The 55,414-nt window shown below is 57.1% G+C and carries 62 protein-coding genes (1 of these 62 cut by a window edge); 36 read left to right on the forward strand and 26 right to left on the reverse strand.

Annotated features, from left to right (window positions below; all coding sequences use genetic code 11):
• Window positions 1-100: 100 nt before the first annotated feature.
• Entirely contained in the window at window positions 101-1,933 is a 1,833-nt protein-coding gene (gene ilvD / locus ACR0BI_RS14745) for a dihydroxy-acid dehydratase (RefSeq protein WP_170515512.1), read from the reverse strand.
• 104 nt (window positions 1,934-2,037) lie between these two features.
• Between ilvD and ACR0BI_RS14750 the strand changes: the two genes are divergently transcribed.
• The 4 genes from ACR0BI_RS14750 (at window position 2,038) to ACR0BI_RS14765 (ending at window position 5,011) form a co-directional block, all read left to right on the forward strand.
• Window positions 2,038-2,595 carry an XRE family transcriptional regulator gene (locus ACR0BI_RS14750; RefSeq protein WP_170395136.1) on the forward strand — a complete coding sequence of 186 codons (558 nt, stop codon included), beginning with the start codon at window positions 2,038-2,040 and terminating at the stop codon, window positions 2,593-2,595.
• Between the two features lie 14 nt (window positions 2,596-2,609).
• Window positions 2,610-2,879 carry a CBU_0592 family membrane protein gene (locus ACR0BI_RS14755; RefSeq protein ID WP_170395139.1) on the forward strand — a complete coding sequence of 90 codons (270 nt, stop codon included), beginning with the start codon at window positions 2,610-2,612 and terminating at the stop codon, window positions 2,877-2,879.
• A 93-nt stretch (window positions 2,880-2,972) separates the two neighbouring features.
• Entirely contained in the window at window positions 2,973-3,827 is an 855-nt protein-coding gene (sseA, locus tag ACR0BI_RS14760) for a 3-mercaptopyruvate sulfurtransferase (RefSeq protein WP_480562686.1), read from the forward strand.
• Window positions 3,827-5,011 (forward strand): amino acid aminotransferase, encoded by a 1,185-nt coding sequence (locus ACR0BI_RS14765; RefSeq protein WP_480562687.1) that lies wholly within the window; start codon window positions 3,827-3,829, stop codon window positions 5,009-5,011. The genes sseA and ACR0BI_RS14765 overlap by 1 nt, the downstream gene beginning before the upstream one ends.
• Window positions 5,012-5,082: 71 nt before the next feature.
• Here ACR0BI_RS14765 and ACR0BI_RS14770 read toward each other — a convergent pair whose 3' ends face one another.
• Together ACR0BI_RS14770 and ACR0BI_RS14775 are read right to left on the reverse strand one after the other, a co-directional pair.
• Window positions 5,083-6,405 carry an ammonium transporter gene (locus tag ACR0BI_RS14770; RefSeq protein ID WP_170395150.1) on the reverse strand — a complete coding sequence of 441 codons (1,323 nt, stop codon included), beginning with the start codon at window positions 6,403-6,405 and terminating at the stop codon, window positions 5,083-5,085.
• A gap of 33 nt (window positions 6,406-6,438) precedes the next feature.
• Window positions 6,439-6,777, reverse strand: coding sequence for a P-II family nitrogen regulator (locus tag ACR0BI_RS14775; RefSeq protein ID WP_039541190.1), 339 nt, complete (start codon window positions 6,775-6,777; stop codon window positions 6,439-6,441).
• Window positions 6,778-7,034: 257 nt separating this feature from the next.
• Between ACR0BI_RS14775 and ACR0BI_RS14780 the strand changes: the two genes are divergently transcribed.
• A complete protein-coding gene (locus ACR0BI_RS14780) occupies window positions 7,035-9,221 on the forward strand; it encodes a PBP1A family penicillin-binding protein (protein WP_170567467.1) in 2,187 nt (728 codons plus the stop codon).
• Between the two features lie 58 nt (window positions 9,222-9,279).
• Here ACR0BI_RS14780 and leuB read toward each other — a convergent pair whose 3' ends face one another.
• Window positions 9,280-10,383 carry a 3-isopropylmalate dehydrogenase gene (gene leuB / locus ACR0BI_RS14785; protein ID WP_170395155.1) on the reverse strand — a complete coding sequence of 368 codons (1,104 nt, stop codon included), beginning with the start codon at window positions 10,381-10,383 and terminating at the stop codon, window positions 9,280-9,282.
• Between the two features lie 91 nt (window positions 10,384-10,474).
• Between leuB and ACR0BI_RS14790 the strand changes: the two genes are divergently transcribed.
• Window positions 10,475-11,002 (forward strand): redoxin domain-containing protein, encoded by a 528-nt coding sequence (locus tag ACR0BI_RS14790; RefSeq protein ID WP_170395157.1) that lies wholly within the window; start codon window positions 10,475-10,477, stop codon window positions 11,000-11,002.
• 6 nt (window positions 11,003-11,008) lie between these two features.
• Here ACR0BI_RS14790 and ACR0BI_RS14795 read toward each other — a convergent pair whose 3' ends face one another.
• On the reverse strand, window positions 11,009-11,902 hold the full coding sequence (locus ACR0BI_RS14795; protein WP_170395159.1) for a LysR family transcriptional regulator: 894 nt from the start codon (window positions 11,900-11,902) through the stop codon (window positions 11,009-11,011).
• Between the two features lie 83 nt (window positions 11,903-11,985).
• On the opposite strand from ACR0BI_RS14795, the gene ACR0BI_RS14800 reads away from it, so the two are divergent.
• Entirely contained in the window at window positions 11,986-12,891 is a 906-nt protein-coding gene (locus tag ACR0BI_RS14800) for a sugar nucleotide-binding protein (protein ID WP_170515489.1), read from the forward strand.
• A 7-nt stretch (window positions 12,892-12,898) separates the two neighbouring features.
• On the opposite strand, the gene ACR0BI_RS14805 is transcribed toward ACR0BI_RS14800, so the two are convergent.
• The 6 genes from ACR0BI_RS14805 to ACR0BI_RS14830 form a co-directional block, all read right to left on the reverse strand.
• On the reverse strand, window positions 12,899-13,921 hold the full coding sequence (locus ACR0BI_RS14805; RefSeq protein WP_480562688.1) for an endonuclease/exonuclease/phosphatase family protein: 1,023 nt from the start codon (window positions 13,919-13,921) through the stop codon (window positions 12,899-12,901).
• Complete coding sequence (locus ACR0BI_RS14810) at window positions 13,918-14,748, reverse strand: hypothetical protein (protein ID WP_170395166.1); 831 nt, start codon at window positions 14,746-14,748, stop codon at window positions 13,918-13,920. The genes ACR0BI_RS14805 and ACR0BI_RS14810 overlap by 4 nt, the downstream gene beginning before the upstream one ends.
• 331 nt (window positions 14,749-15,079) lie before the next feature.
• On the reverse strand, window positions 15,080-15,685 hold the full coding sequence (leuD, locus tag ACR0BI_RS14815; RefSeq protein WP_170395169.1) for a 3-isopropylmalate dehydratase small subunit: 606 nt from the start codon (window positions 15,683-15,685) through the stop codon (window positions 15,080-15,082).
• A 42-nt stretch (window positions 15,686-15,727) separates the two neighbouring features.
• The gene (locus tag ACR0BI_RS14820) at window positions 15,728-16,282 is read right to left on the reverse strand and encodes an HdeD family acid-resistance protein (protein ID WP_170395171.1); all 555 of its coding nucleotides are present in this window, start codon (window positions 16,280-16,282) and stop codon (window positions 15,728-15,730) included.
• A gap of 38 nt (window positions 16,283-16,320) precedes the next feature.
• Entirely contained in the window at window positions 16,321-17,724 is a 1,404-nt protein-coding gene (gene leuC, locus ACR0BI_RS14825) for a 3-isopropylmalate dehydratase large subunit (RefSeq protein ID WP_170395174.1), read from the reverse strand.
• Between the two features lie 43 nt (window positions 17,725-17,767).
• Window positions 17,768-17,863, reverse strand: a complete 96-nt coding sequence (locus tag ACR0BI_RS14830) for an isopropylmalate isomerase (protein ID WP_260023663.1) — start codon at window positions 17,861-17,863, stop codon at window positions 17,768-17,770.
• 123 nt (window positions 17,864-17,986) lie between these two features.
• On the opposite strand from ACR0BI_RS14830, the gene ACR0BI_RS14835 reads away from it, so the two are divergent.
• From ACR0BI_RS14835 to ACR0BI_RS14850, 4 genes are all read left to right on the forward strand, one after another.
• Entirely contained in the window at window positions 17,987-19,348 is a 1,362-nt protein-coding gene (locus ACR0BI_RS14835) for a mechanosensitive ion channel domain-containing protein (RefSeq protein WP_170408707.1), read from the forward strand.
• A gap of 164 nt (window positions 19,349-19,512) precedes the next feature.
• Entirely contained in the window at window positions 19,513-19,872 is a 360-nt protein-coding gene (rsfS, locus tag ACR0BI_RS14840; protein ID WP_480562689.1) for a ribosome silencing factor, read from the forward strand.
• Between the two features lie 44 nt (window positions 19,873-19,916).
• Window positions 19,917-20,387 (forward strand): 23S rRNA (pseudouridine(1915)-N(3))-methyltransferase RlmH, encoded by a 471-nt coding sequence (gene rlmH / locus ACR0BI_RS14845; RefSeq protein ID WP_480562690.1) that lies wholly within the window; start codon window positions 19,917-19,919, stop codon window positions 20,385-20,387.
• Between the two features lies 1 nt (window position 20,388).
• Window positions 20,389-20,874: an NAD(P)H-dependent oxidoreductase gene (locus tag ACR0BI_RS14850; protein WP_170664335.1), complete on the forward strand. Its 486-nt coding sequence runs from the start codon at window positions 20,389-20,391 to the stop codon at window positions 20,872-20,874.
• A 3-nt stretch (window positions 20,875-20,877) separates the two neighbouring features.
• On the opposite strand, the gene ACR0BI_RS14855 is transcribed toward ACR0BI_RS14850, so the two are convergent.
• Window positions 20,878-21,225: a hypothetical protein gene (locus ACR0BI_RS14855; protein ID WP_480562691.1), complete on the reverse strand. Its 348-nt coding sequence runs from the start codon at window positions 21,223-21,225 to the stop codon at window positions 20,878-20,880.
• Window positions 21,226-21,260: 35 nt separating this feature from the next.
• Window positions 21,261-21,971, reverse strand: coding sequence for a DUF599 domain-containing protein (locus tag ACR0BI_RS14860; protein ID WP_170395190.1), 711 nt, complete (start codon window positions 21,969-21,971; stop codon window positions 21,261-21,263).
• An 80-nt stretch (window positions 21,972-22,051) separates the two neighbouring features.
• On the opposite strand from ACR0BI_RS14860, the gene ACR0BI_RS14865 reads away from it, so the two are divergent.
• The 15 genes from ACR0BI_RS14865 to ACR0BI_RS14935 all read left to right on the forward strand — a co-directional run bounded on the left by ACR0BI_RS14865 (window position 22,052) and on the right by ACR0BI_RS14935 (window position 36,275).
• A complete protein-coding gene (locus ACR0BI_RS14865) occupies window positions 22,052-23,491 on the forward strand; it encodes an FAD-linked oxidase C-terminal domain-containing protein (RefSeq protein WP_480562692.1) in 1,440 nt (479 codons plus the stop codon).
• Window positions 23,492-23,541: 50 nt separating this feature from the next.
• Window positions 23,542-24,636 (forward strand): FAD-binding protein, encoded by a 1,095-nt coding sequence (locus tag ACR0BI_RS14870; protein ID WP_480562693.1) that lies wholly within the window; start codon window positions 23,542-23,544, stop codon window positions 24,634-24,636.
• 3 nt (window positions 24,637-24,639) lie between these two features.
• On the forward strand, window positions 24,640-25,953 hold the full coding sequence (glcF, locus tag ACR0BI_RS14875) for a glycolate oxidase subunit GlcF (protein ID WP_480562694.1): 1,314 nt from the start codon (window positions 24,640-24,642) through the stop codon (window positions 25,951-25,953).
• Between the two features lie 117 nt (window positions 25,954-26,070).
• Complete coding sequence (locus ACR0BI_RS14880; RefSeq protein ID WP_170395202.1) at window positions 26,071-26,856, forward strand: trypsin-like serine protease; 786 nt, start codon at window positions 26,071-26,073, stop codon at window positions 26,854-26,856.
• On the forward strand, window positions 26,856-27,671 hold the full coding sequence (locus ACR0BI_RS14885; protein ID WP_480878911.1) for a trypsin-like serine peptidase: 816 nt from the start codon (window positions 26,856-26,858) through the stop codon (window positions 27,669-27,671). The genes ACR0BI_RS14880 and ACR0BI_RS14885 overlap by 1 nt, the downstream gene beginning before the upstream one ends.
• A gap of 122 nt (window positions 27,672-27,793) precedes the next feature.
• Window positions 27,794-28,261: an Hsp20 family protein gene (locus ACR0BI_RS14890; RefSeq protein WP_480537194.1), complete on the forward strand. Its 468-nt coding sequence runs from the start codon at window positions 27,794-27,796 to the stop codon at window positions 28,259-28,261.
• 223 nt (window positions 28,262-28,484) lie between these two features.
• Entirely contained in the window at window positions 28,485-28,916 is a 432-nt protein-coding gene (locus tag ACR0BI_RS14895; RefSeq protein ID WP_170423293.1) for a hypothetical protein, read from the forward strand.
• Window positions 28,917-29,125: 209 nt separating this feature from the next.
• On the forward strand, window positions 29,126-30,205 hold the full coding sequence (locus ACR0BI_RS14900) for a hypothetical protein (protein ID WP_480562696.1): 1,080 nt from the start codon (window positions 29,126-29,128) through the stop codon (window positions 30,203-30,205).
• Window positions 30,206-30,562, forward strand: a complete 357-nt coding sequence (locus ACR0BI_RS14905) for a hypothetical protein (RefSeq protein WP_170423297.1) — start codon at window positions 30,206-30,208, stop codon at window positions 30,560-30,562. It begins immediately after the preceding gene.
• Window positions 30,549-31,673, forward strand: a complete 1,125-nt coding sequence (locus ACR0BI_RS14910; protein ID WP_480562697.1) for a hypothetical protein — start codon at window positions 30,549-30,551, stop codon at window positions 31,671-31,673. Before ACR0BI_RS14905 ends, ACR0BI_RS14910 begins: the two co-directional genes overlap by 14 nt.
• Window positions 31,674-31,748: 75 nt before the next feature.
• Window positions 31,749-33,680, forward strand: a complete 1,932-nt coding sequence (locus ACR0BI_RS14915) for an AAA family ATPase (protein WP_480562698.1) — start codon at window positions 31,749-31,751, stop codon at window positions 33,678-33,680.
• Complete coding sequence (locus ACR0BI_RS14920) at window positions 33,680-34,018, forward strand: hypothetical protein (RefSeq protein WP_480562699.1); 339 nt, start codon at window positions 33,680-33,682, stop codon at window positions 34,016-34,018. The genes ACR0BI_RS14915 and ACR0BI_RS14920 overlap by 1 nt, the downstream gene beginning before the upstream one ends.
• A complete protein-coding gene (locus tag ACR0BI_RS14925) occupies window positions 34,015-35,352 on the forward strand; it encodes a DUF6638 family protein (protein ID WP_480562700.1) in 1,338 nt (445 codons plus the stop codon). Before ACR0BI_RS14920 ends, ACR0BI_RS14925 begins: the two co-directional genes overlap by 4 nt.
• Before the next feature lies 1 nt (window position 35,353).
• Window positions 35,354-35,620, forward strand: coding sequence for a hypothetical protein (locus ACR0BI_RS14930; protein WP_170395242.1), 267 nt, complete (start codon window positions 35,354-35,356; stop codon window positions 35,618-35,620).
• A 10-nt stretch (window positions 35,621-35,630) separates the two neighbouring features.
• On the forward strand, window positions 35,631-36,275 hold the full coding sequence (locus ACR0BI_RS14935; protein WP_170408694.1) for a DUF1523 family protein: 645 nt from the start codon (window positions 35,631-35,633) through the stop codon (window positions 36,273-36,275).
• Window positions 36,276-36,313: 38 nt separating this feature from the next.
• On the opposite strand, the gene ACR0BI_RS14940 is transcribed toward ACR0BI_RS14935, so the two are convergent.
• From ACR0BI_RS14940 to ACR0BI_RS14965, 6 genes are all read right to left on the reverse strand, one after another.
• Window positions 36,314-37,408 (reverse strand): flagellar basal body P-ring protein FlgI, encoded by a 1,095-nt coding sequence (locus ACR0BI_RS14940; protein ID WP_170408693.1) that lies wholly within the window; start codon window positions 37,406-37,408, stop codon window positions 36,314-36,316.
• On the reverse strand, window positions 37,405-38,412 hold the full coding sequence (locus tag ACR0BI_RS14945) for a flagellin (RefSeq protein ID WP_170567486.1): 1,008 nt from the start codon (window positions 38,410-38,412) through the stop codon (window positions 37,405-37,407). The genes ACR0BI_RS14940 and ACR0BI_RS14945 overlap by 4 nt, the downstream gene beginning before the upstream one ends.
• 2 nt (window positions 38,413-38,414) lie before the next feature.
• Window positions 38,415-39,866 (reverse strand): flagellar hook-associated protein FlgK, encoded by a 1,452-nt coding sequence (flgK, locus tag ACR0BI_RS14950; protein WP_170395253.1) that lies wholly within the window; start codon window positions 39,864-39,866, stop codon window positions 38,415-38,417.
• Window positions 39,867-39,899: 33 nt separating this feature from the next.
• A complete protein-coding gene (locus ACR0BI_RS14955; protein WP_480454508.1) occupies window positions 39,900-41,195 on the reverse strand; it encodes a flagellar hook protein FlgE in 1,296 nt (431 codons plus the stop codon).
• A gap of 98 nt (window positions 41,196-41,293) precedes the next feature.
• A complete protein-coding gene (locus tag ACR0BI_RS14960; RefSeq protein WP_170636512.1) occupies window positions 41,294-42,133 on the reverse strand; it encodes a flagellar motor protein MotB in 840 nt (279 codons plus the stop codon).
• Between the two features lie 83 nt (window positions 42,134-42,216).
• On the reverse strand, window positions 42,217-43,560 hold the full coding sequence (locus tag ACR0BI_RS14965) for a FliI/YscN family ATPase (protein WP_480562701.1): 1,344 nt from the start codon (window positions 43,558-43,560) through the stop codon (window positions 42,217-42,219).
• Window positions 43,561-43,649: 89 nt separating this feature from the next.
• Here ACR0BI_RS14965 and ACR0BI_RS14970 point away from each other — a divergent pair, with 89 nt between their 5' ends.
• From ACR0BI_RS14970 to ACR0BI_RS15010, 9 genes are read left to right on the forward strand one after another with little or no spacing between them, the layout of a single operon-like run.
• Entirely contained in the window at window positions 43,650-44,036 is a 387-nt protein-coding gene (locus ACR0BI_RS14970; RefSeq protein ID WP_223117446.1) for a FlgB family protein, read from the forward strand.
• A gap of 11 nt (window positions 44,037-44,047) precedes the next feature.
• Entirely contained in the window at window positions 44,048-44,434 is a 387-nt protein-coding gene (flgC, locus tag ACR0BI_RS14975; protein ID WP_480562702.1) for a flagellar basal body rod protein FlgC, read from the forward strand.
• A 12-nt stretch (window positions 44,435-44,446) separates the two neighbouring features.
• A complete protein-coding gene (gene fliE, locus ACR0BI_RS14980) occupies window positions 44,447-44,737 on the forward strand; it encodes a flagellar hook-basal body complex protein FliE (RefSeq protein ID WP_170408685.1) in 291 nt (96 codons plus the stop codon).
• A gap of 3 nt (window positions 44,738-44,740) precedes the next feature.
• Window positions 44,741-45,013 (forward strand): flagellar biosynthetic protein FliQ, encoded by a 273-nt coding sequence (locus ACR0BI_RS14985; RefSeq protein WP_170395271.1) that lies wholly within the window; start codon window positions 44,741-44,743, stop codon window positions 45,011-45,013.
• Window positions 45,013-45,723 carry a flagellar hook-basal body complex protein gene (locus ACR0BI_RS14990; RefSeq protein WP_223117447.1) on the forward strand — a complete coding sequence of 237 codons (711 nt, stop codon included), beginning with the start codon at window positions 45,013-45,015 and terminating at the stop codon, window positions 45,721-45,723. Before ACR0BI_RS14985 ends, ACR0BI_RS14990 begins: the two co-directional genes overlap by 1 nt.
• A gap of 21 nt (window positions 45,724-45,744) precedes the next feature.
• On the forward strand, window positions 45,745-46,530 hold the full coding sequence (gene flgG / locus ACR0BI_RS14995; RefSeq protein WP_170408683.1) for a flagellar basal-body rod protein FlgG: 786 nt from the start codon (window positions 45,745-45,747) through the stop codon (window positions 46,528-46,530).
• Entirely contained in the window at window positions 46,530-46,943 is a 414-nt protein-coding gene (gene flgA, locus ACR0BI_RS15000) for a flagellar basal body P-ring formation chaperone FlgA (protein ID WP_480562703.1), read from the forward strand. The genes flgG and flgA overlap by 1 nt, the downstream gene beginning before the upstream one ends.
• Complete coding sequence (gene flgH, locus ACR0BI_RS15005; protein ID WP_170395282.1) at window positions 46,943-47,674, forward strand: flagellar basal body L-ring protein FlgH; 732 nt, start codon at window positions 46,943-46,945, stop codon at window positions 47,672-47,674. The genes flgA and flgH overlap by 1 nt, the downstream gene beginning before the upstream one ends.
• Before the next feature lie 11 nt (window positions 47,675-47,685).
• Complete coding sequence (locus ACR0BI_RS15010; RefSeq protein ID WP_170408681.1) at window positions 47,686-48,180, forward strand: flagellar basal body-associated FliL family protein; 495 nt, start codon at window positions 47,686-47,688, stop codon at window positions 48,178-48,180.
• Window positions 48,181-48,191: 11 nt separating this feature from the next.
• Here the strand turns inward: ACR0BI_RS15010 and ACR0BI_RS15015 are convergent, their stop codons facing one another.
• The 7 genes from ACR0BI_RS15015 to ACR0BI_RS15045 form a co-directional block, all read right to left on the reverse strand.
• A complete protein-coding gene (locus tag ACR0BI_RS15015; RefSeq protein ID WP_480562704.1) occupies window positions 48,192-48,551 on the reverse strand; it encodes a hypothetical protein in 360 nt (119 codons plus the stop codon).
• A 23-nt stretch (window positions 48,552-48,574) separates the two neighbouring features.
• The gene (flhB, locus tag ACR0BI_RS15020; RefSeq protein WP_480562705.1) at window positions 48,575-49,663 is read right to left on the reverse strand and encodes a flagellar type III secretion system protein FlhB; all 1,089 of its coding nucleotides are present in this window, start codon (window positions 49,661-49,663) and stop codon (window positions 48,575-48,577) included.
• Complete coding sequence (locus ACR0BI_RS15025; protein WP_480562706.1) at window positions 49,660-50,433, reverse strand: flagellar biosynthetic protein FliR; 774 nt, start codon at window positions 50,431-50,433, stop codon at window positions 49,660-49,662. Before ACR0BI_RS15025 ends, flhB begins: the two co-directional genes overlap by 4 nt.
• Window positions 50,430-52,517 (reverse strand): flagellar biosynthesis protein FlhA, encoded by a 2,088-nt coding sequence (flhA, locus tag ACR0BI_RS15030; protein ID WP_480562708.1) that lies wholly within the window; start codon window positions 52,515-52,517, stop codon window positions 50,430-50,432. The genes ACR0BI_RS15025 and flhA overlap by 4 nt, the downstream gene beginning before the upstream one ends.
• 9 nt (window positions 52,518-52,526) lie before the next feature.
• Window positions 52,527-53,195 (reverse strand): transglycosylase SLT domain-containing protein, encoded by a 669-nt coding sequence (locus ACR0BI_RS15035; protein ID WP_480562709.1) that lies wholly within the window; start codon window positions 53,193-53,195, stop codon window positions 52,527-52,529.
• Between the two features lie 72 nt (window positions 53,196-53,267).
• The gene (locus ACR0BI_RS15040) at window positions 53,268-53,696 is read right to left on the reverse strand and encodes an Lrp/AsnC family transcriptional regulator (RefSeq protein WP_170395301.1); all 429 of its coding nucleotides are present in this window, start codon (window positions 53,694-53,696) and stop codon (window positions 53,268-53,270) included.
• Window positions 53,697-53,752: 56 nt separating this feature from the next.
• A complete protein-coding gene (locus tag ACR0BI_RS15045) occupies window positions 53,753-55,072 on the reverse strand; it encodes an MFS transporter (protein WP_170567503.1) in 1,320 nt (439 codons plus the stop codon).
• Between the two features lie 143 nt (window positions 55,073-55,215).
• On the opposite strand from ACR0BI_RS15045, the gene ACR0BI_RS15050 reads away from it, so the two are divergent.
• On the forward strand, window positions 55,216-55,414 hold the 5' portion of the coding sequence (locus tag ACR0BI_RS15050; RefSeq protein WP_170597160.1) for a ribonuclease D. The gene runs 416 nt beyond the window's last position; only the first 199 of its 615 coding nucleotides appear in the window; the start codon lies at window positions 55,216-55,218; its stop codon lies beyond the right edge, outside the window.

Here is a 55,414-nt window from a genome sequence, read left to right on the forward strand (position 1 = left end):
GCGCCGCGCAATGCGCGGCGCCGGGCCCAAATTCCGAAAGTGGAATCGGCGCAGCCGATTCCATGTATCGGGTGCGGGAGTGTTCGCTCACCCGCAGTGCTTAGACCTGACGGACGGCACCTTTTGCGGCACTGGTCGTCAATTTGGCATAGGCTTTTAGCGCGGTGGACACTTTACGCTTACGTGGTGCAACGGGCTGCCAGCCCTTCTCGTCCTGCTCTTCGCGCCGCGCGGCCAGGTCTTCGTCGGAGACCGCCAGATGGATGCTGCGGTTGGGAATGTCGATTTCGATCGTGTCGCCGGTTTTCACCAAACCGATCTCACCACCTTCCGCTGCTTCGGGCGAGACGTGGCCGATTGATAAGCCCGAGGTGCCACCCGAGAAACGACCGTCAGTCAGCAGCGCGCAGGCTTTGCCCAGTCCCTTGGATTTCAGATACGAAGTCGGATACAGCATTTCCTGCATTCCCGGCCCACCACGCGGGCCTTCGTAGCGGATCACCACCACGTCACCTTCCTTGACCTTGCCGGTCAGGATGTCATTGACAGCCTGGTCCTGGCTTTCGCAGACATAAGCTGAGCCTGTGAATTTCAGGATGTTCTCATCCACACCCGCAGTTTTCACGATACAGCCGTCGCGCGCAATGTTGCCGAACAATACCGCCAGACCGCCATCCTGGCTGAATGCATGTTCTTTCGAACGGATCACGCCGCCTTCGCGGTCAGTGTCTAGCTCCTTGTAGCGGTTCGACTGGCTGAAGGCTTGTGTAGTACGCACGCCGCCGGGCGCCGCTTTGAATAGGTCCTGAGCCTTCGGGTTGTTGGCGACTTTGATGTCCCAGTTGGCAATTGCTTCGCCCATGGTGCCCGAATGCACTGTATGGCAATCCTCATGCAGCAAGCCTGCGCGGCTGAGTTCACCGAGGATCGAGAAGATGCCGCCAGCGCGATGGACGTCTTCCATGTGCACGTTTTCGATGTTGGGCGCGACTTTGCACAAACAGGGCACTTGGCGGCTCAGGCGATCCATATCAGTCATGGTGAAGTGCACTTCGCCCTCGTGCGCGATCGCCAACAAGTGCAGTACCGTGTTGGTCGATCCACCCATTGCGATATCCAAGCTCATGGCATTTTCGAACGCGTCGAACGTGGCGATTTCACGCGGCAGGAAGCCTTTCTCGTCCAGATCATAGTGGCGCTTGGTGATCTCGACGATGCGGCGACCGGCCTCTAGGAACAGCTCTTTCCGGTCGGCATGGGTGGCTAGAGTTGAGCCATTTCCTGGCAGCGCCAGTCCCAGTGCTTCGGCCAAACAGTTCATCGAATTCGCGGTAAACATGCCCGAACACGACCCGCAGGTAGGGCAGGCGTTTTCCTCGATGTGTTGAACCTGTTCATCGGTAAATCGATCATCCGCTGCGGCAACCATGGCGTCGACAAGGTCGATCTTCTTGGCGTCCAGATCGGCGATGTCGATCTTGCCCGCCTCCATAGGTCCACCCGAGACAAAGATCGCAGGGATGTTCAGACGCATGGCCGCCATCAACATGCCGGGCGTGATCTTGTCGCAGTTCGAGATACAGACCATAGCGTCCGCGCAGTGGGCGTTAACCATGTATTCAACAGAATCCGCAATCACCTCACGCGAGGGCAGCGAATACAGCATCCCGTCATGGCCCATGGCGATGCCGTCATCGACCGCAATGGTGTTGAACTCTTTGGCGACACCGCCAGCGGCCTCAACCTCACGCGCAACCATCTGTCCCAGGTCCTTCAGGTGGACGTGACCGGGTACAAACTGGGTGAATGAGTTGACGATGGCGATGATCGGTTTGCCGAAATCGTCGTCTCCCATACCGGTGGCGCGCCACAGGCCGCGAGCACCGGCCATGTTGCGGCCATGGGTGGAGGTTCTGGATCGGTACATTGGCATGATGCTGTATCCCTATTGCCCAAACTGCGATATTGGGTGTGTACGTTATAGCGCACGTATCATATGTACGTTATAACGCACAAGACAAATCGCAGGGCGCGGCTATGGAATCGGACGAACTAACGCTGAAACTAAGGGATGTGCGGGCGGCATCCGGGCTGAGCCTGTCAAAAGTCGCGGAACTCACCGGGGTCAGCAAAGCTATGCTGGGCCAGATCGAGCGTGGCGAATCAAGCCCGACCATCGCGACCCTGTGGAAGATCGCGAAGGGTTTCCAGCTCCCGCTGAGTGCTTTGATTGGTACTGCTGCAATGCGTGACACGACAGATGCCGATGTGTTCAGTACCGTGAGATTTCCAGGAAGCATCGAAGTCAAGATTGTCTTTCCCTTTGATCCCGCATTGGGGGCCGAAACATTTCATGTCGAGTTGTCACCCAATCAAAGCCACGAATCTCCGGCCCATGCAGCAGGCGTAACCGAAGAGGTTTTTGTTCTGAGCGGAGCTTTGGACGTGCTGCGAAATGGAAACTGGGTTCCGCTGCAATCCGGTCAAGGATTGCGATTTTCTGCGGATGTGCCGCATGGATACCGCGCTGGTGATCAGGGAGCTGCTTTTCTAAATATGCACCACTATTCGCAACCAGCGGAAGTTTCAGAATAGGAAAGCCCCATACAATGACCGCACTACTGGACAGTTTGACCGTCGTCGATGCCATCGGCTCATTCGGGGCTTTGATCGTTGTTGCGGCATATTTTGCGACCCAGATGCGAGTGATGAACTCGGAGGATCTGGCCTTTCCGCTGGTGAATCTTATCGGTTCGGTGCTGATCGTGTTCTCACTGCTGCAGAACTTCAATCTTGCGTCCATGCTGATCGAAGGCTTCTGGATTATCATCAGCGTTATTGGGATCATCCAGTATTATCGCCTGCGTCGTTTGCGATAAATCCAGTGTGGTCGGGACGCTAGCGCTATCCAGCCTTGAACCTGCATCCTGCCAAGTATAGGGAAAACCCAAGCTCGCTTAGGGGAGGCATAGATGCAGGACGATCCAAAAACCCTCGTTTCTACCGAATGGCTTGCCGCACATCTCAAGGATCCGGATCTAAGGATTCTGGATGGGTCGTGGTACCTGCCGCAGCAAGCGCGAGACGCCAAGGCAGAGTATGACGCTGCCCACATCCCTGGTGCGCGGTTCTTTGATATTGATGAGATATCCGACCATCGTTCCGACTTGCCGCATATGGCACCTCCGGTCGAGAAGTTCATGTCGCGCCTGCGCGCGATGGGCGTTGGCGATGGCCATCAGGTCGTGGTCTATGACGGTGCGGGGCTGATGTCGGCGGCGCGGGTCTGGTGGTTGTTCCGTCTGATGGGACAGGACAATATTGCCGTTCTGGATGGTGGACTGCCAAAATGGCAGTCCGAAGGGCGCGAGATCGAAGACCTGCCCCCCATTATTCGCGACCGTCATATGACGGTGCGGGTTCAGAACCACCTTGTCCGCGATGTGACGCAAGTTTCATCAGCCGCGAAGCTTGCGGATCACGAGATCATCGATGCCCGCTCGGCGGCCCGTTTCGTCGGGACCGAAGCTGAACCGCGCGAGGGGTTGCGCTCGGGTCATATCCCAGGCTCGCGCAACGTGCCTTTTGGAATGCTGTTGAACAAGAATGGCACGATGAAGTCGCCCGAGGACTGCCGCGCGGTTTTCGAAGATGCCAGCGTCGACTTATCGAAACCCGCGATCACATCCTGTGGCTCTGGTGTGACTGCCGCAATTCTCAGCCTTGCCTTGGAACGCATGGGCAAGAAAGACCACGCGCTATATGACGGCTCCTGGGCTGAATGGGGTGCCTTCCCAACCCTGCCCGTCGCAACCGGAGAGAACTGATGTTCGAGAACCTTAAACCGCAGCCAGCAGACAAGATTCTGGCGTTGATGCAGATGTACCGCGACGACCCACGTGATCAGAAGATCGATCTGGGCGTTGGTGTCTACAAGAACGCCGAGGGGGTCACTCCGGTGATGCGCGCGGTGAAAGCAGCTGAAAAGCGTATTCTCGAAGAGCAGGAGAGCAAGGCTTATACCGGTCTGGCTGGTGATCCAGCCTTTGCGGACGCGATGATCGACTTGATCCTCGGAACTTCTGTCCCGCGTGGCAACATTGCAGCCGTAGCCACCCCCGGTGGTACCGGAGCCTGTCGTCAGGCGTTTGAGATGATCCGTATGGCCAACCCCACCGCGCGTGTTTTCGTGTCGAACCCCACATGGCCAAACCATTTGTCGATCCTGAACTATCTAGGGATCGAGACAGTCCAATACCGTTATTTCGACGGAGAATCGCGTGGCGTCGATTTCGACGGTATGATCGAGGACCTGAAAACTGCCAATGCAGGCGACGTGGTTCTTCTGCACGGCTGTTGCCACAACCCAACGGGTGCCAACTTAAATATGGTGCAATGGCAAGAGGTCGTGAACCTGATCAACACGCGTGGCCTCGTCGCAATGATCGACATCGCCTATCAGGGCTTTGGCGACGGTCTGGAAGAAGATGCGCAGGCAACCCGTCTGGTAGCATCGTCAGTGAAGCGCTGCCTGATCGCGGCGTCTTGTTCGAAGAACTTCGGCGTCTACCGTGAACGCACCGGCCTGCTGATGGCGATCAGTGACGATCCGGCACAGACTGCACTGAACCAGTCTACGCTGGCATTTTTGAACCGCCAGAACTACTCATTCCCGCCTGATCACGGCGCGCGGGTGGTGACGACGATCCTGAATGACGATGCTCTGCGGGCAGATTGGGCGACCGAATTGGAAGATGTCCGCCTTTCCATGCTGGGCCTGCGTCAGCAACTGGCTGATGAGCTGCAGAGCCTTAGTGGATCGGATCGATTTGGATTTATCGCCCAGCATCGCGGCATGTTTTCGCGACTGGGTGCCGCGCCAGAACTGGTTGAAAAGCTGCGTGCCGATCACGGCATTTACATGGTCGGTGACAGCCGCCTGAACATCGCTGGTTTGAACGCCAATACTGTGCCCATTCTGGCGCAGGCGATTGTAGATGTCGGCGTCTGAGCGATATCTTTGAATGAAGGAAAACCCGGGCGCGAACGCCCGGGTTTTTTTTGTTTTTACTTGGTTGGCTATTAGCCCTTGGAGAATTCCGGATACGCTTCCATACCCAGTTCAGCCATGTCGAGGCCGTTGATCTCGTCCTCTTCGCTAACACGGATACCTACGGTGGCCTTCAGGATCGACCATAGGATAAGAGCAGCACCAAAGGTGAAGACACCATAAGCAATGATCCCGGTCAGCTGAGTGATCAGGCTGGCTTCGCCATAGAAGATCACGGCGATGGTGCCCCAGATGCCAGCGAACAGGTGGACCGGGATGGCGCCGACTACGTCGTCGATCTTGAACTTGTCCAGCATCGGAACCGCGAAGACCACGATGATACCGCCCACAGCACCGATCCACAGAGCGCCGAACAGGGTTGGGGCCAGCGGCTCAGCAGTGATCGACACCAATCCCGCCAGCGCGCCGTTCAGCACCATGGTCAGGTCGGGCTTTTTGTACAGCAGCTGTGTCATGATAAGGGCGGCAACGGCACCGGATGCAGCAGCCATGTTGGTGTTGGCAAAGATGCGCGATACGTCCGAGACATCTCCTACAGTGCCCATCGCCAGCTGCGAACCACCGTTGAAGCCGAACCAACCCAGCCACAGGATAAAGGTACCCAGAGTGGCCAGAGCCAGGTTCGAACCAGGCATCGGGTGCACTTTACCGTCCTTGTACTTACCGATACGCGGCCCAAGGATGAGAGCACCTGCCAGAGCCGCCCAGCCACCGACCGAGTGCACGATGGTCGAACCAGCGAAGTCCGAGAAGCCTGCTTCGGACAGCCAACCACCACCCCACTGCCACGAGCCCGAGATCGGGTACATGATGCCGGTTAGGACAACAACGAAGGCAAGAAAGGGCCACAATTTGATCCGTTCAGCCACCGCACCGGACACGATCGAGGCGGTCGCTGCGACAAAGACCAGTTGGAAGAAGAAATCCGAACCGATTGAGGCGTAGTCAAGCGCCGCAGCATCTGCACCGACACCCACTGGGTCAAGCACGGTGGTCGAGAAGAACGGGCCCAGCCAGCCAGAAATGGTCCAACCATCACCGGGGTACATCAGGTTGAAGCCGATCAGCCAGTACATGATCGCGGCGATCGAAAACAGTGCGATGTTTTTGGTCATCTGCATCGCGACGTTCTTGGACCGCACCAGCCCGCCTTCGAGCATGGCAAAGCCTGCAGCCATGAAGAACACCAGGAAACCGCCCATCAGGAACAGCAGCGTGGTGAAGATATATTGGGTGTGTTGCGCGGGCTCTCCGGTAGCGGCCTCTTGCGCAAGACCCATCTGCGGCAGTGCGACGATCGCAGCGGCAGGGATGAGAGATTTCATCAGGTTCATTGTTAGTCCTCGAGTGATTGTGAGTAAGCGCGCTTAAAGCGCCTCTTCGTTGGTTTCCCCGGTCCGCACGCGCAGGGCTTGCTCGACATCGAGGACGAAAATCTTGCCGTCACCGATCTTGCCGGTCTTGGCGGTTGTGGTGATGGTTTCGACGATCTGGTCGGCCATGGTGGCGGGCACCACGATCTCAAGCTTGATCTTGGGAACGAAATTCACGGCGTATTCGGCACCGCGATAAATCTCGGTGTGACCCGATTGCGAGCCAAACCCTTTGATCTCAGTCACCATCATGCCGCGCACGCCTGCATTGGTCAGCGCTTCGCGCACCTCCTCAAGCTTGAACGGTTTGATTGTCGCAATGATCAGTTTCACGTCTTTCCCCTCTACTACTCCGGGCGGCCCGGTATTTTGCACCTGCAGAAAAATGCGCGACGGAGGTTCAGATGGAACGTTTTCGGGGGGTAAATGAGGGTAAAAAATCAGCAATTATGCACAATTTTTGCACAAAACACACTATTTGGTGAAAATATAGGCAAACTTGTGAGGGGAAATACGGGTATTTCACACCTCTACATGGCCGTTCCGGCGGGGTATGGTGCCCCAAAAGCATAACCGGGCAGAGTTTGAGCATGACTGAGTCCAACCGTCGCAAATCGCGCCTTGTCGCGGATAAAAGGTACCCGTCCAAAGGTCGAAAACCTACGGCGACCAAGCGGGTTGCAAAACCTGCTGGTAAGAAGTCGACGGCCCGAAAAGCCGCTCCGCGCAAAACGGCGCGGAAGAAAACGCGGCGCAGTTCTGGTGGGAAGGGCGGTGGCATTTTCCGCCGGCTGTTCCGCTGGCTCTGGCGCATAATTTGGGGGATCACTTGGAGGGTCGGCGCAGTGGCGGGGTTGCTGTTGGCGCTGGCGGTGGGTGTTGTTTACACCTCATTGCCGGATGTCGATGCCCTGCTTGATGGGCGGGCACGTGGTTCGGTGACCTTGCTGGATCGCGACGGCAAGGTCTTTGCCTGGCGCGGCGATCAGTTTGGCGGCGTGATTACGGCGGATACAGTTTCGCCGCATCTCAAGAACGCCGTGATTGCAACCGAGGATAAACGGTTCTACCGCCATTTCGGCGTCAGCCCGCGCGGTGTCGCCAGCGCGGTACGCATCAACCTGAGCGAAGGACGTGGACCGCTGTCTGGTCACGGTGGTTCAACGATCACCCAGCAAACCGCGAAACTTCTATGCCTGGGTGTGCCTTATGAGCCCAGCGAATGGGAGTCTGAGGCTGCATATGAAGCCGATTGCCGTCAGGGTTCGCTATGGCGCAAGGCGAAAGAGGCAGTTTATGCCATTGCGATGGAGGTCAAATACTCCAAGGATGAAATTCTGACGATCTATCTGAACCGCGCCTTCCTCGGTGCGGGAGCCCGCGGCTTCGAGGCCGCCAGCCAGCGGTATTTCGGTATTTCGGCAGCCGAAGTGTCTCCGGCCGAGGCGGCAATGCTGGCAGGTCTATTGGTGGCCCCGACACGCTATGCGCCAACGAACAACCTGCAACGTTCACAAGATCGGGCACGTTTGGTGGTTGGGCTAATGGAGACTCAGGGCTATCTGAGCAGCGCGCAGGCCAGCGAGGCCCGCAGCCGTCCGGCGCAGTTGTCCGAGGCCGCTGCCGCGCGTGCTGGTGGTTACTTTGCCGATTGGGTCATGGCCAGCGGGCCTGAGTTTTTCACACGTAACACAACCGAGGACGTAGTGATCCGAACCACACTGGATCAGCGCATTCAAACGTCGGCGGAAGAGGCGCTTAAATTCATCTTCCAGGAGAAAGTGCGCGAAGGGTCCAAAGCGCAGGCCGCTATTGTGGTGATGTCAGCGGATGGCGCGGTTCGAGGTATGGTCGGTGGGCGCAAGACTCGTGTTTCGGGGGCGTTCAACCGGGCTACGCAGGCTCTGCGTCAAACGGGTTCGTCGTTCAAACCGTTTGTCTATGCGACGGCCTTGGAGTTGGGATATTCACCGCTGGACACGGTGATGGATGAACCAACTTGCTGGAACATCGCAGGTTCAGGTCAGTGGTGCCCGAAGAACTACACCAATAAGTTCTATGGCCGGGTGACATTAGCAGATGCGTTGAAGAACTCGTTGAATATTCCCGCAGTCAAAGTGGCGGATATCTCGGGGCTGGATAACGTGCGCACGGTTGCCAGTGGTTTCGGCCTTTCAAGTGATCTGGCCGAGGGACTCGCGCTGGCGCTCGGCGCATCGGAAAGCACGCTGATAGAGATGACGGGCGCTTACGCCGGTATCCTGAACGGCGGTTCAGCGGTGGAACCCTATGGTCTGACCGAGTTGAAGCTGCTTGGTGAGACCGATCCAGTTATGATCACGACAACCGGTATCGGTGAACGCGTCATCAACGACAAGGCCGCCAAACAACTGACCTGGATGATGGAGCGTGTGGTCTCTGAAGGTACGGGTGGGCGCGCGAAGCTGCCGGGCTGGCAGGTGGCGGGCAAGACCGGCACGACCCAGGCCGCGCGGGATGCCTGGTTTATCGGATTTACCGCGGACTACGTTACGGGCGTTTGGATGGGGTATGATGATAATACGCCGTTGTCAGGTGTCACGGGTGGAGGCTTGCCGGCGGAGATATGGAAAGAGACCATGCTGCGCGTGACAGAAGGGATGACGCCCACGCCGTTGCCCATGCTGGCGCCGGACCCACCGGTCAGAACCGCGCAGCCGCAGCAACAGCGCCGTAAGAATCAAACCGGTTTGGACCGTGCGATCAACAACCTACTGAACAACATCTTCGGAAACTGACCAACAAAAAAAAGGCGGTGCGCTGGGCACCGCCTTTGATGTCTGAATGATCGTAAGATCAGACGCTTTCGTCTAGCGCTGCCAGAATTGCATCACCCATTTCGCTGGTCGAAACCGGCTCAACCCCTTCTTCAGCCAGCAGGTCAGCCGTGCGAACGCCGTCGGCCAGAACCTTCTCGATCGCGGTTTCCAGACGATCCGCTTCGTCGCCCTGGTCAAAGCTGTAGCGCAGTGCCATGGCGAAGCTGAGGATACACGCAATTGGGTTGGCCTTGCCTTGACCTGTAATGTCCGGGGCCGAGCCATGAACGGGTTCATACATGGCCTTAGGGCGGCCATTCGCCATCGGTGCGCCCAGCGAGGCAGACGGTAGCATGCCCAAAGACCCGGTCAGCATCGCTGCGCAATCGGATAGTACATCTCCAAACAGGTTGTCGGTGACGATCACGTCAAACTGTTTGGGCGCGCGCACAAGCTGCATCGCGCCGTTGTCTGCATACATGTGTGACAGCTCGACCTCGGGGTATTCCTGTCCGACACGTGTCACGACCTCGCGCCAAAGAATACCCGATTCCATCACATTGGCTTTTTCCATCGAGCACAGTTTCTTGTTCCGGCGCATCGCCAACTCAAACGCGGAACGTGCGGCGCGTTCGATCTCGGATTCGGTGTAGCGCTGGGTGTTGATGCCAACGCGCTCATTGCCTTCTTCAAAGATGCCGCGCGGTTCACCGAAATACACGCCAGATGTCAGCTCGCGCACAATCATGATGTCGAGGCCAGCGACCACATCCTTCTTCAGCGACGAGAAATCCGCCAGCGCGTCGAAGCACTGAGCTGGGCGCAGGTTGGAATACAGGTCCATTTCCTTGCGCAAACGCAGCAGTCCGCGTTCGGGTTTCAGGCTGAAATCCAGATCGTCATACTTAGGGCCGCCAACAGCCCCCAGCAGCACGGCGTCGACGTCTTGTGCCTTGGCCATGGTCTCATCCGATAGGGGCTTCCCGTGCGCATCATAGGCAGCGCCGCCGACCAGATCCTCGCTCACGTCAAATTGAAGACCGCGATTGGCGCCGAACCAATCGATGATTTTGCGCACTTCGGCCATAACTTCCGGGCCAATTCCGTCTCCGGGCAGGATGAGGAGCGAGGGGTTGGACATCGACAGTCTCCTTGCGTTTTGTCGCACAGGCCCTAGCGTTTGCGGCGCATCGGGTCAATGAGACGAACCCATCAAATCACGAGGAAACCACATGCTGACACCCGGAAATCCGGCCCCATCGCTAAAAATCGAAACAGTAAGCCATGGCACCTTTGATCTTGAGCGCGACACTGGCGAAAACGGAACGCTGGTGATTCAGTATCGCGGTCTGCATTGCCCGATCTGCGTTCGCCAAATGGGTGAGGTCGAGGCTGCGCTGGATGAATTCGCCGAGCTGGGGATTGAGGTGATCATGATCACCACGGATACCGGCGAACGTGCGGCCGAGACGGTTGAGAAGGCCGGAGTGTCGAAGCTGCGCGTAGGATACGGCCTGTCCATGGCCGACGCGCGGGATGTCTGGGGCCTGAACATCTCGGTGGCTCGTGAAGGTAGTGCCGAGCCAGCGTTGTTCGCTGAGCCAGGACATTTCTATATCAAACCTGATCAGACCCTCTATTACGTCTGGCAGCAGACAACGCCTTTTGCGCGGCCGCCGATGTCGGACATCGTCGGCGGTTTGAAATTCACCTTGGCCAATAACTATCCTGCGCGCGGCACCTATACCGGCGCGCTGTAGGCGGTTTTAAAGCCGGGCCTTCAACCCGTCGGCCAGTAAATCCCAGACTCTGCGAATGCGCGGGGTCTGTCGCATCGCCTGAGGGGCAGCCAGCCAGACCGGCAGCACCGGTATCTCGACATCAATATCTAGCACTTCGACCAGAGGATCGGACTGCGCGATGCTGAGTTGGCTGAAGCCCACCCCACACCCTGCGCGGATCAATTCCCAATAGGCAGTCTGGTTGTCGCATCGCGTGGCAAAGCTGTCCCGGCTGGCAGGCCAGCCCTTGTTCCGCATAGCGGTGATAATGTCTTCATTGGTGTCAAATCCCACAAGGTCGTGCTGCATCAGCTCTGTCGGCGTTGTTGGTCGCCCCGCACGATCCAGATAGCTTTGGGCGGCGCAGAAACATAACGGCACCTCGCCGATATGCTTTGCCACGATGTCGACCTGTTCGGGCCGATACATGCGCACGGCAATATCGGCCTCGCGGAACAGCAAGTTTTCGCTGGCATCCGAGGCGACCAGATCAAGCTGAATCGCCGGTTCTGCCTCACGGATTGCGGCAAGTATCGGCGGCAACAGGTGATGCGATACAAATACCGAAGCGGTGATCCTGACCGACCCTTCCAGCTGTTGCGCCTGACCCGCTGCCGTCAGCCCCAGGGCATTGACTGCGCTGTACATCTGCTGCGCCATTGGCAGCACTTGCTGCCCCACCTCGCTGAGCGTCAGTCCACGCGCGTGACGATCAAACAGCGAGACCCCCAATTCTTCTTCCAGCGCATGCACCTGACGACCAAGCGTCGGCTGGCTGCGACCCAGTTGCTTTGCGGCTGCGGATAGTGAGCCGGTTTCGGCAACCGCCAGAAAGCTTTGAACTAAGGACCAGTCGGATAGTTGGAGTGTTTTAGCCATTCAAAAACGAATACATAATCTGCGATTTTTCGCAATTTCCAAAACATCGTGAATGAATAGATTGATCCGGAACGGAGGGATCAATGCCACAAACGGTACTTATTCTCGGGGCCACCGGTCGATTTGGACGCAACGCTGCAAGAGCTTTTTCGGATGCGGGATGGATTGTGCAAAAGTTTGATCGACGCAGGGAGGAATTGCGCGCGGCGCTACATGGAGTAGACGTCATCGTGAACGCCTGGAACCCGCTTTACCCCGACTGGGCGGAGCAGGTGCCAGAGTTGCATCGTCAGGTAATCGCCGCTGCATCAGAGCGTGACTTGACGGTCATTGTCCCGGGGAACGTTTATGTTTTCGGTGCGGATACGCCCGGCCCCTGGTCTACCAGGACACCGCATCTTGCGCGAAATCCGCTGGGACGCATTCGGATCGAGATGGAAGAGGCTTATCGTGCCTCGTCGGTTCGGACCATCATGTTGCGGGCAGGTGATTTCATAGATACCACGGCTTCTGGCAATTGGTTCGATCAGATTCTCATCAAACACTTGCGGCGCGGGCGCTTTGTGTATCCCGGCAATCCGGATATCGAGCATGCTTGGGCCTATCTGCCCGATTTAACTCGCGCTGCTGTGGAATTGGCAGAAATGCGCAACCTGCTACCGCGTTTCTGCGATGTCCCCTATGCTGGATACACCTTGACCGGCAATGAAATGGCATTGGCGCTTTCGCAGGTTGTGGGGCGTGAGCTTACCCTTAAACAGATGGCGTGGTGGCCCCTGCAACTGGCCCGCCCGTTCTGGCGGATGGCACCGCATTTGCTTGAGATGAGGTATCTGTGGGACACACCGCACCGGCTGGACGAGCACTTCTTTGATGCGCTGCTGCAGGAATTTACACAGACTGATCTGAGCGAGGCGTTGAGGAACGCCGTTCCCGCACCCGTGTCTGCTGAATCTCCCCAACGAATGGGCACAGCGTTGCGGTCATGACCGTGGTCTAATTGTCGATCAGATCGACCCAGACAAGCCGGTGACGGCTTGCGGCAACAGCCGCGTCACGGGATGCAGGTTCCGGCCAGTAGATGCCCGCATCGTGCACGCGCCAATCCGCGGAAGGCAGGACATAATCCACTCTCATCTCGCCAACGCCCTTCCACAAAACTGTTGAAGTTGACCCCGCAGGGTCAACAGGCATCGGATCCTGCAGTTGCGGATTGGCCAGAAGATCACGGATTGCCGATTTGCGACCCTCGCCTTTGTAAGGATCCTGGTTCGCATCACCTGCGATGACAAAACGCTCCATAGGTTTCTTACCCAGATCACCGTTCAGCAAAAGCGACCAGAGCCGAATTTCATCCCGGTTGCGCAGTCCGTTCCGATCTTCAGGTCCATCAAAGACAGGCGGGCTGGCGTGAAACGTCATCAGGTTTAGGCGACCACTCGGGGTGTCGACCGGAACGACCCAATGCGATGTAGAAGACAGCCGCTGAACAGCCTGCGCTTGTGGTGATGGGAAGGGCTCTCCATCCTCGGCTGGCAGCTGGGCATTCGGCAAGTCGCGCCACCGCAACTGGGTGAATGACCGCACTTGATCGTTAGCGATAGGATAGCGGGACAGCACTGCCAGCCCATTCTGGCCGGTGAACCGCCCCCAGCCTTGTGCATCGCCCGGGCCGCCCGTCTCGCCGTCCCCATCCAGATCCAACGCGGTTTCGATCCCGGAATTGGGTTGCTCGGCATAACTGTATCGATAATCCAAGCCGTTGCTTTTCAGCGCCTCGACCAGCGCAGCAAGGGCAAGCCCGTCTAAATCCCAATCGATGCCTTGCAGCGCGACGATATCGGGACGGGTTGTCATCAGCACCTCGATCACCGCAGCGACCTGAGGGTCGTTCCGCCGAATATCACGCAGCAGCAGGCCGGGACCTTCGCGACTGAGTTCCGTATTGAAACTTGCGATGCGCAATGTCTCTGCCTGTGCCGTAAACGGCAACAGCAACAGAACCAGCAGTCGGATCATGCGATCTGAGTTGACTCGGAAGTTGAGTATGCGCGGCGCTTCTCAACGATCAGGCCGGCAATGCGCAGTGTCGCCATGCCTCGCATGATCATGCTGGCAGGCAGGAATGCCCATGCGCAAAGGGTCCAGATCAATGTCTGCGGATTGCTGAGCGCGATCGGCGTGATGAAAGCAGCCATCAGTTTGATCAGGGCGGGAATCAGGAAAGGCAGCAAAGCCCCAATTGCGATGTTGAGCCGCCCGTCACGCTGCAGACGGGTGACCACATCACCACCCTTGGTTGGGTCAAACAGGGGCAGATTGGTCCAGACGTTGAACGCGCCGTTGCCTGTTGGCCATCCCCGAAGCTTTACTGCATAGGCAAAGCTGGCGATGGTAACCAAGGCCGCGACATAAGCGACGCTGGCGGAGATACGCACCAAATCTACGAGGGGCTGGCTGGCATCGGCGGGCAGCATCAGAACCACAAGACGAACGGGGGAGTAGGGGAAATCCACCACATTCGCGACCATCAGGCCAACTGAATAAAACAGGCCGGTAAGTTCCGAGGGGGCATAGGCGTTTTTGCAGATCAGCGTCAGGAAGGTAACCATCGACATCAAACCTACAAAGCGCAGCCTGTTCACAGGTGGTGCGTCACGAAATTCGATAAAGCTTGGAAAGGCCGAGTTGTATTCCGAGAAAGTCAGGATAAACGCAAGGATCGCCAGAAAGACGACAATCTCAGTCCCATTCGACGTCGATGTAGGCAGGTACAACGCAGGGGTAAGCACCATAAGTGCTACCAATAATCCACGTATCGCCGCCCCCGTTGTGCGTGCAATCACAATCCGAACCCTTTTTCAAACCGGCGTAGTCGATTCTGTGCCGACTTATCGTCCAACTTGTGCTCACCGCTCGTTCGTTGGCGGCTACCTCATGGGTGCCAACTTTGCCGATAAGCGGTATTTCGCTCAAGCCAATGAGCAAATAACACGCAATTTCGGGCAAAATGATGGCGCAACTGGTGCGGGATTGCATCAATTTCGACGCAAATCCGACGTGTATCTCAAATTGATACCTACATGTTGTGGTGCTCTGGGTTTTTGCCCCAAGAATGCGAACAGGGCCGCGCTTGCGACCCTGTTAGGTTGAGTATCAACAGATTCGTCCCCAGAATTATACCCAGGGGCGGGCCTGACTCGCATGATCTTCGAACTTGTCGATGTGATGGTCTTTTTCCATCGTCAGGCCAATATCGTCCAGACCGTTCAGCAGGCAGTGCTTGCGGTGTGGGTCAATGTCGAACTCGATGACCATGCCATCCGAAGTGGTAATCTGCTGATCTTCCAGATGCACGGTCATGCGGGCGTTTTCACCCTTGTGCGCGTCATCCATAAGAATCGCGTGATGCTCTTCTTCGACTACGATGGGCAGGATGCCGTTCTTGAAGCAGTTGTTGAAAAAGATGTCGGCGAAGCTGGTCGAGATCACCACCTTGATGCCGAAATCCTTGATCGCCCATGGCGCATGTTCCCGCGACGAGCCGCAACCGAAATTGTCGCCGGCCACCAGAATCTCGGTGTTGCGATAAGCGGGTTTGTTCAGAACGAAATCTTCGTTCTCGCCGCCATGATCGTGATAGCGCATCTCATCAAACAGCACGACACCCAGGCCAGAGCGTTTGATGGTTTTCAGGTGCACTTTGGGAATGATCATATCGGTGTCGATATTGATCAGTGGCATTGGGGCGGCCACCCCGTGGACTTTTTCGAACTTTTCCATTTCTACACTCCTGCGGGGTAGGGCCGCGCCCGTGCTCCGCGTTTAAGCTTCTTTCGCTTCTGTTGTTTCGTCCTTGGGTGCGTTCTTGACGAAGAACGCCATGAAGACCAATCCGAATCCGTTGAACAGCATCTCAATGCCCAGGAAGATCCCGAGTATGCTCAGCAGAGCAGCCGGTTCCTTGCCCACATAGGTCCAGATGATGCCGGCGAGGATGATCGACAAGATGCCCGAGATCATCGTGGGCCAGAAAAACTGCGTTCCTTTCATCTGGAACGACAGAATGACCCGCGCGATGCCGCCTGCCATGAACAGGATCAGCATCACAGTTGCCAGCGTCAGCGTGCCCTGCAGCGGGTGATCCAGAAAGGACCAGCCCAGAAACAGCATGACCGCACCCATGATGAGTGACAGGATCTTGTTGCCAGTGCCTTCAACCGTGAAGCCACCAACGATCTGCATTCCGCCCGCAATCAATAGCAGCACACCGGTTACTACTGTTACGGCAACGGACGCCACGACCGGTGCGCCTAATACGAACACCCCGAATGCTATGGACAAAAGTCCAAGCAGTAGCCATTTGACCCAATCACTCATGTTAGTCTCTCCATCAAATATCTAGATATGAGAGACTCTTACATCAATTCACGGACGTCTGTCAGCCGTCCTGTGATTGCCGCAGCGGCAGCCATTGCGGGGCTCAGCAGATGGGTACGCCCACCGCGACCCTGACGGCCTTCGAAGTTGCGGTTCGAAGTCGCGGCACAGCGCTCGCCCGGTTGCAGCTGGTCGGGGTTCATCGCCAGACACATTGAACAGCCCGCGAGACGCCACTCGAAACCGGCATCTTTGAAGATCTCGGCCAAACCTTCTTCTTCGGCCTGTGCACGCACCAAGCCCGAGCCTGGTACGACCATGGCGCGCATGCCGTCCTTGATCTTCTTGCCTTTCAGGATTTCCGCCGCAGCGCGCAGGTCTTCGATCCGACCGTTGGTGCAAGAGCCGATGAAAACGGTGTCGATTTCAACATCGCTCAGCTTTTGACCGGCTTCCAAGCCCATATACTCGATCGAACGGCGGGCCGCGTCGACTTTACCGCCTTCGAAATCTTCGGGATGTGGTACGGATGCGGTGATCGGCAGCACATCTTCGGGACTGGTGCCCCAAGTGACGACTGGCGCGATATCTTCACCACGCAGCGTGATGACTTTATCGAAATGCGCATCTTCGTCGGTGTAAAGCGTCTTCCACCAGTCCATCGCGGCTTCCCACTGCGCGCCTTTGGGGGCATGCGGGCGGCCTTTGACATATTCAAAGGTGGTCTCATCCGGTGCGATCAGGCCAGCGCGGGCACCGCCTTCGATGGCCATGTTACAGACGGTCATGCGCCCTTCCATCGAAAGATCGCGGATCGCTTCGCCGCAATACTCGATGACATAACCTGTGCCGCCAGCAGTACCGGTCTCGCCGATCACAGCCAGAGTGATATCTTTGGCGGTCACACCCGGCTGCAGTTTGCCGGTGATTTCGACCTTCATATTCTTGGACTTCTTCTGGATCAGAGTCTGGGTGGCCAGAACGTGTTCAACCTCGGATGTGCCGATGCCATGGGCCAGAGCGCCGAATGCACCATGAGTCGCCGTGTGGCTGTCGCCGCAAACAACGGTCATGCCGGGCAGGGTCCAGCCCTGCTCGGGGCCGACGATATGCACAATGCCCTGACGGACGTCGTGCACAGGGTAATAGTGAATGCCGAAATCCTTGGCGTTCTTGTCCAGTGCCTCGACCTGAATGCGTGATTCCGGGTTTTCGATACCATTCACACGGTCCGGCGTGGTCGGTACATTGTGATCCGGCACGGCGATGGTTTTTTCTGGCGCGCGCACCTTGCGGCCCGCCATGCGCAGGCCTTCGAACGCCTGTGGGCTGGTCACTTCGTGAACCAGATGGCGGTCGATATACAGCAGGCAGGTGCCATCATCGGCCTCGTGGGCGACATGGGCATCCCAGATCTTGTCATAGAGTGTTTTGGGGGACATCGGTCCTCTCCCGTATGTAATGAGAAATAGCTGGCGAGTTGGCTTAGGCCGCCGATAGGCGGGCCAAGACCGTGCGGGCAGCCCCAAAGAACCGTTCACGCAGACGCGCGCGATCTTCCAGATTCTGTTCTTGGGCCACATTGAGTCTCATACGCACCAGATATAACGGGCATACGTGTCAATCAAGGTTCAATCCCAACCGTCTCACTGCGGGCTTGCATCATCCAGCATCGCTGTCCAAGCTGACCTGCAGGAGAGGTGAATGAACCAGGATTTACTACCGGAGACGCTCTCGGAGCTTTACGCCAACATGACGGCGGCGTTTTCCTCGCAAATTGAAGGTCTGGTCGAGTTGATCGTCACCCCAGGATGGCGGCAGTATCAACTCATCATCATCCTGTTTCTCTGGGCAATCTCATTCTTGCTGAAACTGCTGACGCAGGGCCGATGGGAAACCTGGGCGAGGGCTCGGGTGGGATGGCCGAAATGGCGTCTGCGGATATTGATACAACTGATGCGCCGTCTGACGTTGGTCTATTTTGTGTTGCTGTCTGGTGGGCTTTATCTGGTGATGCAACAGGTCACATGGCCGTCGCGGAGCTATATACTTGGTGTCTTCGCAACGCTGGCTGTTGCATGGCTGGCCATCGCGTTGGTTTCGCGATTGGTGAGAAACCGAACGCTGCGACAAATATTTAAATGGTCTATGTGGGTCTATGCCACGCTGATTGCTTTGAACCTGACGGATGATGTAGCCGGTTTCCTGGATGGCGTCGCCATTTCAATCGGTGATCTTCATATCTCGGCGCTGGGCATCATCAAGGCTGTACTGCTGATTGGCGTCCTGCTGACATTGGCGCGTGTCGGCACACGCGCGGCTGAGCGCGGCCTAACGAACAATCAAGACATAACACCATCGATGCAGGTTCTTCTGGCCAAGGGTATTCAGGTGCTGCTCTACGGGGCGGTGTTCATGGCGGCGATCCGCACCCTCGGGTTTGATCTGACTGGCATAGCGTTGCTGTCCGGGGCCATTGGCGTCGGGATCGGGTTTGGCCTGCAAAAGGTGGTCTCGAATCTGATCTCGGGCATCATCATCCTGATGGACCGGTCGATAAAGCCCGGAGACGTGATATCACTGGGGGATACATTCGGTTGGATCAACGCGCTGGGCGCGCGCTATGTCTCGGTGGTTACGCGGGATGGCCGGGAATACCTGATTCCGAACGAAGATCTGATTACCAATCAGGTGGTGAACTGGTCGCATTCCGACCGTTTCGTGCGGTTGGATCTTGATTTCGGCACCAGCTACGACGACGACCCGCACAAAGTCCGCGCGACAGCGATCCGTGCCGTCAAGACGGTTGGTCGAGTGCTGAGTGGAGGCAAACATGAACCTGTCTGCCATATCACTGGTTTCGGTGACAGCAGCGTGGACTATGTGTTGCGCTTCTGGATCAGTGATCCGAACAAGGGTCTGACAAACATTCGGGGCAATGTCTTCCTGGCGCTGTGGGATGCGTTCAAGGTCGAAGACATCTCGCTTCCGTTCCCGCAGCGTGAAATCCGCGTATTGGGCGGCCCGGAGGCCGACGCCGAGGTGCAACATCTCGCCAAAGAGTGACTGGATGTGGGGCGCAGCGTCGGCCCTTTCATTGAAATGTTGCAATCCCCTTGTTACCTTATTAGTACCCCGGCGCCGGGGTTTGGCGGCGCGCAGCAAAGGAGGACTATGTCCTGTCTCTACATACACAGGCGGGTTTGCCCGCCGATGATGGGGCCGATGTAATGGCCCACTCTCAGTCAATCAGCGACAAGCTGCTTGAACGTATCCTTTCCTCACTTTCCGATGACAAGGCCGAAGACGTCGTGCAGATCAACCTGCAAGGTAAGTCTTCTGTTGCGGATCACATGGTGATTGCCTCGGGTCGGTCGACCCGTCAGGTCTCGGCCATGGCGGAAAAGCTGACGGATCGCATCAAGCAGGAATTCGGTTTCACCTCGAAGATCGAAGGCAAGGATGCCGGCGACTGGGTGCTGATCGATACGGGCGACGTGGTCGTTCATATCTTCCGCCCCGAAGTGCGTGAATTCTATCAGCTGGAAAAGATGTGGCTGCCTCAGGGCGGCAGCGCCTCGGCGAATTGAGGCGCCATCCCGGCCTGTATTGAGGGGCCGGAGGCGAGAGAGACATGCGTATCAGCATCGTTGCGGTTGGGCGATTGCGCGCCGGACCGGAGAAATCCCTGCTTGACGACTACCTGACCCGATTTGACAGGACCGGCCGCGCGCTGGGCCTTGGTCCTGCGAAGGTGATCGAGGTCGAAGACAAGAAAAACGCAGGCATGGGGGCCGAGGCGGCCCTGCTGCGCAAGGCGCTGCCTAAAGGTGTGGTGATCTGTACGCTAGATGAGCGCGGACGGGTGTTGTCCTCGCCTGAATTTGCAAAAAAGCTGGGTGGATGGCGCGACGCGGGCCGACAGGATCTGGCGCTGATCATCGGCGGAGCGGACGGAATAGACTCAAATCTGCGGGCGGAGGCTGATTTTTCCCTATCCTTTGGGTCAATGGTCTGGCCCCATATGTTGGTCCGTGTGATGCTGGCCGAGCAACTTTACCGGGCTGCGACCATCCTTTCAGGCGGCCCTTATCACCGGGTCTGACATGGCGCAGCTATTGATCGTCTACCACTCGCGCACCGGCGGCACCCGGCAAATGGCTGAAGCCGCAGCCGAAGCAGCGCGGGATGAAGCGAACACCATCCTGAAAACCGCCGATCAGGCCGGTCCGAACGACTTGCTGGCCTCCGATGGCTATATCTTCTGCGCGCCCGAGAACCTGGCCGCGATCTCTGGGCTGATGAAAGAGTTCTTTGACCGCTGCTATTATCCGGTGCTGGGTCAGATCGAAGGTCGACCCTATGCGCAGATGGTCTGCGCCGGATCAGATGGTGAAAATGCCGCGCGACAGATGGCACGGATCGCAACGGGGTGGCGGTTGAAAGAGGTGCAACCGCCCCTGATCATCTGCACTCATGCGCAAACACCCAAAGCGATCTTGGCCGAAAAGATCATTCCTGAAGAACAACTTGAAAACTGTCGTGAGGTTGGAGCGGCCTTGGCCGCAGGTCTCAGCCTCGGGGTGTTCTGAGGGTCAGTTCAGATCGACCACGGTCGTGTCTTCGCTCCAACCACCGACACTGTCGCGCGCCTGAATTTGCACCTGCGTGGTCCCGTCCGGAATCACCACCCCGCCAAGTGACCGTGTAAAGGGCTGCTCATCGACATGAGGGTGATGCAGCACACGCATCCCCAGCTCGTTCCCCTGCATATCCAGAACACGCCAGCCATCGGCATAGTCATCCCATCCGGTGTCGGAGTGGCGGATCGTGACGTCGAACCGCCAGGTATCCCCATTTGATTGGGCTGAAACCTGTTCGACCATCGGAGGGTCGGCGAATGCGGGGCTGGCCAGTAAGGCGCTGAGAATCAGATATCGCATGGGGTCAAACTATGCGCTCGCGCATCGCATCGCGATCACGACTCTGTGTTTGGTGGCGCAGTCATGATTACGGTGCGTGAATGCGAGGCGAATTCGCGACGATAGAGCACACCGAATGTGACGATTGAGCTTAGGATCAGGGCTACCGGTCCAAGTATCCATGCGATTGAAGCCAACGCAAAATATGTCGCCCGCAACGCGCGATTGAAACTACGAGCCGCCGTGATGCAGATATCAGCAGATTGTGTGGCGCGTGGATAGGCCTGTGGATCATCGGGATCATTTGGAACAGCGGCCATCAGAATTGCGCAATACCCAAACAGGCGATGCGACCAGACAAATTTCAGAAAAGCGTTCGACAGAAAAAGCAGAATAATCAGTATCTTGATTTCCCAAACCATGGCAGGCGCACGGCCGATGGCAAGATCTTCAGCAACCCCAGCAAGGCGTTCGGTATTGCCAAGCAATGCCAAGCCGCCGCCTATCGCAATCATGATTGTCGAAGCGAAGAACGTGCTGCCCTGGCGCATGGCCGAGATCACTTGTGCATCGAACACACGCGGCTGGCGCGTCACCATTTCACGCATCCAGACCTTGCGGAAATCATCCATCATCAATGAAACCGACGGTTTCTGAGAGGACGGATTTTCGATCCTCCATCCAATCCCTAGCCATGTCGCGAACAACAGCAAAACGGCAGCATAGTCCAGCGAGGAAAACAGTAATGTGCGGTCGATCCAGGTCATGCCGCGACACTATTGTTGGATTCGGCAACTTGCCAGTCGATAAAATTGGTAATATATTTTTACCAAATGGAGGATCAGCGATGGAAATGCCCAAGCCAAAACCGGATGTCTTAGCACGCAAGCAGGCATTGGTTGCGCGACTACAGCAAGTGCTGCCGAAGGATGCTGTTATCCATGAAGAGGCCGAGACCAGGGCTTATGAATGTGATGCGCTGACCGCCTATAAATGCCCGCCAATGCTGGCTGTACTGCCTTCGACCACGCAGCAGGTTTCCGATGTCTTGCGCATTTGCCATGAACTGGGTGTGCCGGTTGTACCGCGCGGCGCGGGCACGTCATTGGCGGGTGGTGCCCTGCCGACGGCAGATTGTGTGATTCTAGGCGTTGCACGGATGAACGAAGTTCTGGAAATCGATTACGACAACAGATTTATCAAAGTGCAATCCGGCCGAACCAACCTGAGTGTAACCGGTGCCGTTGAAGAAGAGGATTTCTTTTACGCTCCCGATCCCTCATCCCAGCTTGCCTGCGCCATTGCCGGGAATATCGCGATGAATTCCGGCGGCGCGCATTGCCTGAAATACGGGGTGACGACCAACAATCTGATGGGTGTGACTATGGTCATGATGGATGGCAGCGTGGTCGAAATTGGAGGTGCCTATCTGGATGCTGGCGGGTTGGACCTGTTGGGTGTTATCTGCGGATCCGAAGGGCAATTGGGTGTCGTAACTGAAGCAACATTGCGCATCCTGCGCAAACCTGAGGGCGCGCGTCCCGTTCTGATGGGCTTTGACGATAATGAAGTAGCCGGTCAATGCGTCTCTGACATAATCAAATCGGGCATATTGCCTGTCGCGATCGAGTTCATGGACCGCCTTTGTATTCGAGCCTGCGAGAATTTCGCCCAAGCGGGTTATCCTGATTGCGAGGCGTTGCTAATCGTCGAAGTTGAAGGATCAGAGGCAGAGATCGATAGCCAGTTGTCGAAGATTATCGAGATCGCCAAGCGGCATAATCCGGTTGAGCTGCGAGAAAGCCAATCGGCTGATGAAAGCGCCCGTATCTGGTTGGGGCGGAAATCGGCTTTTGGCGCGATGGGGCAAATCAACGATTATATGTGTCTGGATGGGACGATCCCGGTCTCATCGCTACCCTTCGTCCTGCGCCGGATCGGGGAGCTGAGCAAAGATTATGGCCTGCCAGTCGGCAATGTGTTCCATGCCGGTGACGGCAACATGCACCCCTTGATCCTGTTTGACGCCAACAAACCCGGCGATCTTGAGAAATGTGAAGCGTTCGGGGCGGACATCCTGAAGCTTTGCGTTGATGCGGGGGGCTGCCTGACTGGTGAGCATGGGGTCGGCATCGAAAAGCGTGATCTGATGACACACCAATATGAACCACAGGATCTTGAGGCGCAGATGGCGGTGAAAGATGTGTTTGACCCGAATTGGCTGTTGAACCCAGCCAAGGTGTTTCCGCTAAAGGCGTCTGCCACGCGCAGGATGGCCGCGGAATAGATGAGCCTTCCCCATCAATACCCAGAGTATTTGCGAAAAGATGAAGTGCCATGACACCTGAAACCGAGGCTGAACTTGCGGACATCGTTGCCGGCCTGGATGGCCCAGTGCGTATTGCCGGAGGCGGCACGCGAGGCCTTGATAGGCCCGAGCCTGTGCTGAACCTGTCAGGACTGCACGGAATTACACAGTATGAGCCGGGCGCATTGACTCTGGTCGCGCATGCCGGGACTCCAGTGACTGAGATCGAAGCGGCTTTGGAGGCCGAGGGCCAGCAACTGGCGTTCGAGCCGATGGATCATCGCGGTTTGCTGGGCACCACGGGGGAACCGACAATCGGCGGTGTTGTCGCGGCCAACATCTCGGGGCCGCGTCGAATTCAGGCTGGCGCGTGCCGGGATTTCCTGTTGGGCGTACGTTATGTCGACGGGTTGGGGCAGGTGATCAAGAATGGCGGGCGGGTGATGAAGAATGTCACCGGTTACGATCTGGTCAAGCTCATGGCGGGTTCCTGGGGCACGCTAGGGGTGCTGTCCGAGGTCTCACTGAAAGTGCTGCCTAGACCTGAGATTGAGACCACTCTGGCAGTCGGGGCCGCTGATGTAGGAACCGCAGTTGATCTCATGTCCACTGCCCTGAAATCCCCCTTCGAGGTGAGCAGCGCAGCCTATGATCCACTGGGTGGGCAGGCGCTGTTGCGGATCGAAGGATTTGCCGACCCGGTTGCCTATCGGGTAGGTCGATTGCGCGAAATCCTTGGGGGCGAATGCACCGAGTTAGAGAATTCGAGGAACCGCTGGGTCGATCTGCGTGATCTGCGTGCGTTTAAGGATCTGGAAGGTGATGTCTGGCGCTTATCGGTGAAACCCAGCGATGCAGCCAGCCTTGCAGAACGGATCGACGCGGATCGAACCTTATTTGACTGGGGCGGGGGCTTGATCTGGGTATTGGTGCCAAAGGGCACTGATCTGCGTGCACGACTGGGTCACTTTGAAGGACATGCAACGCTGGTACGTGCAGAGGCTGACACCATCGTTGAATTTGGGCGGTTCCAACCGGAGAGCACGCAAATTCAGGCTCTAACAAAGGCAATTCGGAAGAAATTTGACCCTCGGAACGTGTTCAATCCGGGTCTGATGGGGTAGGCGATGCAGACGAAATTTACCGAAAAGCAGTTGCAAGACCCAGCGATTCAGCGATCCAACGAGATACTCCGAAATTGTGTTCACTGTGGTTTCTGTACAGCAACCTGCCCGACTTATCAGGTGCTAGGCGATGAGTTGGACAGCCCTCGCGGGCGCATCTATCTGATCAAGGACATGTTGGAGAATGAGCGTGTTCCGGACGAAAAGACTGTCAAGCATATCGATCGCTGCCTATCCTGCCTCGCCTGCATGACCACGTGCCCCTCGGGCGTGCATTACATGCACCTCGTGGACCACGCACGGGAATATATCGAAGACAACTACAAGCGCCCGTTCTCGGATCGGGCTCTGCGCTGGATATTGACCAGAATCCTGCCTTATCCGGCTCGCTTTCGCTGGGCTCTAATCGGGGCAAAGCTGGGTCGTCCGTTCCGGTTTCTGATGCCGGATGCCCGGCTAAAGGCGATGCTGGACATGGCGCCGAGATATATTCCACCAGTCAGTCGCAATGATGACCCTCAGAGCTTTGAAGCAAAAGGCGCTAAGAAGAAACGCGTCGCCCTAATGACGGGCTGTGCGCAAAAAGCGCTGAACACCGACATCAACGACGCCACGATTCGCCTGCTGACCCGATTGGGCTGCGAGGTCGTTGTCGCCGAAGGTGCCAGCTGTTGTGGCGCATTAACCCATCACATGGGTAAAACCGGTGAAAGCCATGCGTCTGCTGCAGCCAATATCCGGGCTTGGACACGCGAAATGGATGGTGATGGTCTGGACGCGATCGTGATCAACACCTCGGGGTGTGGTACCACGGTCAAAGATTATGGGCACATGTTCCGCAGTGATCCGCTGGCGGCGGATGCGGGGCGTGTATCCGCCCTGGCGATGGATATCAGTGAGCTTTTGGTGCAGCTGGAGATGCCGGACAGCGACAAGAAAGAACTGGTTGTTGCCTACCACGCGGCGTGTTCATTGCAGCATGGGCAAAAGGTTACCTCTTATCCCAAGAACCTGCTGAAATCTGCTGGATTCACAGTGTTAGAGCCTAAAGATAGTCATTTGTGCTGTGGCAGTGCAGGAACCTACAACCTGATGCAGCCTGAGATTTCGGGTCAGTTGAAACAACGAAAAGTGCGCACGCTTGAGGCTAGGAATCCTGATGTTATCGCGGCAGGTAACATCGGATGCATGATGCAAATCGGCTCTGGGACTAACACGCCCGTTGTCCACACAGTCGAGTTGCTGGACTGGGCCACCGGAGGGCCGGAACCGCGCGCATTGCGCGACGGCATGGCTGGGGTACCCCAACTGCGCTGATCGATTGCTGCACTCGCGCATCAGGTCCGGTTGAAATTCATCCAAGGGGCAATTGCCCTATTTTCGCCGCACCAACGGCATACGAATCTTGGTCGGACCTCATGACCGGAGACCCGCGTGCGCAACTGGATCACGGCTATTGTCTTCAGCTTGCTGCCCTTGGCAGGACAGGCGCAGGATACTGGGCTTAGGAGCCTGGAAACCACCGATGCTGGGCGCGAGTGGATGGCAGTTGGTCGGCTGGATATCGACGGCACCGGGTTTTGTACCGGATCGCTGATATCTCCGACTCTGGTACTGACGGCTGCGCATTGTCTGTACGACAAAACCACGAAACAGCGAATTAATCCGGCCCGGATCGAGTTTCTGGCCGGTTGGCGCCTCGGTTCCGCCTCGGCTTATCGCCCGGCGCGTCGAACAGTGGTTCACCCCGACTATGTGTATGAAGGCAATGTTTCTGCAACGCGGGTGCGTCATGATATTGCGCTGATCGAGCTGTGGCAGCCGATCCGCAACACCTCGGTCATTCCATTCGAAACCGGACGCCGTCCTGCCCGCGGTCAAGAGGTGGGGGTTGTCTCGTACGCGCATGACCGCGCCGAAGCGCCAGCACTGCAGGAAGTCTGTTCCGTCATTGGGCGACAGGCTGGAATTCTGGTTATGTCCTGCAACGTGGATTTCGGGGCATCCGGCGCGCCGATCTTTTCGTTTGACGGCGAGCGGCCACGCATTGTGTCGGTCGTTGCAGCGAAGGCCGAATTGCAGGGTCAACGCGTTGCGCTGGGCACCGCCTTGGATGAATCGCTGGAATTGTTGCGGGCCGAGCTTTCGCAGGGGCGGGGTATGAACGCCACATTGGACAACAACACCAAAAACCTCGGAGCAAAGTTCATTAAGCCATGATGCGTGTTTTTCTAAGTATCACCTTGCTTGTTTCTATTCTCGTAACTGCCGCGCAGGCCCAGACCAGCGGCAAGCGCCGACTGACGGATCGCGATGATCTGTATGGGTGGGAGGCGGTCGGACGTCTGGATATCGGCGAACAGGGCTTTTGCACCGGTACTTTGATCGCAAAGGACATCGTGCTGACAGCGGCGCATTGCGCTGTGAGCAAGGCCACCGGAAAACCCTATGCCCCCGGTGAATTGACCTTTCGCGCCGGTTTGAGCGACGGTCAGGCGCTTGCGGATCGCAAGGTCATCCAGATTGCGACCCATCCCGATTTTGTTGCCAATGCGCCGGTATCGGCGTCACGTGTTCGAATTGATGTGGCTCTAATGCGGCTGGAAGAGCCGATTCCCTATTCGATTGCTGATCCGTTCGCGTTGCACAGCGGCCGCGTCAGCGACAGCGAAATCAGCGTCGCCTCGTATGGTCGCGGTCGGGCCGAGGCGATCACGCGCCAACGCTCTTGCCGCATCCTGCAACGCGGGCAGGGGCTGATCAGCTTTGATTGCGATATTACATTCGGTTCGTCGGGCTCCGCTATTTTAGCAAAGAAAGGCCCACGTTGGCAGATCCTGTCGGTTGTTTCGGCGGGCGCATCGGATGGTCAACGCAAGATCGGCTACGGGATGGAGCTGTCGGGGATTGTCTCGGAACTCAAGGCGATATTGCGTCGTGACGCGCCCCGACCCACGGCAACAATCCGCAGATTGCAGCCGGGTTCAGCCAAGTCCAGTTCGGGTGCTAAATTCCTCAGCGCGGGCGGGTCTTGAACCCGGTCCTTTTACTTCCCATCTGAGTTTTACCGGATCGCCAAAGCTGGGGTCCGGAATAAATCACCGCCCGTCCATTTCGGAGGGCAATTTCGTGAATCGCTCAAAGATGAGGATACGACATGCGTACATTTGACTTCGCACCACTTCACCGCGCAACCATCGGTTTCGACCAGATTGCAGACATGATGGACCGGGTTTTGACCAATGACGTGGCTCAGCCCAGCTATCCCCCTTACAACATCGAAAAAACCGATGCTGATACCTACCGCATTTCGGTTGCTGTTGCCGGGTTTTCCGAGGCCGATCTGTCGGTTGAGGTAAAGGAAAATTCTCTGGTGGTTTCCGGCAAGAAAGCTTCGGACGAAAAAGAGCGCAGCTACCTGCACCGTGGCATCGCCAACCGCGCGTTCGAGCGCCGCTTTGCTCTGGCCGACCACGTTCGTGTCACCGGCGCGAGCCATGAAAACGGCATGCTGAACATCGATCTGAAGCGCGAAGTGCCAGAAGCGCTGAAACCGCGCCGGATCGAAATTTCGTCTGGCAAGGCCATTGAAAAGGACGTGGTTGACGCCAAAGCCGTGAACTGAGGCTGTTGATCACTTAGCGACAGTCCCGCCTCTCTGGGTTGTCGCACCACACGCCCCGCGTTCCTCCAGGCGCGGGGCGAAGTTGTATCCATCGCAACACGGACATGGTAGGCAACACGTTTTCACGAAAATCTGGCAATAGTTTAGGTCGTCAGGCTAGTCTCTTCTGGAACACTTCAATGAACTGAATTTCGTTCAGTGCCTTCAGAGGGAGACGAAATAGATGCGAATGAAATCCGTTATTGCCGCTATAGTCTGTGCCGTTGTTGCATCGACCACACTGACCGCGACACCAACCCGTGCCAACGATACCGGAGCGCTTATCGCTGGGGTCGCGTTGGGTGTGCTGGGAGCGTCGATCGCCAAACACCATCACAAGCACGGATCAAAATACCAGAAGCACCCGCATGTTTCGCCCGAGGAGAATGCGATCGGGCTTTGTATGCATCGGACCCACACCGCCATGAGCAATCAAGGCTACTATGCCGTCGATTTTGAGCGGACGCTTTCCTATACGACGAATTCTGATGGCATCGATCTGATTGATTTGGAGGTCGCGCGCTCAAAGGACAGCAATGACGCGCGGAGCCACATAAAAGCCCATTGCGCTATTCAAGATGATGCTGTGGTCAATTTCCGGTATTCGAACTACTGAGCTTGCCATCGGCAGCTTCAACTTAAGAAATCCAAGAGCTTCTATTTTCCCTTCTGAAAACCAGCGGGCAATGTGTCTCGGCCTTGTCTCTGCGTCTATCTTTTTAGCGTCGAGTTTGTCACAGTCTTGGTGATTTGGAGACCCAAGGGGATGTAAATTGCCATAACATTCCCTATGTCATTGGATGATAAGAAGAATAGGGATAGCAGATGTCGAACCAGCAATTCGAAGCATTGATTCAAGAGACGCAACAGAAAGTCCGCGAAAGCCAGTCGCAGATTGAAGGCTTGACCTCACGGATCGAAGCGGCGCGTGCCAAGATCGGAACCGCAGAGGCAGATATCGACATTGAAAATGCCACTTTGGAAGATGTGCACGCCCATACCGAGGTGATGAACGCCAACATCGCTGAGCTGATCATGGGGCTCGACGACGTGACCAACGCGTTTTCCAAGGATTTCGACGAAATGCGTTCGAAAACCGGGTGGGAGTCGTTCGTCGGCATCTTCGCCAAGGCCAAATCCGAGTCCATGCGGCAGGAACGCATGCGCACCGCCAATATCGACGACAAACTACAGGACCTGATCGCTAAATCGGATGTGATCGTCAAACTGCTTGAAGGGCAGTTGGCCGTGCTGGAAGAACAGCGCGTCAAGGTCGAGGACAACCTGACCGTCACGCTGGACGACCGCGAGGCGACCGTGGCCGAACTGGAGGCTTTGCGGGCAGAGATTCAGGGCATGGACCCGGCGATCATCACGCTGGAAAACAAGATCAGCGTCGAACAGGATGCCGCCGCGCGGACTCAGTTGGAAACCGAACTGGCTGACCTGAATAAGCAATACAACGCCAAGGTTCAGGAAGAGCAGGTCAAGCTGGCCAAATCCCAGACGCTGGAACGCTATATCGAAAAGGGTAAAACCTGGGTCGATTCACTCCAGAACCAGGCGGCGACGCAGATGGTGCTGATCAACAAGCTGCAGACAGATACGCAACAACGCGTGGTGCTGTATGACGCCCTGACCAAGTCGCTGAAAACAGCACAGCAGCAGGACGTGGCCCACCGCATCAACGAGATCGGCGTGCAGACGGATCAAGAGGCGCAAACCGCCATGGCTGCCATCGGCACCGCGACCAACCAGAAGATGGCCGACATGCTTGAGGCGCATGAGGACCACATGGTCTTTGCCCGCGACGTGCTGGAGAAAAAGGCCAGGGCGGATGAGCGGTTCGCGCGGCGCTTTGCCTCGATTGTCGAGAAGCATGACAAGAATTTGTATGGGGGGTAAATGGCCTCTTTCATATTGATGTTTGGCCCAATGGTCGTGTTGATACCGGTATTGGCAATTGCGTTGGTTGTTTATGTACTAGCACTGTGGGTTTTGGCGCTTTTGGGCCTGCACAATGCCGCCAACGTGGAGGGTGTCGCAGTTACTTTCGGAGTGCTGCTATTACCGGCCTACGTCTATTTCGTCGTCCGTATTGTGGTGCCAGCTTTTTGGTTCGGCATGGTGAATATGTATGAAGAAATACTTCACAGTGATGGTATGACGTCAGCCGAAGCCTTTGGTTTTTGGCGGGATCGTTTCCGGCTCGTCTTTGAAGATTGGGGCAGATACAGGAAATTTATCCGTGGTCGAAACTAACCCCACCAAAGACCATGTCGGCTTGACCGACACTTTCGCCTCACGCCGCTATTTCCGCAAATTCGAGGTGATCACCGTCCACCTGCTGCGCGTGGCTGCGACGATGGAGGCGGAGGGCGCAATCAGCAAGCAAGAGGTGCGGATCGTGTCGCGCTACCTCTCGGGACTGCTCTATACGTTCCGCGCGCTTTCCATGAAATACCTACTGGTCGGGCGCGATACGGGGCGGTTCTTTGGTAGCCTCGCCATGGACAAGCGCGACAGTGGATTTCCGGTGGCGGCTGAGCTGCTGACCATGGCCAATGACGCGCAGCAGGCGCAGGTGCATCTTGCGAATATGCCCTCCGAGGATGATCTAAAAACCGACATGATCCGCACGATCATCGGTGATCAGGAGATCCCGACCAAGCTGCAATTCGCGCTGTCCCAAAGGCTCTATTACGAGGAATTACTGAAAGGTCAGCTGTTCTGGGCCCGCAACGATCCCGAATGCCACTGGATCGGAAATGAGGGCGAACGGCGCAAGTTCATGATCCACTGGGCGGTCTATGACAGCCAGATCAACCTGCCGGTCATCTATCTGATGCAGTTGGAGGATAGCGGCAAAACCGCCCTTCCCAAAGACCAACGCCGCTGGCCCGAAGTGCAGGCGCATCTGATGGCGCAGTCTCTGGGCGGGTTGAAACTGGTGACCATAGCCAAAGGGTTCGATCAGGATTTCGACGACCTGCACCCCAAACACCTGCGCCGCATTCATGTGGGGCCAATGTATTCCTCGGCCTATACCGAACAATCCGGCCCCCTGCGGCAGGTGCTGGAGGATGCGCAATCTCCGCAAGGTCAGGATTGGGCGCTGGCCTGGACCACGGAAGAGCTGGAAAGCGAAGATGTGATCGAAGATCGGGCCGGATGGTTCTCGACCGTCGAACGCGAGGTTTTTGCCTTGGATCCGTTCGGCGGGCAGGGGGCCGAAACCGGCGCTACCCGTACCCAGCGGTCGATCATCCTGCCCCAGCGTCCGTTTCAGGTGCTGGCCGAACGCAATCCGCCGGGTTTTGCCGATGTGCGCAAGTTCGTGGTCAGCAAGGCCGGACAGGTGTTGAGATATTGAGACCAGAGGCGGGCTGAAGCCCGCCCTACGTGATAATAGTAGGCCGGGCTTCAGCCCGGCATTGCGAGGAAAAACATGAGTTTGACGTCAGATCAGATGGAACTGCGCGAAGACGACATTCGTAAGCACTATCCGGCAGCGACCGCTTTGCTGAGCGGTTTCGAGCACGCTCCGCGTATTGCCAAAGCGGTTGAAACGACTGTCGAACGGTCTCCTGGTGTCTCTACCGGGCGGCGGTTTCGGTCGACGACGCCGGGTCTGATGACACGCCGTACTGCCCGCAGGGACGGGGTGCATCTGGTCGAACGAATCGAGGCATCGGACGATGGCGATGCGCTGGTCTCACCACCACAGGCGACCACGCAACAGGCCATACGACGTGCCATCGCCATCGCCCTGGCCGTGGCCGAGGCTTATGCGGAACAGACCCCGCTTGCCGATCTTAAACGCGCCAATCTGGCCGGAGATCTGCCTGCCGCGCGCAAGACCGAATTCTCTGAACTGCTGACGGCCGAAGCTCTGATCACCTCGCACACCTTCGGCAATGCGCTGGCGTACTTGATGTCCTCGCATCTGGGAGAGACCACTGTCGATATCGGTGAGATCGAAGAGGTCCTGACCGACAACGGCCAACTCGCCTTGCACGGCGCGCTGTGGGAGTTGGACCAGACCCTTGCCAAACACGCCCCCGATGATGCCCACCTGATCGCAGCCACCAGCGCCTATGCCGAGCAATTGATGGAAAAGGTCGCTCTACGCGCCCAGTCCGCAGGCCATCTGGCATCGTTCCAGAGTGCCGCTTGGCATATCGAGGCAGATGATCTGACCATCCGGGGCTTCGAACCGGCATCAAAGGCCAAATCCACCACCCTGACCATGACGTTCAAGAAACCGAACGAGGTGGTCGGCAACCATATCGCCAAATATCAGGCGATGAAGCTGGCCAAGATGGTGATGGCCTACGACTTCGACCGACGCCTGAACCCGTTTGCCGAGCTTGGCGGGTTCATCTTCACCTTCATGGGCGACGGCAAACCGGGCACCGGCAAGACCACTCTGATCCAGATGATGGCCGGGCTGATCAACGATTATTGCCAGAATGCGGGCTATCCGTTCCGCTATCAGAATCTGAGCACCGACAATATCGACAGCTATCAGGGCAAATCCGGCCAGAACGCCAAGGCGTTTATTAATACGATAATCGACCCCTCGGTCATCGGTTTCGGCACCATCGACGATATCGACCAACTGGCGGGCAAACGGGGCGACCGGCAGTCTTCGGCCGGGCAACTGGAAATCACCGCTGTGTTGATGGAAAGCTTTGCGGGCGCCAACACCGTTGTGCGGGGCAACTGCACCTTTGGCATGTTCTCGAACTACCCCGAGAATGTGGACGACGCCCTGCGCCAGCGGGCGGGCGCGCGGTTCCTGGTGGATGGGCCGCAAACGCGCGAGGATTACATTGACATCCTACACCTGCTGATGGGCCGTAACCACGACATCCCGCTGGGTGAACACGAAGCCTATGCCGCGCAGGAGATCAAAAAGGCCGTCGCCGCCAGTTTTGAAAGCCACTCCCGTCCACATGAGGATGCCCTGCTGCAGGTCTATGACCGGGTGTCTGGCGAGATCGGCCAGATGGACACGATTTCCAAGCTGGGCACCTACCTCAAGGCGATCCAGCAGGCGGATGAGCGGTTCACCGGCCGTGCGATCAAGAACATCACCGACGCGGTCAAGGTCCGCGCGATGGATTTCGAACTGCCCGACGAGTGGATGGAAAACCCCGACCTGTTCCTGTTCCGCGACTACGACACCAAGAAGGCGATGATCGACGACCTGCGCCAGCCGATCACGGTGGAAATGGTAATCCAGGAGATCAACCGCTACGCCGACAGCGAATTCCGCTATGCCGACAAGAGTGACGAGGTCGCCATCGAAAACGCAGTGCGTGAGATGGGTCGGATGGAAGAGGCCAAGCGGCGGTATCTGGAGGGGAAGGGGTGATGGAAGCTGCGCAGCTCATTGCTATCCTGTTGATAGGAGTGTCCTTCGCTTGCTGGACAACGAGCTTCGCCGTTCGCAGTAATTTACCCGTGCCAGAAGGCAAGCTGTTTGCGCTTAGGTTCCTTGTTTGGTTCTCGCTCAGTGTTTGTGTAGGTCCATTTGTCGGTCTTATCCCCTTGTTTCTCGGACTCGGATGGTTTTGGAATTATTATGACCCGAAACAAGTTATGGGCTCTGAAGTTTGGCACTACGCTATTCTGGTCTTACTCGCATTGCCCTACTTGTTTGCAATTGGTCTGGGTATAAGGCTTCAGTTCCGAAACGGTGATCCAGCATGATCCGCCTCATCGAAAAAGGCCTGATGTTCGGCAACCTCGTCCACATCTCCAGCCCGGCTCTGGTCGAGCGGTATAACCGCGCACTGCAACATCTGGCGGGCAAGACCACGGCGCTGACGGATTTCCATGTGGATATCTCGGGTTTTTCTCCGGAAGTGGGGATTGAGCTGGAGGACGAGCTTTACCTCAATCCCAACGGGGTCAACCGGCAGTTCATCTTGCTGACGACCGAACAGAAACGCGCGCCTCTGCTGAACGTCAAATTCTCGACCTCGCGCGATATCCTGCGGGAATTCATCGAGATGAACGAAGCGCAGCTATTCACCCTGACCGCCACCGATGCGGTGGCCGGAGAGCTTGTGAACTCGGTCATCAAACTCACCACCCCGCGCGACCTGTTGAATCTGAGCAAGATCGAGATTGAGGCTGATACCGCAGGCGGCACCTTGCGCAAGGCCCAGCAGCTAGCGGGCATGGTCGAACGCTTCAAAACCGAAGAGGACGCCTGGTTCGACGACGTGCTGATCGCCAAGATGATCGAAACGGCCAAAGAAACCGGCGACGTCACCCGCAACCCGGTCCGCCTGCGCCACACAGCGTTCGAGCAGCGCAATTTCTGGACCGCGCATTTCGGCGGGCTCTACCTGTTCCCGTATATGGATCACCCGGCGGCGATTTGCATGGGCGAAAAGCCCGACGATATGCCGATCAAATACATTTTTGACCCGTCGCAGCGGAACCAGATTGCCAAGTTTCTCGACTACAACGATCTGGTTGAACCCATCGTAAAGGCGCGCGGCGTGGATGCTGCCGCGATCCTGCAACAGAAAATGGACTTTCTGACCATTGCTGCGGCTGCTGACGCAGATGTTGATCTGAGCGGGTTGGATCGCAGCGATATGCGACGACTGGCCCGCAACCACGCGGATCGCCTGCCCGAGGCGTACCACGGCCTCGCACAATTGCTGCGCTGGGCGACCGATGGCGGGCGCTGGCCACGCATCACCTCGGATCATCCCGCTTATTTCTACACATTGCGCGCAGCCGATACGCCGAACCGCGATCTGGTGAATATGCTGTTGACCGAATTGGCTCCGCTGGATCCGCGGCAGATGTTCATCTGCCACAAGGAATTGTTTTATAGTACTTACAGGACCTGGCCCGAGACCAAGAAAGCCTATGTTGCCGACTTCCTTGCCCGCGAGTATCAGGTGGACAAGGCTGGTGCGCGGGCGGCTCTATTTGGTCATGAACCGGATATGTCAGGCAATGACCGGGTCAGCGAAACAGTGATCGCACGGGTCGGCCCTTGGGGCGCGGTCAGGAGAGATTAAGATGTTCGGAGCGATGCGCCTGTTTCTGATCCTGCTGGTGATCCAGACGATTGCCTATTTCGCGCTGTCCTTTTATTCGCGAGGAGTTAGGCGGCGAAAGTTGGAGACGTGGTGGGACGAAAAGGGCAAAACCGGTAACAAAGAAGCGTTTGTTGCGCGTGGTTTGCACGTCTACGACAACTCATTCCGGCGCAAACTGATTTTGGGTGTCTATATTGTACCTTGGGTGGCGATTGGCGCGCTGATCTACATCGTGAATTACATGTGAGGGTTAAGGCATGGCCTATGTGAAATGGGCGTTCATTATCATCTTCTGGGGCACGATCGCCGTGATCTTGCAGTATTCCCTACCGCAGCACGATGTGGTGCGGATCGTCAACACCTACGAGGAACGTCAGGACCTGACGGACTGGACGCGAATCTTCTGGTCCGAGCCTGAAGATCAATCCACCAGCCTGTCAAACCGCGATGTACAGTTCATTCAGGCCGTACGCGCCAACGGGAAGCCGATTGTCTATCGCAACGAAGACACCGGTTGGGGCTGGCCGCCTTATTTCAAGTTCGACACTGCGAACCTTTACACCGAGGCCAACGATGCCAAGTCGACCAAAGATAACCCCGATTGGGTGGTCGTAACGCACTACGGCTGGCGGAATGAATTCATGTCGATTTTTCCCAACGCAATTTTCATCCGGCATGTCGAGGGGCCGGATGTCCGCATCATCCCGTGGTTCAATATTGTCTTCCTGACTTTGTTTGCTGCGCTGGTTTGGGCCATCTGGGTTCGATGGCGGCGGTTTCGGCAAAAGAAGATCGATCCTGTTTTGGAGAACATGGAAGATGGTCTTTACGCCGCTGGTGATGCAATAGATGAAAAGCGCAAGGGCTTTCGCCGCTGGCTGGACAGTTGGAAATCCAAGTAAAACCGTACACCAAAAGGCGCACGCTGTGGTCTGACTGCTCATCTCACGATGAACTCAGCATGAAGCGCCCCGGCAGCCTTGATGGTTTTCAGGATGTCGATCATATCGCGTGGCGACACGCCCAAGGCGTTCAACCCGGCGACCACTTCGGACAAGGTGGTTGCCTCGGGGATTTCAGCAAGCCCCGTTCCTTCTTCCTCTTCGATCCCAGCGTAGGTGCGCGGAACAACGACTGTTTCGCCTCGCGCAAACGGATTTGGCTGAACAGCAATCGGGGCTTCCTCGACTGTGAGGGTCAAGTTGCCCTGCGATACCGCCACGCGTGAAATCCTGACGTCCCGACCCATGACAATTGTGCCCGATCTTTGATCCACCACGACGCGGGCTTTGCTTTCGGGTTCGACCAGAATGTTTTCAATACGTCCAATGGCATGCGCGGTTGATACGGCCCGCGTCGCCTCAATGCTCAACTCCACAGTGCCGGAATCGCGCATGAGTGCGACCGCTCGGTTGAATTCCTTATTGATGGCGGCCTCTATGCGGCTTGCAGTCGTGAAATCCGGTTCTCTCAACGCCAGTCTGAATTGAGTCAAATCAGCAAGCTGAAAATCGATCTCGCGCTCCACACGCGCGCCCGAGGGTATGACGCCCGATGTCGGCACCCCGCTTACAACCGACGCTGCTTCGCCTTCAACCGCAGCGCCTCCGGCTAGCACTGTCCCTTGCGCCACGGCATAAATCTGACCATCTGCTGCATTCAGGGGTGTCATGATCAATGTCCCCCCAAGAAGTCCTTTGGAATCTCCAATGGCAGAGACGGTGACGTCAATCTGACCGCCGACGCGCGCGAAGGGCGGTAGGGTGGCGGTGACCAATACGGCGGCGACGTTCTTGGGGCGAAAATCTTCGCCATTCACGTTTACGCCCAGCCGTTCGAGAATGTTGGACATAATCTCTTCGGTGAACGGAGAATTGCGCAAGCCGTCGCCGGTGCCATTCAGGCCAACCACAAGGCCGTAGCCAACCAGATCATTGCCGCGGACACCGTCGAAATCCACCAGATCTTTCAGGCGTATGGCCCCCGCATTGGCAATGCACGGTAAGACTATCAAAAGGAATACGAGTATCTTCATCTTAAGAAATTCACCAGTGACAGGTTGGCGTTGCGAACGGTCACGGAATACAGACTCTCCAGTTGGAACTGCACGGTTTGCAACTGTGCCGCAGTCTCATAGGGATCTGCAGCGATCAACGCATTGCGCGCATGCTCAGCGCTGGTCTTTGCGGCGGCGTTGCGCGTTGCGGCTTGCTCCACACGCGCCTCAGCCGCGCCGACCTGGGCGCGCAAATTGACCGTCGCATCCTGTGTATTGGCCAGCTCAACACCAAGCTGCGTGAACAATGCGGTTCGTAGATCAGGTGTCCATCCAAGCGCATCATCTGTGGCCAGAGCCGCAACCGCAACATCGCGCAAAGCGTCCTTGAGCGGGGGGTCTGTCGCAGTGATCGGAAGCGTGATCCGCTCGTTCTCGGAAATCTGCATCGGAGCCAAGGTGTCTGTGCCACCTTGATATATCACCGCATCAAATCCGGCGGGGTCGTTGAACCAATCCTCAGCGGCCTGTTGGATATCTGTTAGGGAGGTCAGCCCTATCAATTCGGCCTGCAGCGCTGTCAATAGTGTTTCAGCGGAGGGCAGAGGTGAGACGTCAGTCGATGTTCCAGAATACAGGCTGCGCCCTCCCGCCCGCGTATTCAGGGCTGAGATCATTGTGTCGAGCTCATTTCGTGCCTGAACCGATGCTTGTTCATGTGTTACGGTCTGGTTCGCCGTGCCAAATGATAGCAGCGACGCTGACATCTCGGCGACCGAGCCGCTTAGCGTTGTCAGGCTCAATTGCATTGCGTCCGTGAATAGCCGCGCCTCGGCGGTGGCGATGGAAAGCGCGTCCAACCGTTCCAGGCTGCGATCTAGATCCAGTAGGTGCGAGTAATCACCACCCAGACGACCCGAGATATCCTGCACCTTGCCGGTGGACATCTCATACGACAGTGTTTCGATTTGTGATTTGATCTCGGCGCTGCGAGTTCTGAGGGTAAGGCCGCGGGCCAGATCCCCGATCGAATTCAGTGTCATGTTCATAACCTCAACAGGGTATCCATCAGTTCATCCACGACAGCGACGATGCGTGCGTTTGCGGCATAGGCTTGCTCGATCTGCATCAAGCGCTGCAGTTCCGCGTCACTGTCAACACCTTGCTCCGCGACGACTTTTTGCATCTCCAGCTGTGCGTTTGCTGCAAAACTGCTGCGCTGGTCAGCTGTGTGTGCGTTTGCCCCGGCTTTGGAAAGCAACGCCTCGGCGATCTCGGCCGCGCGCATCGTGCCTGTCCCAAACCCCACGCTGGGGGCCGGGCGCGAGTCGGTCAGAACGGCCCCAAAAGCTTGCAACTGGCTGGCATCACCCGGCGCACCGGGGATCAATGCCCCCAGACCCGCGCGTAATCTCCAGCTGTCACCCCCTGCATCCGGGTCGACCACAACATTTAGTGAGATGCGCGACGCAAGACCGGTTTCAGAAACCGGATCAAAGCGGCTGCCGTCATCCGTGAAGACGCCCGGATCGGTCGCGGCAGCGGTCGGGTCCAACCCGGTGGTTTCAAAGCGCTCGATCAGGTCGCGGGCGACGGCGTCCAGATCGGCTTGCGCTTCGACGGTCAGTTCGTCGCGGACCGAGAACTGGGCCATCAATGCGCCGCCTCGGATTTGGGCGAACTCTCCGCTCACGCGAACGGGTCGGCCGTTGATCTCGAGCCCGGACAACAACCCGTTGCCAACGGTCATATGCGGCATGGTATCGCCTGTGGTCGAGAACGAAAACTCGGCCGCGGTTCCTTCCAGCAGGATCAACCCGCCATCGGAATAAAGGGAAATCTGATCATTATCGCGCGCGATCGCGTTGACAGGCACCAACTCGTTGACTTGATCGACCAGAATCTGACGATGATCCAACAGCGCGCCAATATCACCGCCCGAATTGCGGACAGCGGGGATACGAGCATTCAGTTTCTCGATGTCTTTCAGAGTCTGATTCAGCGTATCGACCTGTTTGCCTATCGTGCGATCCGCATCGGATCGCATTTGCCGCACCCCTTCGGACGCTGTATTGAGCGCTGTGCTCAATGTACCGCCTGCACGGGCGGCCTGATCCAGCCGTTGGGCTGAGCCGGGCAGGCTTGCAGCTGTAATCAGGCTGCTTTCGAATTGGGCCAGTCTGGCCGAGATCGAAGTGGCATCGTCGGCTGCCCCCAACAGTTTCTCGTAACTTGAATGAAATTGCGCCACGGTTTTGGCTGCCATCAGGTCTGCATCGGTCGCACGGCGGTTTGCGATCAGTACCGGATCCTGGTGCCGAGTGATACCAACGACACGAACGCCATTACCAGAAACTGCGCTGGTCGCCAGTTCAAGCGATCTGCGAGCATATCCCGGGGTCAAGGCGTTGGCGATGTTTCCTGAAACCACCGCCGCACCACGGCTGGCTGCGCTCAGCCCGCCCAGAGCGTTGTTCAGTGCTGTCGACATATTCATCGGACGCATCCCTTTCGTTGATCAATCATCAGATCAGCGTTTGATATTGGTGGTTTCCTGCAGCATCTCATCCACAGTCTGAATGACCTTGGCGCTTGAGGAATAGGCCCGCTGGGTCTGGATCATTGAGGTCAACTCGGTGGCGACATCGGTGGTCGATTCCTCGCGTGCAAAAGACACAAGATCGCCCGTCGGCCCCTCGCCTGCGTTCCACAAGAAGAAGGTGCCGCTGTCACGCGAAGGGGCATAGGTCTGACTGTCCAGTGCCGTCAGGCCGTTTGGATTCGGCACATCGGCCAGTGGAATCTGGAACATCCGGCGACTGACCCCAGTATCATAGAAAGCATAGACATAGCCGTTCTCATCAACCTGTACGCTTGTCATCGTGCCAACGGCCGAACCATCGCGTGTGATCGAAACCGGAGCAAAGGTATCGGAAAGCTGTGTAATGCCGTCCGCATCGCCGATCTGGCCGATGTTGATCTCCATCGGTCCGCCGGCGACGTTGACGACAACGCTGCCGTTTGCCGGGTCATAGGCACCGCCGGTCACGGCGGTGACGCTGGCTAGTGTACCACCGGCTGTGCGGCTATCGGTGAAGGTCAGCGTATATTCTCCGATGACAGCGCCGCCCAAGGCTGAATCGCGCAATGTCATGGTCCATTCATTGCTGCTGCCGGTCGCAGGAACGGTGGGGATCAATTCGATATCGACGCTTTCAGACTTGCCCAAATTGTCAAAATACTCGACCGACAAGGGCTGCGTGTCACCCGGAGCACCGGCGTCGGTCGCTGTTGCAGGCAGGTTCATCCGCAGGTTCATGGATGTTGTGGGGGCGCCCGAAAGCTGATTGACGCTTAGCTGAATGGGTTCCAGAGCGGCGGGCGTATCCCTCGGGACGCTGGGGATCGAGCCATCTGGATTGGCACGCCAGCCAAGAAGTACAAGGCCGGATTGTGTGACCAGATACCCCTCCTCATTGGTGCGGAATGAGCCTGTCGTGGTCAGCAGCATCTCATTTGAACCTGACGCGATCTGCGAACTGGGACGAACCGGTAGCATACCCCTTCCGCGCACGGCCAGATCGGTTGAGTTGTTGGTGGTTACCAACGATCCGCGCTGATCTATCAGGCGTTGGCTGGTGGTTCTGACCCCGCCTGCCGAATAGCTGCCGCCCTGACCAGACGTGACCATGGAGTGAAAGTCGGTCTCGACCCTTTTATAGCCAAATGTCGATGAGTTGGCGATGTTGTCAGAGATCGTGGCCAGCCTGTTGGCGTTGGCCTTCAACGCTGCCACACCGGCATTCAGCGAAGAGGATATGGTCATCGGTACGCCCTTTTGTTGCGTCATTCGTTGATGCAACACGTACCGCACTGGCCCTTAACAGCCGGCTAACAGCTAAAATGCTGTCTATCCTTTACCCCTTAAGGGTTGCGTAAAAAGATGATCTCAATCCGATTATTGCGTATCGCCATGGGGTTTTTATCCGAAAGCTCTCGGTCCGCGTGCCCAGTCACGCGGTCCAACCGCTGTGGCTGGATGCCTTTGTTCTGCAGCAGTTGGCGGGTGCTTTGCGCCCGCGCGGTCGACAGATCCCAGACCGGGTTATTCGCCAACACGACGGGCGCAGACCGCACATGCCCTTCAACCGCGATTGCGTTTGTCACCAGATCAGAAGACCGCGCTACCAAAAGTGCCAGCGCGCGCATCATTTGGGTTGGCGTGTCTGTCCCCGATTCGAACAACGGTTGATCCTCAGTGGCGAACAGCTCGACCACCAGCCCTTCGTCGGTGACGCGGGTCACGATGTGCTTGCGCATCTTATCGGACACAAGGCTTTCCCCAGCGCGCCCCAGCAACTGCGCCTCGAGCGACGAGAAATCTTCGAACGCACCCTTACCGCCGCCTTTCGCATCCACGCCGGTTGATCCGCGCGCCTGTTTCGCCTCGGTGGGGTTCCGATTGCTGGCACCTGATCCATCCATAACCATGGTTTTTTCCGAAAACATGTTGTCACCGCCGAAGGCACCATCACCACCGCCCGAGACCGGATTGACCGGAATCGTGGGCGAAAAATAATCCGCCAGACCCTTGCGTTGCGTCTCGGTCGTTGCATTCAGCAGCCACATCAACATGAAGAACGCCATCATGGCAGTGACAAAGTCCGCATACGCGACCTTCCACGCACCACCGTGGTGAGCATCGCCACCCGATACACGTTTCTTCTTGATGATGATTGGCGCCGCATTGGATTGCGCACCCATCTCCACCACCTTCTATTCACCCGCTTACTGGCCTAGCAGGGCAGGTGTTAAGGTGGGCTTAACACTTAAAACTGTTCTGAATTCTAAGATTGCGACACCGGGTTTACACCAGCTCGCCTTAAAATCAGAGATAATCGATCAAAGCTGTTTTCGATACCATCGGGATCGGCCTTTGCAAAAAAGCTATCTAGCTCTTCGTGGACTCGGACGGCGCGATCCAACAAAGGATCTGTTCCTTCGGCATAGAGACCGGCTTTGATCATCACCTCAGATTGCTCATAACTGCCGACCAGCTTGCGGGTTTCTGTAATCAAATGGTTCTCATCTGCGGTCGCCGCACCTGGTAGGCTGCGTGATACGGATTGGCTGAGGTCAATGGCCGGGAAGCGCCCGCGTTCGGCGATGTCTCGGCTCAGCACGACATGTCCGTCCAAGACGCCGCGCAGAATGTCCGCAATGGGCTCGTCCATGTCAGAACCCGCGACAAGAACACTGAAGACTGCGGTGATGTCACCTTGATCGGCAGTTCCGGGACCCGCCCGTTCGCACAGGTTTGCAATCAGCGGCGTGACCGATGGCGGGTAGCCACGTATCGATGGGGCCTCACCCATTGCGGCGGCAATCTCGCGGTGCGCTTCGGCAAAGCGGGTAACTGAATCGGCCAGAAACAGAACGTTTAACCCTTGATCCCGCAGGTATTCCGCCACCGACATGGCCGACCATGCGCACCGTCTGCGTATCAGGGCCGATTGATCCGAGGTTGCGGCCACGACGACGGATCGTTTCAGACCTTCGGCACCCAGGGCGTTCTCGACAAACTCATTCACTTCGCGCCCGCGTTCGCCCACTAATGTAACGACCACCGCATCCGCCTGGACTGAGCGGGCAAGCGTCGCCAGAAGTGTCGATTTGCCAACGCCTGAACCAGCGAACAGGCCGATTCGCTGACCCTGGACAATGGGCAGCATCGTGTTGAGGATGGCCAACCCGGTTTCCATACGACCACCCAGCGGCTTGCGCGATACCGCGGTTGGCGGGGCCTGTATAAGGTCACGTTCAAGCGTGCCAGGCAGTAGGGGCTTGCCGTCCAGAGGTTTGCCAAACGGATCGATCACCCGCCCAAGCCAATGCATTCCGGGCGCAAAGGCAGGCATCTGGTCGAGAGAGACCTGATCCCCCAGGCTTACGCCATCGGGTGCGGAGGCTGGCAGCATATGGATCGCGCCTGATTCGACATGCAGGACCTCGCCCGGCAGGTCCGGGCCTTTTTGTCGGCGCAGCGTCAGATGATCCCCGATCCGGGCTTGGGCGGTCAGACCATCGATTTCAACCACGCCGCGCGCAACACCGGTCACACGCCCGATATGGTGTACCGCCGACATCCTATCGAATTCGCATTTCAGACGCATCGGATCGAGATCGGCCATCACAGGTCCTCCAAATAGATTTGTTGAAAACGGTTTCTAAAGGAATCGGGGTTAAGCCTTGATTGAAATTGATCGAGGGAGAAGCCCCGATGTTCAATGACCTGAACGTCTTTAAGACTGCGTACGCAATGGCAACCCATGCCGGACAACGGCAAGCGGTTGTTGCGCGCAACATGGCCAACGCGGATACGCCGGGATACAAGCCCCGCGATATTGAAGCCTTCCAGACAGCGTTTGAAAACACGAGCCGAGAGGTCGCGATGACCGCGACTCGGACGGGTCATCTGAATGGTGATGTGCGCGCTCAGCTTTGGGCTGAATTCACGGTCGCGGCTTCGAGCGATCCGAATGGCAATGGTGTTTCATTGGAAGAAGAGATGCTGAAAGCTGTCGAGGTCAAGCGACAACATGACCGGGCATTAGCGATCTACAAGTCTTCAATCGGTGTGCTGCGCACGAGTCTGGGCCGGGCATAGGGGGTTTCACGATGAGCGATTTTTCCTACTCGTTGGACGCGTCGGCTAGCGCACTGCGTGCGCAAGCAGCGCGGTTGCGTCATGTGTCCGAGAACATCTCGAACGCCGATACGCCCGGATACCGGCGTAAGACAGTCCCGTTTGAGACAGTCGAACGGGACGGAAAAGAGATGGTCCAGGCGGGGCGCGTCAAACTCGATCGTCGCGACCTGAGCCGAATTTATGATCCTGGCCACCCTATGGCTGATGAGACTGGCCATTACAGAGGATCAAACGTCGATCTGATGATCGAAATCGCAGACGCCCGAGAGGCGCTGCGCAGCTATGAAGCCAACCTCAAGATGTTCGACCAGACCCGGCAGATGTCATCGAGTCTGATGGATCTACTCCGTAAATAAAGGAATACCAGAATGGATGTTCGCTCACTTACCGCCGCGCAGAATTATACGGGGGCGCGCCCTGCAACGCAGGCCGCCCCCGAACATCAGGGGACAGCGCAAGGGCTGCGATCCTCGTTTCAGGATTTCGTGGCGACGCTGAAACAAAGCGAGCAAGTCACGCAATCTTCGATGGTTGGGCAGGCCGACCCGCACGCTTTGGTTCAGGCGCTGGCGCAGACAGAGCTGGCAGTGGAAACGGCTGTGATTGTTCGGAACAAAGTCGTTGAAGCCTATCAGGAAATCTTGCGGATGCCGGTCTGAACGATGCTGAGCGAAGGTCTGTTCTACGACATCGTGCGCCAGGCACTTTGGGTTGCAGTCATCACGTCGGTTCCGATCCTGGCGGTGGCGCTGATCTCGGGCCTTACAGTTGGTTTGTTTCAGGCCTTGACCTCGGTTCAGGAGATGACCCTGACCTTCGTGCCTAAGCTGATTGCAATCGTGGTCGTGTTCTGGATGTCGATGGGTTTCATGACCCAGACCCTTGTTACGTTTTTTACCGGGACATTGGTCCCGCTTATTGCCGGAGGTCGCTAATGGACACCGCTTATGTCACCTTGTCCCGTCAATCCGGTCTCATGGATGAGATGCGAATGGTGGCCAACAATATCGCCAATGCCAACACGACCGGGTATCGTCAGCAGGGGCTGGTGTTCTCCGAATTCGTCCGGGATATGCCGGGCAATCCTTCACTATCGCTCAGCCGTGCGCAGGTTCGAAACACTTCTCTGCAACAAGGTGTGCTGACCGAGACAGGCGGGTCCTTCGACTTTGCCATCGAAGGGGACGGGTTCTTTATGATCGAAACGTCCGCTGGGAACCGCCTGACGCGTTCCGGCAGTTTCTCACCCAATGCTGAGGGCGATCTGGTGACGATGGACGGGCACCGGGTTCTGGACAGCAATGGCGCGCCGGTCTTTGTCCCGCCCGACGCCGCAACGATCGATGTTGGCAGCGACGGCACGATGAGCGTCGATGGACAATTTCTGAGCCAGATCGGTGTCTACAACGTCGCTGATCCCGAAAACCTGGTGCGCGAAGGAAGCACACATTTTCGTGCAGGCGGGCAGGTGGAACCGGTGGGCGAGCCGGTCGTGCTGCATCGGTTCCTCGAAGGATCGAATGTCAATGCCATTGGTCAGGTGACCCGGATGATTGAAATTCAGCGGGCCTACGAGCTCGGGCAGAGTTTTCTTGAGGCCGAAGACGAACGGGTTCGCGGGGCGCTTAAGGCATTGATGCGCTGATTACCGGAAGGAGAATACGACATGCGAGCATTGAAGATCGCGGCTACGGGCATGACCGCACAGCAGATGCGGGTTGAGACAATTTCAAACAACCTCGCGAATATGAATACAACCGGCTACAACACCCGCCGGGCCGAGTTTGCCGATCTGCACTATCAACAGATGGCGCGCGCCGGGGCGGTCAATGCCTCGGATGGAACGGTCCTTCCGACAGGTATTCAGCTGGGGTTGGGCGTGCGCCCTGCCGCCGTCACCGTACAGCTGCAACAGGGTGGGCTCTCGGCAACGGGCAGTGATCTGGATATCGCCATCGAAGGGCGAGGTTACCTTGAAGTCACCATGCCGAATGGCCAATCCGCCTTTACCCGAGACGGAAGCCTGAAACGTTCGGCCGAAGGTCTGATCGTAACTTCTGATGGCTTTGCCGTTGCCCCTGAAATTACCATTCCAGACGATGCCAGATCGATCTCGATCAATGCGGCGGGTGAGGTCTATGCCTATTTCGATGATACGGCCGAGGGGCAGTTGCTGGGCGAGTTTACGCTGGCCAGCTTCTCGAACGCCAAGGGTCTTGAGGCCATTGGTAGCAACCTCTTCAAGGAAACCGAAGCCTCGGGTGCACCGGTGGTCGGCACCCCGGGCGAAGATGGGCTGGGAACATTGCGGCAGGGCTATCTTGAGGACAGCTCTGTCGATGCGGTGCGCGAGGTCACGGAACTGATCGAAGCGCAGCGTGGCTATGAAATGAACGCCAAAGTTATTTCCGCCGTCGACCAGATGATGGGCGCGACCACGCAGGTCCGGTGATGCGCCTGTTAACCCTCATACTATGCATGATGCCGATGCCAAGCTTGGCCGAGATCGTTGTGCCGACCCGCACGATCCGCGCCAAAGAGGTCATTGTCTCATCCGACCTCGAAATCAAAACCACTGAGGTCAATGGGGCGGTTCGTAGGCCAGAGGATCTTATCGGTCAGGAGGCACGTGTTGCGCTTTATCCAGGTCGGCCAATCCGCCCTGCCGATGTCGGTCCGCCTGCGATCGTGGACCGAAACGATCTGGTGACGCTGGTGTTCGATCACGTCGCGCTATCGATCACTGCCGAAGGCCGCGCGTTGGGCCGGGGCGCAGCAGGCGAGCGTATCCGCGTCATGAATCTGGCGTCTCGCACAACAGTAACGGGCGTAATCCGTCCCGGTGGACAAATTGAGGTTAAATAATGCCGAGCCTTTCGAAACCCCTGCTATTTGTCGTTCTGAGTGTTGCGGCGTGTGGACGATTGGACCACCTTGGCAAGCCGCCCAGCCTGACACCAAACACGGAATCGCCTGAGCATGTTGCGATGCTGTGGCCCGGACTACCTTTGCACAGCCAGCCTCAGCGAACCGTTGATCAGTCATCTTTGTGGAGTGGCGGTCAGCATTCCTTGCTTGGGGATCAACGGGCGATGAAAAAAGGGGATATTCTGACAGTCGTGATCGAGCTGGATGAAAAGGCCGAAATATCCAACGACACCAACCGGTCGCGGGCCGGGTCAGAAAGTCTTGCGGTGCCGGAACTCTTCGGCCTTCCTCAGCGCGCAGGTGAAAGACTACCTGAAGGGGCCTCACTTGATGATGCCGTTTCAATTGACTCGGCTTCGGTCAGCAAAGGCAAGGGATCGGTCAAACGCAAAGAAAAATTGACCTTGCGCGTGGCGGCAACGGTCGTCGACGTGTTGCCAAACGGTGTGCTTTCGATTTCTGGATCGCAAGAACTGCGGGTGAATTTCGAACTTCGGGAACTGCTGGTCTCGGGCTATGTCCGCCCCGAAGATATCTCGCGCCAGAATGAAATCACCTATGACAAGATCGCGTCAGCGCGGGTGTCTTATGGTGGCCGCGGGCAGATCACGGATGTGCAGCAACCACGCTATGGACAACAGATACTTGATACCTTGCTACCTTTCTGAGGGCCGCGCTTATGGGAAAACTACTACCGATCGTTTTTCTGGTTTTCGGCCTGGCTGCCGGTGCGGGCGCCCGGATCCTATTGTCCCCTTCCGGGGAAGCTGAAGATCTTGCGGAGGCTGGGCAAAAACCCAATGAAGACAAGAAAAACAAAACTAAACCCGGCAAAGACGATCAATCAGAAACACATGAGTATCTGAAACTCACCAAACAGTTCGTGGTCCCCGTGGTTTCCGAGGACGAGATATCGGCGCTCGTCACCATGTCCCTCAGCCTTGAGGTGAGGCCGGGGATTGCCGAAGCGTTTTATGAGATCGAGCCAAAATTAAGGGACCGGTTTCTGCAAGTTCTGTTTGATCACGCCAATATCGGCGGGTTTGACGGCGCATTCACGCGGTCAGACAACCTGACGGCATTGCGCAATGCGTTGCTGGAGGTTGCGAGAAAGGATCTGGGCGAAGATGTCTCGCAAGTTCTGATCATGAGTGTCAGCCGACAGGATACCTGAACGGGTTGGGGTTACGAATCCTGAGCCTTAGATTGTCGCACGCGTCGCTTGTGTTCCTGCAGGCGGCGCGACAGATCGGCAACGGCCAGTTTGCGCCCAAATGCCCCACGCAATTCTTCCATTGCCGCAAGCTTTTGTGATCGCAGGCGCGCCAACTCGGTGTTCAGGTTGCGCCGTGTCAAAGATTCCCAGCCGTGCCACAACAGGTCTGTGCCGGTGACCTGATAGCCATCCGACTGTGAACTCGTCGATTTTACTTCGGCTAATTGAGAATCCAGACGCGTCAATTGCTGAAGCAACTGGGCTTCGCGCTGCAACAAAGGGTGCAATTTTTGGTGTTCCTGTTGATAAACAGCTTCGACGACGGTCAAAAGGTTGTCTATGCGATCTTGCGTCATCCGACCTGACCCTTCGCTCGTTTGCGCATGGCTTCGGCAAACCGAATAGCTGCTGCAACGGGTCGGTAGTATTCTTCGGTAATTTCCTGTCCGATCCCGACGGTCGCGTGCAATGCGCGTGCTGTTGGTGGATCGGAATGAATAGGAATGCCTGCGTCTCCGGCCGTGGCCCTGATTGTTGCCGCGATTTCATCTACCCCTTTGGCGACGCAAACCGGAGCGCTGCCACTTGCTCGCGACCATTTCAGCGCCACCGCATAATGCGTCGGGTTGACGATCACCACATCGGCCTTGGGCACATCCGCCATCATCTGATTGGTTGCTATGTCCTGCGCGCGTTGGCGACGCTGCTGTTTGACGTGCGGATCACCCTCGGAATCCTTGGTTTCATCCTGAATTTCTTTGCGTGACATTCTGTTTTTGCGAAGGTGTTCGGCATGTTGCCACAGATAGTCGATCATGCCGATCGCCAGCGCGATCATTATGACGATAAACAGAAATTGACTGAGTAAGTTCATCATCAACAGAATTGAGGATCTCGGGGCGGCTGCACTGGCTGTCAGAATCTCGGGCAGGTGGGCGTGCAAAAATATGGTCAGGCATGTTCCATAGATCAACAATTTAACAAAGCTCTTGGCGAATTCGAACAACCCGCCCCGGCCAAACTTGTTCTTTGCGTTTGAGACGATCGAGATGCGTGAACCGCGTGGTTTCAGCTTTTCCGGCGCGAAGATCAATGCGCGCTGGGCGATCAGGCTGAGCAACACCGCGACTGCCGGAACGATAAACAACGCGGCGATTGGTGCCATAGTTGATCTCAGAATCCCAGCGACGGTGGATGTCGCGGGTCCGACGGTCAGCAAGCTTGCGAATTGATCTGATTGGTCGATCAAGACCACGAACAGAGCCCCCAGATGCTCTGCCGTGAATTGCCCCGTGAGCAAAAGTGCGACGAGCAGTCCCATGTATGCAGCCACCACCGACAGATCATTGGACTTCGCCACCTCGCCTTTTTTGCGGGCTTTTGCCAGCTTTTGCGGGGTCGCCTCAAATGACTTATCACTGTCGTCGTCTGATGTGCTCATCTCAGCCCTCCCAGAGGATTTTGGAGAAAGGTAAACAAAGCGTCAGACCAGGTTGCCTGGATCAATGGTGCCCCGGCGAAAAGCAGGAAAAGGCCAGCGAAAGTGATTGCTGGGGCACCGACAAAAGCGACCATGAGCTGCGGCATGGCGCGGTTAATTACGCCCAGTGCGAGGTTGTAGATCAGCGATGCGATGACAAAGGGCGTCGCCAGCGCAAAGGCCAGTCCAAAGCTGCGGGCGACTTGCGCAATGCCCCATTGCGACAGATCAGGCGCAGTTGGAAGCGCGCCCATCGGAAACAGCATATAGCTGTGGATCATGAACTGCGCTGCACGGATATGAAGGCCAAGCAATACCGCCAGCGCCAAGCCGGCCAGCGTCAGCAGATACCCCATCGCCGGGACAGGTTCTGCGGCCGCTCCGCCCAGGATCTGAGACAAGGATGTCGCTTGCGCCGCGATTGAACCTGCAGTTTGTAATGCAAGGACAAAAAGGCGCAACCCGATGCCGAGCATAAGACCGATCAAGACTTCGATGGTGATTAATCCAATCATTTTGTGAAAGCCCGGCATAACACCCGATGCGGGTATGGCGGGAATGACAATCATTGTGAAAGCAACTGCCACGCCCAGTTTGACCCGCACAGGGACGCTGCGTTCACCAAAGGCCGGTAGCAGCGAAACCAATGCGGACACACGAAGAAATACGGCGAACAGATGCCACAGGTTTTGCCCCAGATGTGGCAAAAGCTCTGACGGGACTGAGATCACGCGGGCACCGTTCCGACCAAGGCGGGGCGCGCCTCAAGCCCGATCTCTTCAAAAGACAGGACGGGGTTGGCGACGCCGCGCGCGTGCATAATGGTCCTGAGCAATCTGCGTCGGCGGGTCGTGGTTACGACCGCCGGGAACAACCCGTGATCTGCTGATTTTGCGACGCTATCGACAACCCCATCGGCCAGCTTATTGAACAGGTTGGGCGGTAGTGCCACGTCGATACCTGCGTTCGCGGCGTCGATCTGGTAGGTGGCAAATGTGTCCTCCCATTCCGGCGCGAGTTGGATCAGAGGGATCGAGCCGTCCTCGCGCTTCATGTCGGCAACCAGTTGAAAGCCCAGCCGCTGGCGGACCAGTTCGCAGATCCCTTCGGGCTGGGTGGTGGTCAATCGTGCTTCAGCCACGCTTTCAAGGATCAGCGCCATGTTCCGGATCGAGACCCGTTCGTCTAGCAACAGCCGCAGAACAGCATGCAGTGTGTCGATCGGCACCTTGTCTGGGATCAATTCGTCCAGCATTTTGCGGTTGGCTTCAGCTCGGGTCGGATCGCTAAGCCGCGTCATCTCGGACAGCAGGCGGCGAAGGGATTTCAGGGTCAAAAGGCGCGAGAAATTCTGTTTGATGATCTCAAGCAGATGGGTCGCCAGAATTTCAGGAGGGGTGACGATGGTGGCCCCATTCAGTGCGGCGACCTCCTGGTCCTTGGGCAATATCCAGCGCGCCGGGGCACCGTAGACGGGTTCGGTCACATCGGTGCCATCAGGTAGAAAGTCGTGCCCGTCCTGTACCAGCGCGAGCACAAGTTCAGAATTCAGAACACCACGGGCCTGTTCGACCCCTTGTACTTTGATCACATAAGTTCCGGTCGGAAGATCGGCGCGGTCAGTCAATCGAATTTCGGGCAGGATAAGCCCAAAGCTTGAGGCGACATAGGTCCGCATGTTGGCGATCCGCGCGTCAAGGCCGGTACCGGGGTTCAGCACCATGCTGACCAGATCGGGGGCGAATTCCAAGTGAACGTCGTCGAGGTCCAGGATATCACCGATGGCCTGTGAAACCGGAGTGTCAGACTCGGCCTCGGGGGTCTGAGCTTCTGCCTCGCTGGCGTTGCGTTTTCTGAGGCCTGAATAAGCCGCATAGCCCAGCACCCCGGCCCCAAGAATGAACGGTAAGAACGGCAAGCCGGGCACCAGGGCAAACAGCACCATCAGAATCGCTACGGTGCCCAACGCCGCCGGGTGGCGTCCAAGCTGCGAGAAGATCGCATTGTCGGTTGCACCCTGCGTACCGCCACGCGCCAACAGCAAGGCGGACGCAATCGAGATGATCACAGCTGGTATCTGCGACACCAACCCGTCCCCAACGGTCAGGATTGCATAGGTTTCGAAGGCGGACGATACCGGCATCCCATGCACGATGACCCCCATGACCAATCCCATCACGAGGTTGAGAAGTGTGATCAGCAACCCGGCAATCGCATCGCCTTTGACGAATTTCGACGCGCCGTCGAGCGAACCAAAAAAGGTGGTTTCCTGCTGCTCGCGCTCGCGCCGTTCTTTGGCTTGCTGGTGATCGATGGCTCCAGCCGACATGTCACTGTCGATGGCCAACTGTTTGCCTGGCATCCCGTCCAGCGCGAACCGGGCACCCACTTCGGCCATGCGGGCTGCACCCTTTGTGATGACCGTGAAGTTCACGATCAGCAGAACGCCAAACACCACAAGGCCCAGAAAGATGCTGCCGCCCATGACAAACTGGGCGAAACCTTCGATCACATCGCCAGCGGCGTTAGTGCCAGTATGCCCCTGACCGATGATCAGCTTCGTCGAAGACACGTTCAGCGACAAGCGCAGCATCAGCGAGGCCAGCAGGATCGTCGGGAAGGATGAGAAATCCAGTGGCCGTTCGATGAACAGCGTCAATGTGAAGATCAGGATCGCCAGCGCAAAGGACGCCGCCAGCCCCACATCCAGGACCCAGGCTGGCATGGGCAGGATCATCATCACGATGACCGCCATCAGCGCCAGCGCCAGCAGTATGGTCGGAGAGAACAAGGTGCGGGGATCGATTCGGGGCACTATCTGCTCCTAATTGAAAGCGATAAAGGCGGTGGCTGTAGAGGTTTCGGGAACCAGTGAACCCAGCGCGTTCTGGCCGATCGGGTGAGCGTTCAGCGGGATGAGTGGGCTGGCAGATGCGGTGAATGGATCGCGTTCGTGGGCTGTGCCCGAGCCATCCAGCTGCGCCAGGACCGTCTGAAAACGGTCAGAATATGAGGCTGCGAGGTGCTGCGTGCGCGAGTGGTAAGCCCCGGCAGCGGCGGGCCATGATCCAAGTTCCGCATAAAGCTGGGCCAGAAACCGCGCCGCATAAACTGCGTTTTCATCCGGATCGAACATCGCGTCGATCGAGCGAAAAGCCTTTCCGTGCCAGCGATAGTTGATCTGAAAGCAACCGACGTCAAAGCTGCGTACACCGGATTTGAAGATGTCGAACACGTAAGACTTTGCCTCAACCTCGGAGGCAAACCAATATCCCTGTCCTTCACGATTGACGGTCCATGGCCAGGGTTCCAGAACCCCGTCCAGCGTGCGGCCTGTTTCAACGCGGGCAATTGCCTTTAGAACATCGAGCGGAACGTCTTCGGCCAGCGCAGCCCGTTGCGCTGCGCGGTCACAAAGAGCTGTCGTTGCCGCCGCGTCTGCGTCCTGCGCAAAAAACATAAGCGCCGCAATCAGGAGGTTTTGAATTGGCATTCTGCCGGTCCGGGATTCTGATCAGTCCGGGCCAAGCTATCCAGTTACCTGTTTACAGAGAGTTAGCGTGCCTTAGTTTCGATCAATCTTTCGACCGAAGACCACGCTGGTGTTGGTGCGCGACACGCCAGGGATGCGCGCAAGTTCATCGACCAGAATGTCGAGGTCTTCGATCCGTGGCGCTTCGGCGGAAAGCAGCAGGTCAAATTCGCCATTGATTGATAAACACAGTTTGACCTCGGGATAAGCTTCAAGCCGCTTGATGATCCGTGTGGTTTCTTTCTGCTGCACTTCAAGCAGAACGATGATCTGAACGCGTGGCGTATCTTCGGTTTCGCGCAGGACGACCGAGTAACCAGCGATGACGCCCCGCTCTTCCATTCGATTGATGCGTTCATGCACCGTCGTCCGCGCGACGCCAAGTGTTGTTGCAATGCGGGTCGTCGAGTCGCGCGCATTGTGCTGTAAGGCGGCGATGATGCGTCGGTCAAGCTGGTCCATTGCGGCTCCGGGTTCAGGCAACTTCGCCTCGGTTTAGGGTAGTTTGGTGTTCGGGCTCAAGGCTGGTGCGGATAACGGGGATGCAGTTCATCAATGATGATCGGATGCGCATGAGGTTTCGGCCCAGACAGGTGGGGGTGATCCTGTGGGAGGTCAGGATGGCCGTGAACCACCGCATTGTCTTCGCGCCGTGGCCAGGCAATGAGCACAAGAACCAGACCCAGAATCGCTGCGGTCGCCATTCCGGCCATGGCCACAGTTACGCCAAAGCGGGTCATCAGCCACCCGGCCAGGGGATAAAGCACCAGCCAGCAAGCATGAGACAGAGTGAACTGTGCGGCAAACACGGCGGGTCGATCTTCGGGGTGGGCTGATCGGGTCAGTAGGCGGCCCGAAGGCGTCAGCATGCTGGAATACCCAAAACCAATCAATAGCCATGTCGTTGTCAGCAAACCTAATGTCATCGGCAGAGTGACAGATAGCAGCGCTGCCACCGCCATGGTGCCCGTCGCCAATGATGCACCACCCAGCATGACGCGACGCTCTGGAATGTGATCCAGAAGGCGTGGCAGTGCAAATGCCGCGAGCATCGAACCGCCACCGAACCCGGCCAGCGCGATGGCAACGGCGCTTTCAGAAAGACCAAGATCGCCGCGCACGATCACGACCGTGTTGACGATGACCATCGAACTGAGCGCGGCCGCGCTCCAACTCAGCGCCAGCAGGCCTCGCAGGCGCGGGGTTTTAAGGTAAATTCGAATGCCGCGCGTTGTGCGGTCATAGATGCCACGCGGCTGGGATGGTTTGGGTGAGGGCAAAGTTGCAGACACCACAAGCAGGGCCGAGGCGACAAAACCGACACAGGTGCCCAGAAACAGGCTGTCGAAACTGACGAACAGCAGCAAGGTGGCGGCCAGCATCGGGCTCAGCAGGCTTTCCAGATCGTAAGCCAGCCGCGACAGGGACAGGGCTTTGGTATAGTCCTGTTCGTTGGTCAGCACATCCGGGATGGTGGCCTGAAACGCGGGTGTAAATCCGGCTGAGGCGGATTGCAGCACAAAGATCAGCACGTAGACCTGCCAGATTTCGGACACGAAAGGCAGGCAGAGCGCAACCACAGCGCGCACCAAATCCAGTGCGACCAGCATCCGGCGACGATCCAGCCGCTCGGCAAAGGCAGCAGCAAGCGGGGCAACGGTGACATAGGCGATCATTTTGATCGTAAGAGCGGTACCAAGGACCATCCCGGCGGCCTCTCCGGCCAGATCAAAGGCTAACAGCCCCAAGGCAACCGTCGCCAGCCCGGTTCCGGTCAGCGCCACGATCTGCGCGGCCAGCAGATGTCTGTAGGTACGGTTTTTCAGGATGCTGAGCATTGTCGGAATTTTTCAATCGCGGTGTCGCATCCATAGTTCTCGTGTTGGCCATAAGGTCAAGGGTGCCGCTTTTCCAAGGACGGCGTTGAGTTTGCGGGCCAAACCGCCTATCTCGGGGCCGAAAGCGCACAAAGGACATTTCCGTGGCGAACCACTTGTATAAAAATGACCTGCCGGACGGGCTGGATCTGGGCCCGGTTGTGGCCATTGACTGTGAAACCATGGGGTTGAACCCGCATCGAGATCGCCTGTGCGTGATCCAGATGTCAGGAGGGGACGGCAACAGCCATATCGTTCAGGTCGAGATTGGGCAGACGCAGGCGCCGAACCTCTGTGCGATGC

The sequence above is a fragment of the Ruegeria sp. E5 genome, from assembly GCF_056534105.1.

Bases quoted from the DNA above. Each gene is read 5' to 3' on its own strand.
- flgA (WP_480562703.1), top strand. From the start codon at position 46,530: ATGCGCCTGTTAACCCTCATACTATGCATGATGCCGATGCCAAGCTTG.
- ACR0BI_RS14790 (WP_170395157.1), top strand. From the start codon at position 10,475: ATGCTGACACCCGGAAATCCGGCCCCATCGCTAAAAATCGAAACAGTA.
- ACR0BI_RS14915 (WP_480562698.1), top strand. From the start codon at position 31,749: ATGAGTTTGACGTCAGATCAGATGGAACTGCGCGAAGACGACATTCGT.
- ACR0BI_RS14800 (WP_170515489.1), top strand. From the start codon at position 11,986: ATGCCACAAACGGTACTTATTCTCGGGGCCACCGGTCGATTTGGACGC.
- ACR0BI_RS15045 (WP_170567503.1), bottom strand. From the start codon at position 55,072: ATGCTCAGCATCCTGAAAAACCGTACCTACAGACATCTGCTGGCCGCG.
- flgC (WP_480562702.1), top strand. From the start codon at position 44,048: ATGAGCGATTTTTCCTACTCGTTGGACGCGTCGGCTAGCGCACTGCGT.
- ACR0BI_RS14765 (WP_480562687.1), top strand. From the start codon at position 3,827: ATGTTCGAGAACCTTAAACCGCAGCCAGCAGACAAGATTCTGGCGTTG.
- ACR0BI_RS14780 (WP_170567467.1), top strand. From the start codon at position 7,035: ATGACTGAGTCCAACCGTCGCAAATCGCGCCTTGTCGCGGATAAAAGG.
- ACR0BI_RS15010 (WP_170408681.1), top strand. From the start codon at position 47,686: ATGGGAAAACTACTACCGATCGTTTTTCTGGTTTTCGGCCTGGCTGCC.
- ACR0BI_RS15040 (WP_170395301.1), bottom strand. From the start codon at position 53,696: ATGGACCAGCTTGACCGACGCATCATCGCCGCCTTACAGCACAATGCG.
- leuD (WP_170395169.1), bottom strand. From the start codon at position 15,685: ATGGAAAAGTTCGAAAAAGTCCACGGGGTGGCCGCCCCAATGCCACTG.
- ACR0BI_RS14925 (WP_480562700.1), top strand. From the start codon at position 34,015: ATGATCCGCCTCATCGAAAAAGGCCTGATGTTCGGCAACCTCGTCCAC.
- leuB (WP_170395155.1), bottom strand. From the start codon at position 10,383: ATGTCCAACCCCTCGCTCCTCATCCTGCCCGGAGACGGAATTGGCCCG.
- flgG (WP_170408683.1), top strand. From the start codon at position 45,745: ATGCGAGCATTGAAGATCGCGGCTACGGGCATGACCGCACAGCAGATG.
- flhB (WP_480562705.1), bottom strand. From the start codon at position 49,663: ATGAGCACATCAGACGACGACAGTGATAAGTCATTTGAGGCGACCCCG.
- ACR0BI_RS14990 (WP_223117447.1), top strand. From the start codon at position 45,013: ATGGACACCGCTTATGTCACCTTGTCCCGTCAATCCGGTCTCATGGAT.
- ACR0BI_RS14835 (WP_170408707.1), top strand. From the start codon at position 17,987: ATGAACCAGGATTTACTACCGGAGACGCTCTCGGAGCTTTACGCCAAC.
- ACR0BI_RS15035 (WP_480562709.1), bottom strand. From the start codon at position 53,195: ATGCCAATTCAAAACCTCCTGATTGCGGCGCTTATGTTTTTTGCGCAG.
- ACR0BI_RS14940 (WP_170408693.1), bottom strand. From the start codon at position 37,408: ATGAAGATACTCGTATTCCTTTTGATAGTCTTACCGTGCATTGCCAAT.
- ACR0BI_RS14905 (WP_170423297.1), top strand. From the start codon at position 30,206: ATGGCCTCTTTCATATTGATGTTTGGCCCAATGGTCGTGTTGATACCG.
- ACR0BI_RS14755 (WP_170395139.1), top strand. From the start codon at position 2,610: ATGACCGCACTACTGGACAGTTTGACCGTCGTCGATGCCATCGGCTCA.
- fliE (WP_170408685.1), top strand. From the start codon at position 44,447: ATGGATGTTCGCTCACTTACCGCCGCGCAGAATTATACGGGGGCGCGC.
- flgH (WP_170395282.1), top strand. From the start codon at position 46,943: ATGCCGAGCCTTTCGAAACCCCTGCTATTTGTCGTTCTGAGTGTTGCG.
- glcF (WP_480562694.1), top strand. From the start codon at position 24,640: ATGCAGACGAAATTTACCGAAAAGCAGTTGCAAGACCCAGCGATTCAG.
- ACR0BI_RS14895 (WP_170423293.1), top strand. From the start codon at position 28,485: ATGCGAATGAAATCCGTTATTGCCGCTATAGTCTGTGCCGTTGTTGCA.
- ACR0BI_RS14970 (WP_223117446.1), top strand. From the start codon at position 43,650: ATGTTCAATGACCTGAACGTCTTTAAGACTGCGTACGCAATGGCAACC.
- ACR0BI_RS14985 (WP_170395271.1), top strand. From the start codon at position 44,741: ATGCTGAGCGAAGGTCTGTTCTACGACATCGTGCGCCAGGCACTTTGG.
- rlmH (WP_480562690.1), top strand. From the start codon at position 19,917: ATGCGTATCAGCATCGTTGCGGTTGGGCGATTGCGCGCCGGACCGGAG.
- ACR0BI_RS14965 (WP_480562701.1), bottom strand. From the start codon at position 43,560: ATGGCCGATCTCGATCCGATGCGTCTGAAATGCGAATTCGATAGGATG.
- ACR0BI_RS14935 (WP_170408694.1), top strand. From the start codon at position 35,631: ATGGCCTATGTGAAATGGGCGTTCATTATCATCTTCTGGGGCACGATC.
- ACR0BI_RS14920 (WP_480562699.1), top strand. From the start codon at position 33,680: ATGGAAGCTGCGCAGCTCATTGCTATCCTGTTGATAGGAGTGTCCTTC.
- ACR0BI_RS14855 (WP_480562691.1), bottom strand. From the start codon at position 21,225: ATGCGATATCTGATTCTCAGCGCCTTACTGGCCAGCCCCGCATTCGCC.
- sseA (WP_480562686.1), top strand. From the start codon at position 2,973: ATGCAGGACGATCCAAAAACCCTCGTTTCTACCGAATGGCTTGCCGCA.
- rsfS (WP_480562689.1), top strand. From the start codon at position 19,513: ATGGCCCACTCTCAGTCAATCAGCGACAAGCTGCTTGAACGTATCCTT.
- ACR0BI_RS14860 (WP_170395190.1), bottom strand. From the start codon at position 21,971: ATGACCTGGATCGACCGCACATTACTGTTTTCCTCGCTGGACTATGCT.
- ACR0BI_RS14870 (WP_480562693.1), top strand. From the start codon at position 23,542: ATGACACCTGAAACCGAGGCTGAACTTGCGGACATCGTTGCCGGCCTG.
- ACR0BI_RS14850 (WP_170664335.1), top strand. From the start codon at position 20,389: ATGGCGCAGCTATTGATCGTCTACCACTCGCGCACCGGCGGCACCCGG.
- ACR0BI_RS14945 (WP_170567486.1), bottom strand. From the start codon at position 38,412: ATGACACTGAATTCGATCGGGGATCTGGCCCGCGGCCTTACCCTCAGA.
- ACR0BI_RS14770 (WP_170395150.1), bottom strand. From the start codon at position 6,405: ATGAACCTGATGAAATCTCTCATCCCTGCCGCTGCGATCGTCGCACTG.
- ACR0BI_RS14930 (WP_170395242.1), top strand. From the start codon at position 35,354: ATGTTCGGAGCGATGCGCCTGTTTCTGATCCTGCTGGTGATCCAGACG.
- ACR0BI_RS14890 (WP_480537194.1), top strand. From the start codon at position 27,794: ATGCGTACATTTGACTTCGCACCACTTCACCGCGCAACCATCGGTTTC.
- ACR0BI_RS14900 (WP_480562696.1), top strand. From the start codon at position 29,126: ATGTCGAACCAGCAATTCGAAGCATTGATTCAAGAGACGCAACAGAAA.
- ACR0BI_RS14885 (WP_480878911.1), top strand. From the start codon at position 26,856: ATGCGTGTTTTTCTAAGTATCACCTTGCTTGTTTCTATTCTCGTAACT.
- leuC (WP_170395174.1), bottom strand. From the start codon at position 17,724: ATGTCCCCCAAAACACTCTATGACAAGATCTGGGATGCCCATGTCGCC.
- ACR0BI_RS14750 (WP_170395136.1), top strand. From the start codon at position 2,038: ATGGAATCGGACGAACTAACGCTGAAACTAAGGGATGTGCGGGCGGCA.
- ACR0BI_RS14820 (WP_170395171.1), bottom strand. From the start codon at position 16,282: ATGAGTGATTGGGTCAAATGGCTACTGCTTGGACTTTTGTCCATAGCA.
- ACR0BI_RS14960 (WP_170636512.1), bottom strand. From the start codon at position 42,133: ATGGGTGCGCAATCCAATGCGGCGCCAATCATCATCAAGAAGAAACGT.
- ilvD (WP_170515512.1), bottom strand. From the start codon at position 1,933: ATGCCAATGTACCGATCCAGAACCTCCACCCATGGCCGCAACATGGCC.
- ACR0BI_RS14805 (WP_480562688.1), bottom strand. From the start codon at position 13,921: ATGATCCGACTGCTGGTTCTGTTGCTGTTGCCGTTTACGGCACAGGCA.
- ACR0BI_RS14865 (WP_480562692.1), top strand. From the start codon at position 22,052: ATGGAAATGCCCAAGCCAAAACCGGATGTCTTAGCACGCAAGCAGGCA.
- ACR0BI_RS14795 (WP_170395159.1), bottom strand. From the start codon at position 11,902: ATGGCTAAAACACTCCAACTATCCGACTGGTCCTTAGTTCAAAGCTTT.
- ACR0BI_RS14955 (WP_480454508.1), bottom strand. From the start codon at position 41,195: ATGACCATATCCTCTTCGCTGAATGCCGGTGTGGCAGCGTTGAAGGCC.
- flgK (WP_170395253.1), bottom strand. From the start codon at position 39,866: ATGAATATGTCGACAGCACTGAACAACGCTCTGGGCGGGCTGAGCGCA.